A 57,671-nucleotide genomic window follows, 5' to 3' on the forward strand; every position below is an offset into this window, starting at 1 on the left:
GGGGTCACTCGCTTCGCGCTGCGGGGTCACTCGCTTCGCGCTGCGGGGTCACTCGCTTCGCGCTGCGGGGTCACTCGCTTCGCGCTGCGGGGTCACTCGCTTCGCGCTGCGGGGTCACTCGCTTCGCTCGTTCCCTCTTGGCCGTTTGTTCGCAGCCGCATGATTGGCCCCCTAGAAGGGGGCTCACGTCGCGTGAGCGGACGTTTCGCACTGCGGGGTCACTCGCTTCGCTCGCTCCCCTCTTGGCCGTTTGTTCGCAGCCGCATGATTGGCCCCCTAGAAGGGGGCTCGCGTCGCGTGAGCCTGGATTTCCGTGGTTCTGGGGAAAGTCATCGTGGGCAGATAACCGCACAGCCAGATGCCCCGACGAAGGAAACCGTTCCGGGACCCGCGGACCTTCCCAAGCTACGAAAACCTCTGCTCACGCGACGTGAGCCCCCTTCTAGGGGGCCACTCATGCGGCTGCGAACAAACGGCCAAGAGGGGAGCGAGCGAAGCGAGTGACCCCGAAGTGTGAAGCCGTCTGTGGGGGTCATGGCTAAAACAGGCCGCGGAAGCCGTTGTTTTTTTTCTTTTTCTTTTTGGCCGTCTGCGTGGCTTTGGCGGCGGCTTCGGGGTGGTTGGCGGCTAGCTGGCCTTGGACTTGGGCTAGCTTGGCGTCGAGGCCGACGCAGGCGCTGTCAGCTTCGCCTGGGCCTGGGGTGGCGGGGATCGTGAGCGAGCGGTTGTGGAGGGCGTCGAGGTAGTAGGGGTCGTCGCTGTTGGCGATCGTGTCGAGGGTCTTGCTGAACGCGACGCACGGGGTGGGAGAGCCGGCGGCTTCGGCCAGGTCGAGGGCTAGCTGACGGCGCAGGTCCATGCGGGCGACCATGCTGGGATCGTGCTGGAGCTCGTCGATGATCCGGTGCCGGGTGACGTAGCCGAGCGAGGCGGTCTCGTCGTTGATGACCTCGAGCAAGAAGGTGTGGCCGAGTCCGCCGAGCTCGCGCACGGCGACGTCGATCGCGACGCTGCGCAGCTTCTTGTCACGCAGGAGGTTGCGCAGCTCGGCCTCGAACTCGGTCTGCTTGGCGAGCGAGGCCTCTGATGCGGCGGCCTCGGCGTAGCGGTGCAGCGCGGTCACGCGGTTGGCGTCGCCGCCCGCGAGCGCGAGGGCGCGGCCGTCTCGCCACAGGAGGCCGCCGTCGTCCGGGAATTCGTCGCGGGCCTGGGCGATCACCTGCAAGGCCGCGGCGCTGTCCTTGGCGATCAGCAGGCGATCGATCTCGAGGTAGACCTTGGCGTCGGGCTTGGGCCGCTCGCCACGCTGGGGGTCGTCTGAATCGCCGTTGTTGGCGTTGGCGCTGGCGCTGGCGCTGTTGGTGGTGGCGACGGCCGGCTCGTCCGGATCAGCGTTCTCGCTGCCCGAATCGGTGGGGAGCAGCGCGATGAGGATCAAGATGGCGAGCACGCCCACGCCACCGATGACCCAGCCGCGCGGGATCTTGCGGGGGCCCGGCGCGACCATGGACGGGGGCGGGAGCGGGGGCAGAATTGCCTGCGGGGCAGGGCCGCTCGCACCCGCCGGATCATCCCAGAACATCGTCGCGCCGGAGGCGGTCGGCGCTGGCTCGGCGATCGAGCCTGGGCCCATGAGCGCGGCCTCGATCCCGGCGATCGCCGTGATCGCGTCCGGCACCCGGCGGTCGCGGTCCTTGATCAACAGATCCGCGACCAGCTCGCGCAGCGCGACCGGCACGCGCAGCGGCAGCGCGGGCGGCTCGCTGGCCAGCTGCATCCGCAGCAGCGTCACCGGATCGGTGGAGATGAACGGTGGGTGGCCGGCCAGCAGCTCGTAGAGGATCACGCCGGTCGCGTAGATGTCGGTGCGCGCGTCGACGACCTCGCCGCGACACTGCTCGGGGCTCATGTACGCGGGGGTCCCAAACACCTGACCAAACTGCGTCAGCGCCCGTCGAGATGTGGCGGCCTCCGCGACCTTGGCGAGCCCAAAGTCGACGAGCTGGATGTACTCGTTGCCGGCCGGATCGCGGATCACGAACACGTTCTCGGGCTTGAGGTCGCGGTGCACGACCTGGTGGGCGTGGGCGTGGGCGAGCGCGCTCAGCAGCTGCAAGACCAGGTGGGCCGCGCGGACCGGCTCGACGCCGAGGCCGGACTCGATCAGCTCGCGCAGCTCCATGCCCTCGAGCAGCGGCATGACCAGGTAGTGGGCGACGTTGCCCGCTCCGGGGGTGGTCCCGTGGGTGAACACGGGGACGATGTTGGGGTGATCGAGCTCGCTCGCGGTCTGGGCCTCGCGCTCGAACCGGGCGGCGAGCTCCTCGTCGTCGGCCAGCGCCGCGTGGAGGATCTTGACGGCGACCGGTGTGCCGGTCTGGGTGTCCTCGGCGCGAAACACCGCCCCCATCCCGCCGACCCCGAGCAGCGCGATCAGGCGAAACCGGCCCGCGACCATGTGACCGGGCATGTGCTCGGGCTTGCTGGGCAGCGGCGCGTGAGCGGGTGCAGCCTGGGGGAGCTCGCCCGTGGCCGCGGTCAGATCAGTGGCCGCGGCGAACTCGTTGGTGGCCCCGAGCGCGTCGATCGGCGGATCGGTCTGGCCGTCAGCCCCGCCCACGGTGGTGCTGCGCTCGCGCAGGCGCTCGCGCAGCTCGGTGAGCTGGGCCCGCGCGAGCTCGGCCGACGCGGGTCGCTGGTGGCGTGACTTCTCGAGCAGCGACTCGACCCAGGCCGCGAGCGGGGCCGGGACCGAGTCGGGCAGCGGCGGCGGCGGGGCCATGATCTGCATGCGCAGGATCCCAGCGAGATCGTCGCTGTCAAACGGTGGCTTGCCGCTGAGCAGCTCGAACGCCAGCAGCCCGGCCGAGTAGAGATCGCTGCGCTCGTCGACCTTGCCGCCCGCGGCCTGCTCGGGGCTCATGTAGCGCGGGGTCCCAAACACCATGCCTGCGCGGGTCAGGACCTCGGCGGCCCCGTCGGCGTCGAGCAGCTTGGCGATCCCAAAGTCGACGATCTTGGCGACCTGTTGCCCGCGCAGATCGACGACCATGAACACGTTCTCGGGCTTGAGATCGCGGTGCACGATCCCGCAGTGATGGGCGTGCTCGAGCCCCGCGAGGATCTGATCGAGCACCTCACACGCGTCGACCGGATCCCACGGCTTGCCCAGCGACGCGCCGAGCTCCCGGCCCTCGAGCAGATCCATGACCAGGTACTTCACGCCCGCTGACGTGGTCCCAAAGTCGCTGACCCGCACACAGTTGGGGTGGTCGAGCCGCGAGGCGCTGTGGGCCTCACGATCGAAGCGCTTGCTGATCGACGGATCGCCGCCGATGTCGGGATGCAGGACCTTGATCGCTACATCGCGCTGCAAGCTGGTGTGCCGGGCCCGATACACGGCGCCCATGCCCCCGGCCCCGAGCAGCGCGTCGAGCCGGTAGTGGTCATCGAGGACCTGGCCGATCATGGCCTCGAGCGGGGCCGGCATGGGGTCTCAGGGCTCCTCGGTGGGAGTGGGGGCGAGGTTGTCGCGCAGCGCCTTGGCCCAGTCATCAAAGTTCGCCTGGGTGCTGCGGCGCAGCTCCTCGCTGGTCGCGAGCTCGACGATCAGCTCGTCGAGCCGCTGACGCGCGCGCTGCAGTCGGCGCTTGATCGTGCCCTCGGGCGTGTCGATCACCGCCGCGATCTCGCGCACGCTCAGCCCCTCCCAGTAGTGCAGCTCGAGCGCGACCTGCATCTCGAGCGGGAGGTGGCGCATCGCGGTGAGCAGCAGCTTTTGCTCTTCCCGCGCGGCGATGTGGGCCGTCGCCGATCCGAGCCCGAGATCCGCGACCGACTGCTGGCCAACCTCGACGACCGCGTCGCGGCGCTGGCGATCGCGGATGTGGGTGTACAGCCGGTTGCGCGCGATCGTGTAGAGGTAGGTTCGAAAGCTGGCGTCGCCGCGGTAGCGGTCTTTGCCCTTCACACAGCCAAGGAAGGTCTGCTGGGTCAGATCCTCGGCGGCGTCGTCGACCTTGCTCCGGAAGAACCGATAGATCGAGTCGAAGTGGCGCGCGAACAGCTCGCGACCCGCACGCTCATCACCCGCGCGCCAGGACTCGAGCAGTTCGAAGTCTGGTTTTGGCTCCGCGCTCACGCTGACAATCTACCGCACTCGGTAGATGATGCGCCCGCGGTTGGGATCGTAGGGGGAGACGGCGACTTTCACCCGGTCGCCGAGGACGACCTTGATTCGAAATTTCCGCATTTTGCCGGCGAGGTGGGCGATGACCGAGTGATCGTCATCGATCTTCACCCGAAACATGCCGCCGGTGAGGACTTCGATGACGACGCCGTCGAACTCGATGTGGTCGTCCTTGCTCACGGGGCGGAGGGTAGGGGGGTGCCGCCGCGTTCGCAAGAGCAGCGGTCCGCCAAGATCGATCGAGCACACTCTCGGGCAATCTCGGCCAATCCTGCCGCCCCTGGGCCCCGGCCGCCCGGATGGAGTCACTCGCGCCCAGCTCGACCCAGACGCCCAAGCGCGTGAGGCCGCGTCGGTTCGAGCCTGCCCGGGATCGCCTACCCTGGACCGAGCCCCCAAAACGAGCGAATCGCGCCACCCAGACCTGGGAGACGCGACGCGGCTGCAGTCGGCGCGAAGCGGTGCGCCTGTGGGGTCTCTAGTAGTGGACGTTGGTGCCTTCGAAGGCGACGGTGGCCTGGCGCAGGCTGTCGGCGAGCAGGTCGTCGATGTCTGCCTGCTCGAGCGCCTCGCTGAAGTCGACCCCGTCAAACAGGTGGTTGTAGGCCTTGCTGACGGTCAGCTTCTTGGAGAAGTGCTGGTCCTTGCTGATCGAGAACGGCCCACCGCCCTCGATCTCACTGATGTCGACCTGCACGTCGAGCTCGACGTCGGTCCGCCAGGTGAAGTCGATGTGCTCGTCACCGCGCACGGCTGACCCGGTCAAGTACACGGTCGCGCCCATGGCAGCCGGGTTGTCGACCTCGTCTGCGGGGCCGTACTCGACCAGCAGCTCGCAGTAGGTGCCGGAGTTGGCCCGCACGCCGCCGACGCCCGCGACCTCGGAGTCCGCGGTGGTGCCCACGTTCTCGGCCAGCGCCCCCCAGTACATCTCCACGGCGAAGCGCTCACCATCACAGCCCAGCAGCGTCACCGCGCTGGTCGTCACGTAGGCCTCGTTGACGAACACGTCCCAGCCCATGTCGTTGGCGAACAGCAGCTGATCGCCGTTGCGCGACGGCACGTTGCCCGCCTCGTCCGGCGTGCTGTGGCTGGTGGTGAACACATCGACGACCCCCGTGCGCTGGCCGAGCTGATCGAACAGCTCGCAGCCGGAGGTGAGCGCGAGGGTGGAGGCGAGGAGGGCGGCGAACGGGGGGATACGGCGGGTCATGGTCGTGGCCTCGGCGGGTGGTCGGTGGGTGCCGAGAAGGGCAGAGGGGGGGCCGATCTGGGAGCCTGGGCTGGTCAAACCGTCAGGCCGGTCAAAGGATCAAATCGACATTCGTAGTTAGCAACATTACAAGAATTTGCGCAAGATAAATGTTGGCGCGAGGCTGGCCAAACCCACCCAATTTCGGCCCTCAATGACAAAATGATCATGGAGAGATCTCTCTGCTGGCGATTCTGAGCAGGATTACGCGATTTCGAGCCCCAATCTCGCGGATGGTGCGAAACCAATGTGAGATATATTTGTAATCGAAGCTCCCACCCGCGATCGTCGCGAATCCCCAGTAATTCGTGTTTCGGGCGCCCCGCGAAGCTGGTGAAACCTCGCAGGGTTGATGTGCGACAGTCTGGCCAGATGACTCGCCCTTGGCTCCATCGCTGGTCGATCCCGTTGTCCCTGGTCTGTGTGTCGGCGTCGATCGCCTGTGCACCCACATCGTCGGGCCCAGACACACCCGCAATGGCGCCGCCCGGGTCCAGTGTCCGCGACGCGGGCATGGATCCGCCCAAGCTGTGCGCCGAGGATCCGGCGGCCGAGCCAGGCAAGTCGGACTGCGCGTGGGACGTGCAGCAGCCCCCAGGTGACGAGCGCGAGGTCGCAATCGCGACCGACACGGGCACCTGGATGAACCTCGATCTCAGCCCCGACGGCCAGACGATCGTGTTCGACCTGCTCGGAGACCTCTATGTACTGCCGCGCGCGGGCGGGACCGCCAAGCCGCTGACCGAGGGCATGGCCTGGGACATGCAGCCGCGCTTCTCCCCGGACGGCAAGTGGATCGCGTTCACCAGCGACCGCGGCGGCGGGGACAACATCTGGGTGCTGGCCGCCGACGGATCCGGCGAGCCCCGGCCGGTCACCAACGAAGACTTTCGGCTGCTGAGCGCCCCCGCGTGGTCGCCGGACGGCGAGTACATCGTGGCCCGCAAGCACTTCACCTCGCGGCGCAGCATCGGCGCGGGCGAGATGTGGCTGTACCACCGCAGCGGCGGCAAGGGTGTGCAGCTGACCAACAAGCGGACCGAGCAAAAGGACGCGGGCGAGCCGGTGTTCTCCCCCGACGGTCGCTACCTCTACTTCTCCGAGGATCTGACCCCAGGCGGCGCGTTCGACTACAACAAGGATCCCAACGCCCAGATCTACGCGATTCAGCGGCTCGATCTCGAGGAGTCTCGGCTCGAGCGCTACATCGGCGGCGCGGGCGGGGCGGTGCGACCGACCCCGTCCCCCGATGGCAAGCTCATGGCCTACGTCCGGCGCGTGCAGCTCGACTCGGTGCTGTACGTGCGCGAGCTGGAAAGCGGCGCCGAGTGGCCGGTCTACGACGCGCTCGATCGCGACATGCAAGAGACCTGGGCGATCCACGGGGTCTACCCGCAGATCGACTGGACCCCGGACTCGCAGACGCTGGTGTTCTGGGCCGGCGGCAAGCTCCACGAGGTCGGGGCTCGCGGGGGCGCGGTCGCGGACATCCCGTTTCGGGTCGAGCACACCCGCACGGTCTCGACGGCCGCCCGGTTCCCCGTCGAGGTCGCGCCCGCGCAGTTCGACGTCAAGCTGCTGCGCTGGCCGCAGCTGAGCCCCGACGGCGGCAAGCTGGTCTACCAGGCGCTCGGCAAGCTCTACGTGCGCGACATGCAGAGCGGCGAGGTTCGGCGGTTGACCAAGCAAGACGACCATCACGAGTACTACCCGAGCCTCTCGCGCGACGGGCAGTGGGTGGTCTACGTCAGCTGGGACGACGCAGCGCTGGGATCCGTGCGGGTGGTCCCGATCACTGGTGGCGAGGGCAGGCTCGTCAGCCCCACGCCGGGTCACTACGTCGAGCCGGTGTTGTCGCCCGACAACACCCAGGTGATCTATCGCCGGGTCTCGGGCGGCGGTCTGATCTCGCCGCGATGGTCCGAGCAGCGGGGGGTGTACGCGCTGCCGATCTCGCTCGGCGGCGCCGCCAAGCGAACCCGCCGCGGCGCGCCTGCTGAGGTCGCCAAGGAGGTCCTGGTCAGCCGCACGGGCGCCGAGCCGCAGTTTGGGGCTCGCTCGGATCGCGTGTACCTGCTCGAGGACGGCTCCGAAGACGCCCGGCTGCTGACCAGCATGGAGCTCGATGGCAAGCAGCGGCGCGAGCACTATCAGTCGGCCCGGGCCGAGCAATTCGCGGTCTCACCCGACGGCCGGTTCGTCGCGTTCGTCGAGGGCTTTCGTGTCTACGTGATCCCGTTTCCGCAGCTCGGGCGGGACGACGCCAAGCCGGTCGAGATCGGCCCCGGCGGCGCGGGCCTGCCAGTTGGCAAGGTCAGCGAGCAGGCCGGGTGGTTCGTGCACTGGTCGGGCGACGGCAAGGCGCTGCACTGGGTGCTCGGGCCCGAGCTGCACACGCGTCCGCTGCACGACGTGTTCGCGTTTCTCGACGGCGCGCCCGAGCGCCAGGCCCAGGCCGCGCGCCAGCTCGAGGCGATCCATGCCGAGTACGAGCGCGCCAAGGCCGACGCGCTCACGGCCGAGGAGTGCAAGGATCTGGCCCGCAAGTACGACGTCCTGCACGACGAGTTCCCCGGCACCATGGCGGTCGCGCGCTTCAACGTGGGCGCCGTGTGGAAAGCCTGCGGCGACGAGCAGAAGGCCGCGGCGATCCTCGCCGAGGTTCGCGTCGACCACCCCGAATTCGCCAGCAAGACCGAGGTCATGAAGGCCGCGCCCACGCCCGAGCCCAAGATCGACGTCGTCAACGTCGGGTTCTCGGTCCCCAGCGACGTGCCAACCGGCAAGCTCGCGCTGGTCGGCGGCAAGCTCGTGACCATGAAGGGTGATCAGGTGATCGCCGACGGCACGATCGTGATCGACGGCAACCGGATCGTCGCGGTCGGTCCGCGCAACCAGGTCCAGATCCCGGCCGACGCCAAGCAGGTCGACGTCTCGGGTCACACGCTGATCCCCGGGCTCGTCGACGTCCACGCTCACGGGCCGCAGGGCACCCACGGGATCCAGCCCGAGCAAAACTGGCTGCACTACGCCGAGCTCGGGTTTGGGGTCACGACCGTCCACGATCCCAGCAACGACAGCCTCACGATCTTCTCGACCTCGGAGCTGGTCCGCGCGGGCGAGGCCGTCGGCCCGCGGATCTACTCGACCGGCACGATCCTCTATGGCGCCGAGGGCTCGTTCCGGTCGCAGGTCGAGACCCTCGACGACGCGCGCATGCACCTGCGCCGCATGAAGTCGATCGGCGCGATCTCGGTCAAGAGCTACAACCAGCCCCGCCGAGACCAGCGCCAGAAGGTGCTACAGGCCGCGCGCGAGCTCGAGATGATGGTCGTGCCCGAGGGCGGCTCGCTGTATCAGCACAACATGACGATGGTCGTGGATGGCCACACCGGGGTCGAGCACGCGATCCCGGTCGCCGCGATCTACGACGACGTTCGCCAGCTGTGGGGGGCCACGCAGGTCGGCTACACGCCTACGCTGGTGGTCGCGTACGGCGGGATCTGGGGCGAGAACTACTGGTATCAGCACACCGACGTGTGGGACCACGATCGCCTGCTCAGCTTCGTGCCCCGCGACAACATCGATCCGCGGGCGCGCCGACGCATGCACGTGGGCGAGGGCGACTGGAACCACTTTCGGGCCGCCGAGGTCGCCAAGCAGCTGTCGGACGCCGGGGTCGGCGTGAACCTGGGCGCGCACGGCCAGCGCGAGGGCTTGGGCGCGCACTGGGAGCTGTGGATGTTCGTGCAGGGGGGCATGACCCCACACGAGGCCCTGCGCGCGGGCACCCTCAACGGCGCTCGCTACATCGGGCTCGACGCGGACATCGGCTCGCTCGAGGTCGGCAAGCTGGCCGACATCGCCGTGATCGAGGGCGATCCGCTCACCGACATTCGGACCAGTGACAAGGTCGCGTACACGCTGATCAACGGGCGGATGTTCGACGCCTCGACCATGGCCGAGCTCGGCAACCACCCACGCGACGCGACGCCGCTGTGGTGGCAGCTCGACGAGGCGGCCCGACCCGAGGGCACGCTGGCGATCCCGGCCAGCGGGGCCTCGCTCAGCACTGGCGCCGCGGATGCCCAGCACGCGACCTGTCGGCACTGACCGCGATCAGCTCTTGGCGCGCTTGCGGGGCCACAGCCGCAGGCCGTCGAAGCCCTTGAAGAACACCCACAAGCCGGCGCCGAGCACCGCCAGCGAGAACAGCCCGCACAGGCCACCCCACAGCCAGTAGGGGCCGAACAGCGCGTTGGACATCTGGCTGACGTCCGAGGGCATCACGCCGTCCGCCGTGTGGGCGAACTCCATGAACAGGTAGTCCCCGCGCGAGAACACCGACAGCGCGAGCTGGGTGGCGAGGAACACCAGGCCGAGCTGGGCGGGCTCGGCCTGCTTGCGGGTGCCGAGCACCGCGAGCAGGACGGCGAGCGCCGCGACGAAGCCCCAGCCAAACGGGTTGCGGACCACGAGGACCGCGATCGCGACCAGCGCGAACACCCCAGCCATCAAGGTGTACTGGGTCGCCTTGGGGTTGCGCGCGAGCACGAAGCCGACCGAGGCGATGATCGCGGGACCGACGAGCCCGCCAGCGGCGACCAGGGCCTGGCGGATCGGACCGAAGCCCGCGCCGGCCGACCAGGTCGCGGCCCCCGACGCGTCGGGGTGCATCACGAAGCTGTCGAAGTGGCCGCCGAGCAGCGCGGCCGTGAACCCGTGGCCGAGCTCGTGGACCAGCGTCGACAGCCAGATCAGCGGCATCGCCACGACAAACCCGTAGGGCACGAAGTACAGCGCCAGGGTCACCGCGATGCTGCCGAGCAGAAACCACCGGGTGCGGCGGGCGATCTGCTCCGGATCGCTGTTGCGCGCGCGTTGCTTGATCTCGTCGTAGGAAGCCACCGCGGGACAAACTAGCACCGAGCCCCGCGATGTCACACGCGCGCCGCGCCAGCTGCCCGCCAGGCCGAGCCAGCTGCCCGCCAGGCCGAGCCAGCTGCCCGCCAGGCCGAGATCACGCCGTTGGTTCGGCGCTCGCGGCCGCGCGCGGGCGACGGTAGCGGCTGCTCGCCCAGACCCCCAGCAGGCCCGCGATACACAGCCAGCCGAACAGGCTGCCGGTCCAGCCGAACACCGTGCGCCGCTCGGCGGACATCATGGGGACATCGACGGCGAACCCCTCGGCGCCGCGGAACAGGTCAGCGTCGGAGTCGGTGACCTCGGTCTGCTCGACGACCCGGCCGACGGGATCGACGTAGGCCGAGATCCCGGCGTTGACGGATCGCAGCAGGCCCTTGCGGTGCTCGACCGCGCGGAACACCGCGAGCCCGAGGTGCTCGGACTGCTCGCGGGTCTTGCCGAACCACGAGTCGTTGGTCAGGTTGACCAGGGCGTGGACGCCCTCGTTGGCGACCTCGCGGGTGAACCCGGCCAGGATGTCTTCGTAGCAGATCAGCGCGCCAAACTCGTAGCCGGCGGCCGTAATCGCGGCTGGCCCGTCGCCGCGATTGAGGTGCGAGGCCGACGGGATCTTGTCGAGGTACCAGGCCGGGTCGACCCCGGGCGGGGCGGCCTCGCCAAACATCAGGGGGTAGTTCTTGTCGTAGCGGTCGCCCCAGCGGCCGTCCCGATCCAGCACCCACGCGGTGTTCCAGGCGTAGGGGTTCTCGCCGGTCGCGTCGCGGGTCACGAGCCCGACGATCACGGGGACGTCGAAGCCGCGCTGGATCCGGCGGCGGTCATTGGGCTCGAGATCCTGCTCGTGTTGACGGCTGAACCGGCCGTAGGGGTAGGCGGTCTCGCCCCACAAGACCACCTGGGCGCCGTCAGCCTGCAGCGCCGCGGTGACCCGCTGGAGCTCGCGCAGGAGCAGCGGCTTCATCCCGGGGGTGCTGTAGGTCTCGATCCCAAAGTTGCCCTGGACCACGCCCACGCGCAGCTGCGGCGCGGCTTGCATGGCCGCGTCGACCTGCTTGATGCGAACCCAGCCGTACGCGGGCACGCCGATCATCCACGCCGCGAGGGTACCGACGGCGACCTTGTCGAGCTTGCCAGTCTCGATGTAGCTGAGGATGCACTCCCAGATCGCGGCGTTGATCGCGATCATCACGAAGCTGACCGCCAGCGCCCCGCCGATCTCGGCGGTCTGGATCCACAGCGGCTGCCACGCCCAGCTGAGCGCCATGTGGACCGGGAAGATGCTGATCGTGGACATCAGCAGCTCGACGGCCGCCCACGTCATCGGGAAGATCAGCAGCGTCGAGCGGCCGGTCTTGTCGCACACGAGCCGGGTGATCCATGCGGACAGCGCCCACTGGAGCCCCAAAAACAGCGCGAACAAGCTGGTGATCCCGGCCGCGCCCGCGGTGCCAAACCCGGCGAACCGGGTCAGCAGCTCGCCCATCCAGTAGAAGCCGACGAACACCGCGACGTAGCCGGCGATCCAGCCGTAGAAGAACGCGAACTTGGGCGAGCGACCGTGGATCGCCCACAGCAGGGGCACCCAGCCGAAGAAGGCCAGCCACCACACGTCGATGTCCGGCGCGGAGATCCACATCGCCGAGCCCGTTGCGACGGCGGCCAGCAGCCGCAGCGGATCCCAGAACCGATGGACCGCCGTGCTCGGCGTCGACCCCGTGGGCTGGGGACGCTTGGCCCCGGCAGCGGGATCGGGGCTGTTGTCGATCCAGCCCGCGGCCTGGTTGTGACGCCTGGACGCGGACTGGACCAGCTCGAGTCGGTCCTGCTCGGTCGTGTCGTCGTCGATCGTGTGGACGATCTCGTTCATGCTCGAGCTCGAGCTCGGGCTCGACCCAGAACTGGCAGGGTCCCGAAACCGCTCACGCGAACCGGAGCTGGCCGATGCCGAGCCGGACTTGGTGATCCGCGGCTTGCTGTCGCTGTCGTCGGCGCTCACGCTGGGGCTCCTAGGTCTCGCCCGCGTCGGGCGCTTGGCCCGCCGCTTCGTTGGGCAGCGCCCGATGACGGATGAACAGCTCGGCCAGCTGCGGCTCGTCGGCCGGGGTCGGGCACTGGGTCATGAGGTCTTGACCCTTTTGGGTCTTGGGGAACGCGATCACGTCGCGGAGGCTGTCGGCCTCGGACATCAACATCGACAGGCGATCGACGCCGAGCGCGATCCCGCCGTGGGGCGGCGGCCCGTACTTGAACGCGTCGAGCAGGAACCCGAACTTGGCCTGCTTCTCCGCCTCGCTCATGCCGAGCGCCTCGAACACCTTGGCCTGGACGTCGGCCTGGTGGATCCGGATCGAGCCGCCGCCGATCTCGTTGCCGTTGAGCACCAGGTCGTAGGCGCGGGCGAGGACCTTGCCGGGATCACTGCTCAGCAGCTCGACGTGCTCGTCGCGCGGGGAGGTGAAGGGGTGGTGGGACGAGACCCAGTTGCCGTCGCGGTTGCGCTCGAACAGCGGGAAGTCGGTGACCCACAAGAAGTTCCAGGGCGTGGGCCCCGAGCCCGCGAGCAGCCCGAGCTCGTCGCGCAGATGCAGGCGGATCGCGTTGAGCACCGTGTGCGTGGTCTCGAAGTCGTCGGCCACGAACAGCAGCAGCGAGCCGGGCTCGGCGCCCATCTCCGCGCTGATCTTGGTCTGCAGCTCGGCCGAGATGAACTTGGCGCTGCCGCCTTGCCAGATCCCGCCGTCCTCGACGCGGGCCCACGCGAGCCCCTTGGCGCCGCCGGACTCGCGCTTCTTGGCGAAGGCCGTGAGCTTGTCGATCTTCCCGCGCCCGTAGCCGGGGCCGTGCTCGGGCGGCAGGCACAGGCCCTTGACGTACGGCGCGCCCTCGAACACCGCGAACCCACAGCCGCGGGTGAGCGCGGTCAGATCCGAGAGCTCGAGCCCAAACCGCGTGTCCGGCTTGTCGGAGCCGTAGCGAGCCATGGCCTGGGCCCAGGTCAGGCGCCGAAACGGGGTCGGGATCTCGACGCCCAGCAGATCCTTCCACAGCCGGATCATCAGGGACTCGATCGCCTCGAACACCAGCTCGGGCGTGGCGAAGCTGAGCTCGACGTCGATCTGGGTGAACTCGGGCTGACGATCGTTGCGCAGATCTTCGTCGCGGAAGCAGCGGGTGATCTGAAAGTACTTGTCGAAGCCCGAGACCATGAACAGCTGCTTGAAGATCTGCGGGCTCTCGGCGAGCGCGTAGAAGCAGCCAGGGTTGAGCCGGCTGGGCACCAAGAAGTTGCGGGCCCCGCCCGGGGTGTACTTGACCATGTACGGGGTCTCGAGCTCGAGGAACCCGAGCTCGGACATGTGCGCGCGGGTGATGGTCCCGAGCCGCGACCGCAAGATGAAGTTGCGCTGCAGCGAGGGCCGGCGCAGATCCAGGTAGCGGTACTGCAGGCGCAGGTTCTCGTGGGTGTCGAGCCGCTCGTCCTTCGAGATGTCGAACGGCGGGGTCTCGGCCTTGGAGAACAATTCGAAGACGTCGACCTCGAGCTCGATCTCACCGGTCGCCATGTTGGGGTTGGCGTTGGGGGTGCCGTCGTTGTCGACGCGCCGCAAGATCTTGCCACAGACGCCGATGCAGTGCTCGCTGCGCAGCGCCTGCGCAGCTTCGTAGGCGTCCGCGTCGACGTCGGGCCCGAACACGACCTGGGTCATGCCCTCGCGGTCGCGCAGATCCACGAAGATCCGCCCGCCGTGATCGCGGCGAGAGTTGACCCAGCCGAACAGCACAGCGCGCTCGCCTTCGTCGCTCAGCCGCAAGTCTCCGCAGGTGTGGGTCCGACCGATCTCGAGCAGGGTTGGCATGTCGCCGCAATGTAGACAAAACTCGCCGGGCTCGCACGGCCGTCCATCGCGGGCGGCGCAGGGGGCTGTCACCGGCGCGAGCCGGGTTTTTGGCTCGCTCGCCGACGCCACCACCGGCTGGGTCGGCGCGCGGCCGGGGCCCGCGGGGGGCTGCGGCGGCGCTGGGGGAGCGGGCCCGATCTGGGCCCGATCGGGTCCAGATCGCGTGCTAAATAGTGAGCGGGCGCTCGCTGCCGAGCTCGAGCTGGCTACATCCGACCGAGATCGCCCCGTCAGCCGCACCAGATCATGCCGCTCCGCTTTCTCCATTGCTCCGACATCCACCTGCTGAGCCTCCGCGGGGTGGGGCCACATCGGTTCCTCAACAAGCGCCTGACCGGCGGTGTCAACCTCATGCTCAAGCGGGGCAAGCACCACGATGGCAGGTTGTTCGATCGGCTGGTCGAGCACGCCCGCGAGCTCGCGGTCGATCGAGTCGTGATCACCGGTGACCTCAGCAACCTCGCGCTCGAGCAGGAGTTCGAGCACATCGCCGACAAGCTCGCGGGCATCGGGCTGCCGGTCACCGTGATCCCCGGCAACCATGACGCGTACACGCGTGGCTCGGTGCGGAGCCGCCGCTTCGAGGCCATGCTGGGCCAGTTCATGGAGGGCGAGCGCGCCGACAACGACGGGCAGTACTACCCGTTCGTCCAGCGCTTCGAGGAGGTCGCGCTGGTCGGCGTCTCGACTGCCCAGGCCAGCTTGCCCCTGTACGCGGTGGGCACCGTCGGCGACGCGCAGCTCGGGCGCCTCGATGCCGCGCTCGAGCGGCTGCAGGGCGAGGGCCTCACGCGGATCGTGCTGATTCACCACCCGGTGATGCACGGCGAGGCCCTGCGTCGGCATGACCTGATCGATCTCGAGGCCTTCGGGCAGGTCGTCGCCCGTCGCGGCGCCGAGTTGATCTTGCATGGCCACGAGCACCGGGAGATCCAGGGCACGATCCCGGGCGTCGACGCGCCGGTACCGGTCCACGGGATCAGCTCCGCGACCAACACCTCGCGCCACCCAGGCCGCGAAGCCGCGTTTTGCGTGTATCGCGTGGAAGGCCGGCAGATCGACCGCGACGTGTATCGCTGGGACGGCGACGACTTTCGCCCAGCCAGCGCAACTGCGGCCGCGCGCGCGCTCGGGTGACGATCCGGTCGGCCCCGCTCACCCGGCACCCAGTCGGTAGGGGAACCAGCACCGCACAGGCGAGCAGCGATCTGCGGCGCCAGGCTCGGGGCTGATCGGACCCCGTCAGTGACCCGTCGGAGGCCTGCGCATCGAGGGCGCGACCGGACGCGAAGCGGCCGCTCAAAGCCAAGTGCATGAACGGCAGCCGAGCCCCCTTCTAGGGGGCCACACATGCGCCCGCGCACAGCTAGCCCCGAGGAGCGCAGCGACCGGACGCGAAGCGGCCGCTTTCGGCGAAGTCCCAGATGTCTGTGGGGGTAAAAACCAGTGCGAAGTCCCAGATGTCTGTGGGGGTAAAAACCAGTACAGTGGCCGCGATGGCCGAATGCCCGCACAAGCGGATCCGGCCCCTCGGTGAAGGGGCGGTCGGCGACGTGCATTTGTGTGTCGACGTGATCGACCGCCGCCTCGTCGTGGTGAAGTGGTTGCGCGCCGAGGTCCACGAGAACAGCGAAGCGGCGGTCCGCTTCACTCGTGAGGCCGACCTGATGTTGAGCATGAACCTCTACGGCGTGATCCGGGTCGAGACGTGGAACGTCGACGACTACGGGCGCACGTGGATGGCGATGGAGTTCGTCGACGGGTTGGTGCCCTCGGCGGTGATCCGGCCCGGCGACGGATGGGCAGTGCACCGCATGCTCGAGGGCGTGGGCCGCAGCCTCGACGAGCTCCACGGCGACGGCGTGCTGCACCGCGATCTCAAGCCCGACAACGTGTTGCTGCGCAACCGACCCGACGGCTGGGAGCCCGTGATCATCGATCTCGGCATCGCCAAGTGGCTGTCCGAAGAGGCCGCGACCACGACTGGCTCGGTGTTCGGGACCCCGCACTACATGAGCCCGGAGCAATTCCGCGACACCAAGCACGTCGGCCCGGCCACGGATCGCTACGCGCTCGCGGTGCTGTGCTACGAGCTGCTGTGTGGTCGGCCGCCCTTCGACGGGCGCAACCTACCGGATCTGCTTCAGCAGCACATGAACGCCCCGGTGCCCCCGCTGCGGGTCCCGATCCCGGCGCAGGCCCACGAGAACGGCAGCACCCTGCACGCCAGCGACCAGCGGGTGGTCGCGGCGCCCAACATCGATCGCTTCATGGAGAAGGCGATGGCCAAGGATCCGCGCCATCGCTACTCCAGCTCGCGCGAGCAGTCCGACGCGTTCGCCCAGGCGGCCATGGCCGATCAGCTGTGGGCGCCCCCCGCCCGGCCCCAGCCGCTGTTCACGCCGCTGCCGATGCCAGTGATCCAGTTCAGCAGCCCGCAGGACCCCACGATCAAGAGCTTCGACGTGCGTCAGGGCCCGGTCGTGCTCGGCCGCCACGAGGCGTGTCAGTTCCAGGTCACCTCGCGGCGGCTCAGCCGGCTGCACGCGTGCGTCTTCAGTCATCGTGGGCAGCTGTGGCTCGCGGATCTGCACAGCCAAAACGGCACGGTCTTTCAGGGGCGCAGCATGACCCCAGGGATCCCGTCGCCGCTTCCAACTGACGGCACCAAGGCGTCGATTCGCCTCTACGATCGAGAGATCATCATTCAGGCGATCCCGGGGCCCGCGAGCTGAGCTCCCGGCGTGACCATGGCGCGCGCGTGGCTGGCTCCGACGCTGCTGTTCGGTCCCGCGCTGGCCTGGTCGATCGCGGCGGCGGCCGGGCTCGCGTGGACGGCCACCGACACCGCGGCGTGGGCTGACCTCGAGCGCCACGGCGATCCGGTCGCGGGCTCGGCCTCGTGCCGCGGCTGTCATCCGCAGCAGTGGCAGAGCTGGCACGACAGCTGGCATCGGACGATGACCCAGCGGCCCGAGACTGGCCGCGTCGTCGCGGCCGAGCGGGCGCTGGTCGGGCCGGTCGGCCCGGTCGGGCCGGTCGGGCCGGCCGCAGGGTCGGGCCGTCAGCGACAAGCGGGGGTCCTCGCGCCGTTCGCGGGCGAGCAGCTCGACTACGGTGGATTCCGCGCGACCATGGATCGCGGCGACGACGGCACGCCGCGGGTTGTCGTCCAGCGCCTCGACGACGCGGGGGATCAGGTCGTCGGTTCGCCCGTGCTCGACGTCGCGGTCGCGCTGACGGTCGGTAGCCATCGCTATCAGCAGTACGTCGCACAGCTCGGCCGAGCGGGCGGCGACGACTCCGAGCTGTGGCGGCTGCCGGTCGCGTGGCACCGGGCCGAGCAGCGCTGGATCCACATGAACGGGGCGTTCGTCGAGCCCGAGGGCGAGGTCGGCTCACTGCCCGACTACGAGCGCCACCTGAGCCGCTGGAACGACAACTGCGTATTCTGCCACAACACCGAGCCGGTGCCCGGGCGCAGCGACGACTGGCCAGGCTTTCGGACCCGCGTCGGCGAGCTCGGGATCGCGTGCGAGGCCTGTCACGGGCCGGCCAGCGTCCACCTCGAGCGCCACCTCGGCAACCCGCTGCGCCGCCTGCTCGCGTCCGCCGATCCCGGCACGGATGGATCGATCGCCAACCCGTCGACGCTCACGCCCGCGCGCGAGAGCGAGGTCTGCGGTCGATGTCACGGCCAGCGGATCGCCAAGGACATCGCCGCTGTGATGCGCGACGGCGACGGCTTCATCGCCGGGGACGAGCTCGCCAGCGTGTCGCGCCCGATCTTCGCCGACTCGACGATCGCCGGGGCCGAGGGGCTGGAGCACGGGCGCCCGTTCGCCGCGAGGTTCTGGCCCGACGGGACCCCGCGCCTGTCCGCGTACGAGTACCAGGGCCTGCTGTTGTCGCCGTGCTGGGATCCCGCGGGAGACGACGGCCTCGGCTGCGGGCACTGCCACGACATGCACGGGGCCACCCCCGATGGTCAGCCCCGCGCCGGACGGACCGGGGAGGGCGCCTGCGTCAGCTGTCACTCGCCGGACACGCTCGGCGGCGCGCAGCGTTCGGGCGGGCACGGCGGTCATGGCCAGCACGTGGGCGCCGTCGACTGTCTCGACTGCCACATGCCGCGGATCACCTACGGCTTGCTCGAGGGCATGGTCACCCACCGGATCTCGAGCCCTGATCCGGCCGCGTTGCTCGGGCGCGCCGACCAACCTGACGCGTGCACGCAGTGCCACGTCGATCGCTCGCGCGCGTGGGCGGCCGAGTCGATGGCGGCGCTGAACCTGCGATCCAGCCCGGTCGATCCGAGCGCCGCGCAGGCCGAAGAGCGGGTCGCGTCCCGCGTGGTCCTGGACTTGATCGGCGGCGATCCGATCCAGCGCAACCTGGCCGCGCACGCGCTCGCGCGACCGGGCGCGACCGGATCGCTCGAGGCCCGCATGGCGTGGATCGCCGAGGGGCTCGAGGACGAGTACCCCTCGGTTCGGTGGTTTGCGTGGCGAGGGCTGCGGTCGCTGGTCGAGCAGCTGGACGTCGAGCAGGTCGAACAGCAGGACCGCCGCGCCGCGCTGCTCGACGAGCTGCAGCAGTTCGACTACCTCGGGCCGATCGACGCCCGCGTCGAGATCATCACCCGCGTGCGCGCGCTGCTGGGTCCCGGGCCGCTGGCCGATCACCCCGAGCTGCACGAGCAGCTGGCGGCCGATCGCTGGGCCCTGGCGATCTGGATCGGCGAGTGACGGGGGCGAGGTTCGGCGCTACAACCGGGTCGCGTGAGCGCTGATCGACACCTCCGCGCCTCGATCGCCCTCGTCGCGCTGTTCCTGGCCAGCGGCCTGTGGCTCGAGGCCATGTACGGTCTGCGCGCCGAAGGCTGGATCGACGATCCGCTGCGCCGTGAATTCCTGCGGCTCGGCCACGCCCACGGCGGCCTACTCGGACTCGTCAACATCGCGCTCGCGTGGGCGCTCGAGCGCCTGGCCACGCCGGCGAGCTGGGCCCGCAAGATCCGTTGGGCTGCATTGCTCGGCGCCGCGCTCGTCGGCGCCGGCTTCATGCTCGGGGGCCTGCTGCACGGCCCCACGGATCCGGGACCCCCCGTGCTCGCGGTCCCGGCTGGCGCGATGCTGCTGCTGAGCTCGCTCGTCGCGACCGCGCTGCTCAAATCCGACGACGAATAGTCCGCGGACAGTCCGAACCTAGAGGAGGGGGGACAGGATTCGGGCGAAGCCCTCGGCGAGGCGCCAGCGCAGGGGCACGCGTTCGCGATCACTCGCGTGGACCCTGCACCCGTCGGCCAGATCCGCCACGAACACCTGGGCGAGCGCGCGGGTCACCGCGTCGTCGTAGAACATCGCCGTGACCTCGTAGTTCAGGTACAGGCTGCGCACGTCCATGTTGGCCGAGCCGATCATCGCGACGCTGTCGTCGACCACCATGTACTTCGCGTGGATCATGCCCGGGCGGTACTCGTGGATCTCGCACCCGGCCGCGAGCAGCTCGTCGTAGTAGCTGCGCGCGGCCCAGGCGACCAGGCGAATGTCATTGTCGATCGGGTTGGGCACCAGGATCTTGACGTCGACCCCCCGCATCGCGGCGGTCTGCAGGATCAGGCTCAGCGGTTCATCGGGGATGAAGTAGGGCGTGACGATCCAGACCCGCTCGAGCGCGGTGCCGATCGCGGCCACGAAGGTCGCGGCGATCACCGAGGCGTTGTTCTCACCGCGTCGACGGGTCTGATCCGGTCCGCTGGGGATGATCTGGACCAGCGGTCCGGTCGAGGTGATCGGCGTGCTCGGGCGCTCGAGCATCGACATCCCAGCGTCGCGCCGCGGGAGGTCGGCGTAGAGCTCGACGAGCTGGTCGGTCGCGGTCAGCCAGTCCTCGACGAACACGGCCTCGAGCCCGAGCACGGCGTCGCCGGTCAGCCGCACGAACAGGTCGTTCCACACCCGCCCGCTGCGGCTCGCGCCCCGATATTCGTCACCGACGTTGAGCCCGCCCGTGAACCCCAGCTCGCCGTCGATGCACAACAGCTTGCGATGGTTGCGAAAGTCCAGGCGCCCGCTGGGTCGCGCGATGAAGCGCAGGCGCAGCGGACCGAATCGGGCCACCTCACCCCCGGCCGCCCGCAGCGGCTCGAAGTGGCGCAGCGGCGTGCCGATGCTGCCGATGTCGTCGTACAGCAGACGAACCTTGACCCCGGCGGCGGCGCGCTCGGTCAGCAGCTCGATCAGGCGTCGGCCGGTCGCGTCGTCACGCCAGATGTAAAACTGCAGGTGAATCCGATGCTGGGCCGCCGCGATCGCGTGCTCGATCGCCTCGAAGGCCGGGCGCGGCCGCAGGATCTCGACCGCGTCGGCGTGGCGGATCGGCGCCGCCGAGTGCGCCAGCGCCAGATGCAGCAACCCCCTGACCTGCGGCGTGACAGCGACCGGAGAGGCCTCGAGGTTGGCGATCTCGGCGGTCGCCTCGGTTGGGCGCAGGCGCAGTCGACGACGGCTGCGTCGGCTGCGCCGTGCCTTGCGCCGCCCGATCAACAGGTACGCGACCAGGCCAACCACCGGCACGAGCACCAAGATCAGGATCCACGCGAGCGTCGCCGCCGGCCGTCGACGCTCGAGCACGATCGTGATCCCGGCGAACACTCCGTACGCGAGCAGGCTGATCTCGACCGCCAAGATCAGCTGTTGGGACGACTCGATCACATCGAACCGGGCGCGCGGCGAGGGGAGAGGGAGAGCACGGACGATCTGGGCGCCAGGAGCAGGACGCGCGCCGCACTTTAGCGCAACCTCAGCGTGCGCCGTAGCACCGGTGTGCGAACGGTTTCCGAGCTGCTGAGGATTGGCAGCGAAGCCCCGCCATCGAGATTGAGGCTGGCTGTGCCAGCCCGCCGGGGAGGGGCAGCGAAGCCCCGCCATCAAGATTGAGTCCGAATTGCCCTGCGCTGGAAATGCGGGCGCTGACGACTACACTGCGCGGCGTGTCAGACATGATCGAGACCCGCAATCCCGCGACCGGAGCCTCGCTGCCGAGCCTCCAGGCCTCCACGCTCGCGCAAGTTCAGCGCGAGGTCGCTACCGCGGCGGCCGCTGCGTCGAGCTGGTGGGCGCTGGGGTTCGAGGCCCGGGCCGACGTGGCGCGCCAGTTCGCCGCGCGGGTCCGGGACGATCGAGCGGTCGCCGACGAGCTCGCGCGATCGATCTCGACCGAGATGGGCAAGCCGATCAGGCACGCGCGCGCCGAGATCGCCAACCTCCACACCCGGACCGAGGCGTTCATCGAGCGGGCCCGCGAGGCCTGTCAGGACGAGGTCGGCCGCGAAGGGGCGATTCAGGTCACGACCCAGTGGCGACCGCTCGGGACCGTCGCTGTCATCGCGCCCTGGAACTTCCCGATCAGCACCCCCAACAACCTCGTGATGTCGGCGCTGCTGACCGGCAATTCGGTGGTGCTCAAGCCCTCGGAGTTCACCCCGCGAAGCGGCGCCCTGTACCACCAGCTGCTCGCCGCCACGCTGCCCGCGGGCGTGTTTGGCCTCGTGCAAGGTGGTGGCAGCGTCGGGCGGGCGCTGGTCGAGGCCGACGTCGACATGGTCGCGTTCACCGGCTCGATCGCGACCGGCCAGGCGATCATGCGCGAGGCCGCCAGCGCGATGAAGCGGCTGGTGCTCGAGCTGGGCGGCAAGGACCCCATGATCGTGCTGCCGGGCGCCGACCTCGAGGCGGCGGCTCGCTTCGCCGTGCACAATTCACTCAACAACAGCGGCCAGATCTGCGTGGCGACCGAGCGGGTGTTCGTCCACCAAGACGTGCAAGACGCGTTCGTCGAGCAGGTTCGTCGGCTGGTGTCCGGCTACCGGATCGGCGATCCGCTCGCGGACGACACCGACGTCGGGCCGATGGCGAGCGAAGCCCAGCGCGAGATCGTGCTCGCGCAGCTCGCCGACGCGCGCGAGCGCGGGGCCGACTTCGTGATCGAGGGCGCCGCCCAGAGTCCCGGCTACTGGCTCAGCCCGAGCGTGGTGCGATCCGTGTCAGACGACATGCGGATCGCTCGCGAAGAGACCTTCGGGCCCGTCGTCGCGATCTCGAGCTACGCCAACGTCGACGAGGCCGTCGCGCGAGCCAACGCCACGCGCTACGGGCTCGGCGCCTCGGTCTGGGGCCCACCGGACGCCTCGACCGACGCCGTCGCCGAGCGGCTCGAGGCCGGGATGATCGGCATCAATCGGGGCCTGAGCGCGGCCGCTGGTGCGCCGTGGGTCGGCTGGAAGATGTCGGGGTTCGGGTACACGCGCAGCACCGCCGGCATGCGCAATTTCATGCAGCCACGCACCCACGCGCGAACCGTACCCTCCGGGCAGTGAATGGCTCGCTCGCTAGCGCGCGCGCCTCGAATCTGACTTCGAAGCTGCGCGGCATGTTTGCTATCGTTCGCCCATGCGGTCCTTGCTCAGCCTGCTCGACGGTGCGGTTCGACGCTCGGCGTCTGCGGTCACCCTCGAGTCGGGCCAACCGGTGGTCTACACGACCGCGCGCGGGGCCGAAGCCGAGAGCACGGTGCTGCCACGCACCGATCTGTTCGAGATGATCGTCGCGGCGGTCGACGACGCCCAGCAGGTCGAGCTCGCGGTCGGCAATCCGGTCGAGTTTGCGATCGAGGCCGGCGCCAGCTGGACCGTCTACGCCGAGCCGGGCATGGAGGGGATCACCGTTCGCGCACGGCGGCAGGGGGCGGGCAGGGGTGCCCTCGAGATCGAGCTCGACGATGATGCTGAGCCGCGCTCGCCCGCGCCTGGTTCGGAGCGTGGCGAGCCCGTCGACACCCTCGACGTCCCGGTCGGGAACCGGCACAGGGACCTGACGGTCGAGGCGCTCGACGCCCCAGCCCTCGACGATCCGGATCATCCCGACGACTCGATCAGCGTCGACTACAGCATCGACGGCCCGTCGCCAGCAGAAGCTGCGTTCGAGAGCGGCACCTGGGCGCTCGCGGAAGACGACGACTTCGGCGTCGGCCCCATTGGCAGTGAGGACGGGTATGGAGCCGACAGCCTGGGGACTCTCGGGGAAGGCGTGGACGCCCGACCCGCGCGCTCCAGCCCGCTGCCCGAGGCCGAAGAGTTCGGGGCGCGTGGCTTCGCGGTCGTGCCACGAGAGCCCGAGCCGGCCGACGGCCACATCGGCGTCCCCGCCGACGACGAGGACGACGTCGAGCCGTTGCCGTCCAGCGCCCCCGAGATCGATCAACATGGAACCCGGTCGCCGACCGTGCGGGCGATGAGCGCCTCTCCGGCCAAGAACATGGGCAGCCCCGACCTTGCGGCCGAGACCGCGGGGCGGCCAGGCGGGGGCATGAGCGCGGTGGGGGGCGCGGCCGGCATGGTGACGCGCCTCGATCATGGCAACGCGATGAGTACGGCGGCAGCGGCGCGGGCTTCCACGCGACGCGAGATGACGGCGGTCCGATCACCCGACGCGGACACCCTGCGTGAGCTCCCCACCTTCGGGCATGGCGAGCCCGAGCTGAACGACATCGTCGCCCACATCAGCGAAGGCGCGCTCGTGTACGTTCGCGAGCCGGGCTTCATCGACACGCTCGCGCAGGCGTTCTTGTCGCCGTCGATCACGATCGACGATCAAGCCGATCCCCGCGAGGTCTGGTCGCGCGTCCGTGGGCTGCCGCCCGGCGCGATCGTGATCGTTCGCTGTGAGGACCCGAGCCGGCTGTTGGGCTGGATCCTCCGCCGCCTCGAGGAGGGCTACCGGGTGTTCGTGGAGACCCGCGCCAGGACCCCGGAGGGGGCCAGGCGGGTGCTCTTGGGTGTCGCCGCCAGCGAGCGGGCCGAGCGTTGGCTCGACAGTCAGCTCACGCTCACGCTCGAGCCTGGCGAAGCCGGCCCGCAGCTCCTCGCGCTGTGAGCTGTGAGCTGTGGGGCGCGTGGACGTGGAGTGGGTCGTCGATCAGTCTCCACTGGCCTCGACCCGGCTCGACTGCGCTCCGCCAACCCGCGCGACCGACCCCGGCACCGGCGGCGCGGTCGGCCTGGGCCGCCCGCCACACGTGTTTTGAATCCAACCACCCGCGCGACTCGCTCGCCTGGTATGAAATAGCGCGCGCGCGTCCTCAGTATGCCGCGCCCGGAGGCCAAAGATGCTCATCTACGCGTATGTGTTCGCCCTCGTACTTGGATCCGTATTATTGGGAGCGTCTCTCCTCATGGGGGGGGACCACGACGCTGACACTGACTTTGATGGGGACGCCGACCTCGACGTCCAAGCCGACGCTGACCTCGACACCCACGCCGACGCCGGGCATGACGCCCACGGCGACATTGGCGGGTTCTTTGGTGTGTTCGGCTCGATGCGGTTTTGGACCTTCTTCGCCGCGTTCTTTGGGCTCACCGGCCTGGTCCTCGACGGCCTGGACCTCGCGACCGAGTACGCCGCGCTCGGCCTGGCGATCGGCGTTGGGTTCACGACCGGGTGGGCCGCCGTCACCGTCATCCGGCGGCTCTCGGCCAACGACACCGGCGTCGTCGCTGGCGTGGGTGACTACGTCGGCAAGTCCGGCGAGGTGCTGATCTCCGCCGGGCCCGGGCGGCTCGGCAAGATCCGCATCGAGCTGATGGGCACCACCGTCGACGTGCTCGCCGAGTCCGACGACGAGCTGATCAGCCGCGGCGAGCAGGCGCTGATCCTCGAGATGCGCGGCAACAAGGCCATCGTCGTCAAATACGAGTCGGCCAGCCGCAACCAATCAGCGCCAGCCGTTCGCGCCTAGCTTGACTACAGGCCGCGCCGTCGTCCCCGGGCGACCGCGGCCTGTCCACTTTCAACTTCACAGATTCCTCTCACCGACCCGAGACTCGCAGGAGAACTCCTTCATGTACCACGCACCGCTATCCCAGCTCTGGGCCCAGTTCGGCGCCCTGGCCCCACCTCTCGCCGAGATCACCCTCCCCGCGGTGGTCGCCACGGCCGGGGCGATCGCCGGCTTCTTCTTGGCCGCGATCTTGCTCATCAAGAACTTTCTACACATCTGCCAGCCCAACGAGGTGTTGATCTTCACGGGTCGCAAGCGCATGGCTGACGGCGTCGACCTCGGCCCCATGGTCATCATGCCGCACGGCCGTGAAGATCAGCCCGAGGTCTTGGCAGGAGGTGGGCGCGGGCGAGCGTGGCGGATCCCGATCATCGAGCGAGTCGACCGCATGGACATGCGCAACCTGTCGATCGACATCGTGGTCGAGAACGCCTACTCGGCCGGCAACATCCCGCTGCAGATCCACGCGATCGCCAACGTCAAAATCCAGTCGGACCCCACCAAGATCCGCAACGCGATCGAGCGGTTTTTGGGTCGAGACCTGCGCGAGATCTACATCGTCGCCCAGCAGACCCTCGAAGGGGCCGTGCGCGAGGTCGTCGCTGACATGACGCCCGAGCAAGTCAACGAAGATCGACTGACCTTCGCCGAGAAGCTGATCGAGAGCGCCGTCAGGGACTTCGACAAGCTCGGCCTCGAGCTCGACACGCTCAAGATCCAGAACGTCGCCGACTCGACCAACTACCTCGACTCGCTCGGCCGCCCGCAGATCGCCAGGGTCCTGCGCGACGCCGAGAACGCCGAGAACCAGGCCCTGCAGGAGGTCACGCAGGCGCAAGCGACAGCCAAGCGTCGCTCGGAGGTCGCCAAGGCCCAGGCCGAAACCGCGATCCTTCAGCAGCGCAACATGCTGGCCAAGGTTCGCGCCGAGCTCGATGGTGAGGCCATGTCGGTCGAGCGCGAGGCCGTCGCGGCAGCCAACACCGCCCGGGCCCAGGCCGAGCAGGAGCTGCAGCGGATCCGCGCCAAGCTCGAGCAGCGGCGCTTGCAGGCCGACGTCGTGATCCCGGCCGAAGCCCGACGCACCGCAGACGCGATCCGAGCCAAGGGCGCCGCGGCGCCCACGGTCGAGAATGGTCGGGCGCTCGTCGAGGTCCTCGAGGCCACGACCGCGGCCTGGATGGCGATGGGCGACAACGCCAAGGAGATCTACGTGATCCAGCACCTCGAGGAGATCATCTCGACGGTGGTCGACCACATGGACAGCATCGAGGTCGGCGAGGTCAACGTGCTCGACCGTGGCGATGGCTCGGGGCTCGCGGCCTACGCGGCCTCGTATCCCCAGACCGTGGCGGCCGTGCTCCGAGCGCTGCGCGAGACGGTCGGGATCGACGTCCCCTCGGTGCTCGCGGGTGACGGCACGCCCGGCGGCAACGGTGGCAACGGAGGAGGCGGCGGCGGCTCGGGGCTCGGCCTCGGGCGCCTCGGCCTCGGCTCCACCAAGCCCGCAGGCGGCGGCCTCAAGCCGCCCAGCATCTCCACTTCGCCTGGTAACCCGCTCGCGCCCAAGGAGCTGTCGTGATGTCCATGCCCCTCGCACTCATCGAACCCGAGGCTCTGGTCGCGCTCCTTGCGATCAGCACCGTCTTCTTCTTCGTCATCGCGCTGATCGCCAAGCGCGTCTACTACGTGTGCCAGCCCAGCGAGGTGCTGGTGTTCTCCGGCCGCCGCCGCGTCGCGGGCAACGGCCGGGTGGCTGGGTATCGGATCATTCGCGGCGGCGGTGCGCTTCGGATCCCGCTGCTCGAGATCGTCGACCGCATGGATCTGACCAACATGATCATCGAGGTCAGGGTCCAAAACGCCTACTCCAAGGGTGGCATCCCGCTCTCGGTTCAGGGCGTCGCCAACATCAAGGTCCCCGGCGAGGAGCCGCTGCTCAACAACTGCCTCGAGCGGTTCTTGGGTCAGTCCCGCGAGGAGATCATGAAGATCGCCCGCGAGACCCTCGAGGGCAACTTGCGTGGCGTGCTCGCGGGCCTGACCCCCGAGCAGGTCAACAAGGACAAAGAGGAGTTCGCGGCCAAGCTCGCCGAGGAAGCCGAGCAGGATCTCAGCCACCTCGGGCTCGTGGTCGACACCCTCAAGATCCAAAACGTGTCCGACGACGTCGGGTACCTCGACGCGATCGGCCGCCAGATCAGCGCGCAGATCCGTCGGTCGGCGCAGATCGCCGAGGCCGAGGCGCGGGCCGAGGCCGCCGAGCAAAAGTGGCGCAACACCATGAATGGTGAGCTGTCCAAGCTCGAGGCCGAGATCGAGATCGCTCGCAAAGAGAACGAGCGGCGGGTCGCCGACGCTCGCACCCGGCGTGACGCGATGATCGCCGAGCAGCTCGCCGAGGTCCAAGCCTCGGTCGCGCAGGCCAACGCCGAGGTCGACACCCAGCAAGCCCGGATCGAGCAGGTCCGCGCGCAGCTCGACGCCGACGTGATCCAGCCCGCCGAAGCGGCGCGCCTGGCCGCCGAGGAAGACGCGAAGGGTGACGCCGCCAAGATCGTCGAGCAGGGCCAGGCGACCGCCAAGGTCTTGACCGAGATCGCCGATCGCTACAACAACATGGGCCGAGCGGGCCGCGACATCCTGCTCATGCAGAAGCTCGTCCCATTGATGACCAAGATGTCGTCGAGCATGGGTCACCTCAAGGTCGACCGGCTCACGGTGCTCGGCAAGGGTGGCGACGGCGGCAGCGGCGACGACGTGGCCGGCAAGCTGATCAACTACAGCGAGCAGATCAAGGCGGCGACGGGCATCGACGTGCCGGCCCTGGTCAAGGCCAAGCTCGGCTAGGGTAGGGGACAGGTTCCCCACACGCAGCGCGGGTGCCCAGCTGGGCGCCCGCGCTCGCGTTTAAGCCGTGGCCAGGCGGACCTCGACCTGAACGCCCGAGAGCGCGGCGACGCCCGAGAGCTCGTCGACCTCGGCTGGGTCCGTGAGATCGTTGATGCTCACCCCCGCGTGTTGATTGGCGACCTGCAAGCGGGTGCCTTCGCGCTTGTGTCCGTACCCGTGGGGCAGGCTCACGACCCCAGGCATCATGTCGTCGCTGAGCTCGAGCGGGACCTCGACCGCACCCACCCGTGACCGCACGCGGACCTGGTCACCGGGTCGCAGCGCCAGCCGCCCGGCGTCGTCGGGGTGCATCAGCAGCGTGCACGCGGGCGTGCCCGCCATCAGCTTGGGCACGTTGTGCATCCACGAGTTGTTGCTGCGGAGCAGCCGGCGTCCGATCAACGTGAAGCGTGGCTCGGCCTCGCTCGGAAGCCGGTTCGCGGCGGCCCCCCGCGGAAAGCTGCGCTCGAGACGACCCAGATCCTCGACGAGCAGCGCGGGCGCGAGCTCGATCCGGCCGCGCTTGCCGGGCAGGCGATCGGGCAGACAGGGCTCGAGCGGACCCAGGTCGACGCCGTGCGGCCGCGCTGCCAGGGCCTCGAGGCTCAGCCCACCCGCGCGCTCACCCAGGAGCGGACGCAGGGCCGCCGGGAGCAGTCGGCCGTGCGGCCCAGCTCGAAGCGCGAGGTCGATCAGGCCGTCGGGGCCGAGCCGCTCGAGCAGCTGATGCTGTCCACGCGCGAGCACGCTGGTGCGACCACGGAGCCGATCGAGGCGCGTCCACAGCCCGTGCAGGATCTGCCAGTCGTGGCGGGCGTCGGGCGGCGGCTCGAACAGCGGCGGCGACCACTTGGCGGTGTTGCGCACGGCCAGCAGGTGGAACACCAGGTCGTAGTGGCTGCGCTCGAGCGGTGAAGTTGGCGGCAGGATCAGGTCCGCGTGCCGCGTGGTCTCGTTCATGTACATGTCGACGCTGACCACGAACTCGAGCCGCTCGAGCGCCTCGCCGAGCGCGGTCCCGGCGGGGGTCGACAGCACCGGGTTGCCCGCCAGCGTCAACAGCCCGCGGATCGGCGCCAGCGGCTCGCCTGCACCCTGGCGACCCTCGTGACCCGCGATCACGTCCTCGGCGAAGCTCGCGACCGGCAGCTCACCACCAAACTCGGGCAGCCCGCGGACCCGGCTGCGCCAGCGCCCGAACGCGCCAGGCCCGACGCCGAGGCCCTTGGGCATGGCGATCGGATCGACGGCCGGGCGCGTGAACATGGATCCCCCGACCCGATCGAGCGCGCCCGTGAACACGTTGAGCAGGTTGATCACCCAGTGCGTCAGCGCGCCGAAGCGCTGGGTCGACGCGCCCACGCGTCCATAGGTGACGCCGCGGTGGGTGACCAGCTCGCGGGCGAGGGCGCGGATCCGATCGGCGTCGACCCCCGTCAGCGCGGCCACCCGCGCGGGCGTGAACCCCTCGACCGCGCGGCGGACCCGATCCGCGCCGTCGACGAACGCAGCGAGCCGGCCAGGCTGCTCTCGGCCCTCGCTCGTGATCACCTGCAGCAGCGCGAGCAACAGCAGCGCGTCAGTGCCAGGGCGCACGAACAGGTGGTCGTCAGCGAGCTTGGCGGTCTGCGTGCGGCGAGGATCGACCACCACCAGCTTGCCGCCCCGCAGCTGGATCCCCCGCAGCCGGCGACGCACGTCTGGCGCGCTCATGATGCTGCCGTTCGAGACCAGCGGGTTGGCGCCGACGATCAGCATGTACTGGGCCCGATCGAGGTCGGGGATCGGCAGCAGCAGCTGGTGTCCAAACATCAGGTGGGCGACCAACATCTGCGGGAGCTGATCGACCGACGTCGCCGAGTAGCGGTGCCGGGTCTTCAGCGCGCGCAAGAACGGCGGCCCATAGAGGACCACCGCGTGGTTGTGGACGGCCGGGTTGCCCAGATAGACCGCCAGCGCGTCGCGGCCGTGCTCGCGCTGGACCCGGTGGATGCCCTCGGCCGCCGCGTCGAGGGCGTCGCTCCACTCGAGCTCGCGCCAGCCGCTGCGGGTGCGCTGCAGCGGGCGCCGAAGTCGATCTGGATCGGCGTGGAGCTGGGCGAGCGCGGGCCCCTTGGGGCACAGGTGCCCGCGGCTGAACACGTCGTCCTGATCCCCGCGGATCGAGATGATCTGCTGACCCTCGGTCTCGATCGCCAGTCCGCACATGGCCTCGCACAAGTTGCAGGTGCGAAAGTGGGTCGCCCGCTCGGTCATGTTCGGGAGTATACGTATGCGCTGTGCGAGCTTCGATGGCCACGCGACCTCGCGCAGGGCCCGTTGGCGCGGGCGCGATGCTGGTGGTGGGTCTGCTCGGGTGTGAGCCCCCGAACGACGGCCCGCGCGAGCGAGCGGACCCGGCCCTGGCTGCGGAGCCACTGACCGACTCGGTCGCGGCTGCGAACTCGCCCAGCGACTCGGTCGTGTCTGCAAAATCGCCTCGCGACTCGGTCGCGGCTGCGAAATCGTCCCGCGACTCGGTCGCGGCGCCGGCCGTGTCGGCGCCGAACCGACCGCAACCCGCACCAGCACAGCAAGCCTCGCCCGCGTGCGAGCTCGTCGAGCCGCCCGCCGGGCTCGTCGATCTTCGCGTCGAGATCCGCTCGGCGATCGTCGTGGCCGGATACCACCGCGCCGACAATTTCACGGGTGCGCCGCTGCCCGGCTACGAGGCGGCGGGTGCGTGGCTCGAAGCCGAGGCCGCCGAGGCCCTGGCGCTGGCGGCGTCTCGGCTCGAGGCCGACGGTCTGCGGCTGATCATCTACGACGCGTATCGCCCCCGGCGCGCGAGCCAGGCGATGGTCGACTGGTGCCGCGCCAACGCCCGCGAAGATCTACTCACGGACGGCTGGGTCGCCGCGCGCTCGGTCCACGGACGCGGGCGCGCGATCGATCTCGGCCTCGCGCTGACCGACGGAACCGTGTTGGACATGGGCTCGCGCTGGGATCAGTTCGATCCGACCAGCTTCTTGCGTGGGGTCGAGGGCCCGCTGCTCGAGCGTCGGCTCGAGCTGCGGGCGGCGCTGGTCCGGGCCGGGTTCACGCCCTACTCGCGCGAGTGGTGGCACTTTAGCTTTGAAGCCGACACACCCGCGCCGGTCCGTGATCGGCCTTACGCGTGCCGTGAGCCGGGCTGAGCTACGGCTCGTCGCTGGTCCCGGCCGAGCGCGCCGATTTTGCGTCGGGTGACGCAGGCGGTGGATCGCTCGTGGCTTCGCCCTCGGCGAGGATCTGCTGGTAGAGCTCCTCGCGGAACACGTCGAGGCCCTCGGGTGCCGAGATCCCCAACCGCACCTGTCGACCACGAATCTCGCGAACGACAATCTCGATGTTGTCGCCGATGCGAATTTTCTGGCCGGCCTTCCTCGTTAGCGTCAGCATGCTGCCCTCCCTGGCGGCGTGTTCGAGTGCTCACCCACGGTCTGGTGGGTGGCTCCGACTCGGTCGGTAGAGCTACGATCGCACGCCCACGGGGGGGTGCAATCACACCCGAGCAGTTTTTCGGGCCAAACCCCGCTTTTTATCGATGTGGACACGGCGCGGGTGACTCCGCCCTTGATCAAGAGATCAGTGCGGGAGCGCCGAGTTGGCGCATCCACCGGGTAATCCGGGTCACTCGGGCGGCGTGAAGTCGTCGCAGGTCGTGTCGATGATGTCGACCGCGGCCTGGAAGAAATCATCGTAGTCGGGGGCGCAGATCGAGCCAAAGAACCCGCGGTCGCCCCATGAGTCGAGGAAGGCCCGCAGTCGTGCCGACGTCTCGGCGCCGCCGTTGCACTGCGCGTTGGGCAGATCGTCATCGCCGAACAGGCCGAGCACCACGATCGCGCTCTCGTCTCCGTTCTTCGCGTCGATCAGCGCCTGGCGCCAGGTATCGACGTTCCCGCTGGAGCCGTCGCCGGGGTCGTCGTTCTCGTCCGTGATGAAGGTGACGACCAAGATCGCGTCATCGCGCAAGAAGTCGTAGTTGCAGGTCCCCGCAGCGCCGACGCCGGAGACCGCGGCGGCCATCGCCTCCATCGGGCGCTCGGGGTCGTCGGTCGAGTCGGTGCCGACCCGCGCGGCGCACTGAAACGCGCCCGGCAAGTTGGGCTCGGCGTCGGTCATGAAGCGCTTGCCGTTGACGAAGTTGCAGTTGGCGTTGCTCGCGTTGGCGCCCTTGGGCCAGGTCACGCCCGCGCCGAGCACGTCCTCGCATTGAGCCGGCTGCGTGACGCCGCATTCGTAGCCCACGCACAGACCGGGCAGCGGGAATGCACACAGAAACGGGCAGCCTGCGTAGACCCACGCGTCCGTGTCGATCACCATGATGTGGTAGTCCTGTGCGGCGTCGAGCGTGCTGCTGATCGAGTTGATGAAGCTCGGGAACGAGGCCGCGAGGTTGTCCTGCTCCTCGAGCATCGAGCCCGAGTTGTCGATGACGAACAAGAAGTCGACCTTCTGGCAGCCGTCGCCGTCGCCAGCGTCGCCCGCCGTGGCCATGCCTTCGTCGTTGCCGATCACGTCGAGCTTGGGGCCGGAGTCGCCGTCACCGCCCGGGTCGCCATCGCCGTCGCCGTTGCTGGGATCTCCATCCCCATCACCGGAGCCCGTGTCGCTGACGCTGTCGTTGCCGTTCGTCAGCGTGCCCGCGCTGAGGGTCACGTAGTTGTAGGTCTCGCCGCTGTCGTTGTTGCCACAGGCGACGCAGATCAACAGCAAAGGCAGGGTAACAAACAGCTTTCGGGTCATTGAGGGCTCCACGCGGGCAAGGCAAGCAACTGACGCACACTATCACGCCTGTCCTCGGGGTGGGGATCACTCGAAGCGCACATTCGCTCTGCGCATGCGCCGGAATCCATACGGTTCGATTGGACGACCAAGAGCGGTCGGAGCGGACCGTTCAGGCGTCCAGGGGCGTATTCGTCCGTAGACGAACGCCCCAAGGTCCCAAAAGTGAGCGGAATCTGGGAGCCCGCTTACAACCCTTACAACGGACGCAAGCTGCCAGACGCCCAGAGAGTCCCCCCACGCGTGACATCTCCCGCATTGTGGGCCTTTGCCGCGGAAATTAGGAACTGGCATGGCGTGTGCTGAACGGAGACGTCAGCGCGGCGAAGCCCGCAGGAGAACAACCCATGACGTCGAACCCCTCATTGACATTGTTGATTGCTGCGCACGATCCCACCCAGGGCGCCGCATTGGCCGAGATGGTCCAAAACCTCCGGCCCGGGGTTCAGGTCGTGCAGTTCGGCGAGGGCGAGGGCGCGGGCGAGGTTGGGGGCGAGGTGACATTGGCAATGGTGGTGGAGCAGGGCGGGGACGAGCAACTCGGTGAGCTGTCGTCACGGGTTCGGGCCCGCCACCCGGGGATCTCGTTGGTGGTGATCGCAGCTCGCTTCGACGACCGCGCGATCGACATCGCCGCGCAGGTCGGGGCGGCCGCGATCGTCCCGAGTCCGTGCGAGCCAGGGGCGCTGTTGCGGGTGCTCAAGACCCAGGAGCGAAAGATCGACTTCTCCGGTCGCTGCGGCGCCGTCGAGACCGGTGAGCTGCTGCGACTGCACGCGTCGGCGCTCAGCAGCGGGATCCTGCACCTGCGCGTGGGTGAGCGCTCGGGCGCCATCCACCTCGAAGATGGACAGCCAGTCCATGCTCACTGCGAAGGGATGCGCGGTCCAGATGCGGTCCGCGAGCTGCTGAGCTGGACCGGCGGAAAGGCCACGTGGATCGCGGGGCGCAGCGCCAGCGCGCGCACGATCGTCGGTCGCATCGAGGGCCTGCTCGAGCGCGAGCTCGGAGACGCCCAGCGCAGCCGCGACCTGCTCGACGAGGCCCCGCTCGATGTGCTCGACAAGATCCAGCGGCTCGCGCAGACCCCGGACATCCTCGCCGCGTACTTGCTGCGCAACACGGAGATCATCGCGGGCACCAACGACTCGACCCTCGACGAGGTCGTCGTCGGTCGCGCCCTGGCCCGGCTCGCGCAGGTGTTCCACGACATCGAAGACCAACAGGGCGACGGCGCGGGCTCGGAGATCCAGGCGACCGTCGGTGAGCACCGCCTGGTCGTCGATCGGCTCGGTCCGAGCCGGCTCGGGTTTCAGGTCGGCGTCGTCGTTCGCCAGGCGACGCCGGTCTGCAAGAGCCTGCGACGATTGCTGCGGCAGATCGATCGCAGCTTCCGCAAGTCGCTCGCGGCCTCGGCCCGCAAGCAGGCGGCCGCGGGGTCGGGCTCGAGCGGCAGCGGATCGTCTGGGGCCGGGCCCGCGTCATCCGGGCCGCTGGACGCCGACACGCGCGAGACGACGGGACTGCGGGTCGCCTGACCAGGCGCGCGGCGGCTTCGCCCGCGTCAGCGCGCGGGCGGCAGTCGCAGCCGTGACGCCCGAGTGAGTCGCTCAGAGCTTGTACGCGCGGGTCTCCGGGGTCTGCAGCACGATCGGCCGCGGCTTGCCTGCGTCGAGCCGGGTCGCTCCCTCAAAGCCGGCTTCACGGCGCGGGACCATGGTCGTGATCATCGTCGTGCCATCGTCGAGGATCTGCACGTTGGTCGGGGAGTCGACGACCTCGCCGCCCGCGTAGTCGAAGCTGATGACCTCGCCGCTGCTGAAGAACTCGGCCTCGCGGGCGCCGTGGGTCGTGGACCACTCCTCGCTGCCGTCCTTGAACAGCAGCCCGATCAGCACCTCGCCGTCGTCTGACGGACCTTCGTCGGGCGCGGCGCCCTCGTAGTCCCAGCTCGTCAGGGTGCGGATCCGGTTGTAGGCCTTCGACCAGCCCCAGTCCGAGACCCAGGTCGGCGAGCAGTAGGTCATGAACTCCCAGGATGCGGTCGGGCTATGCAGCTTGAACAGCCGGATCCCAAACCCCCACACGCCGATCACACCGTCCGTGTACGGATACGAAGGGTCGGTCCCGGCGGCGTCCCCGTTGGCGCAAAAGATGTGCGCGCGGCCATGGTTGTGGCCGAGCTCGTGGACCATCGTCTCGTAGTGGTAGGTGCCGGTCTTGTGCCACAGGCCGGAGGACACGCGCTCGTAGGCCGCCGACTTGGTGTCGGTCGCGAGCCCCGGCGCGATCCCACCCGCGCCATCGATGCCGCCCGTGCAGGCGTCGACGAGCGCGTAGTAGTAGACGTTCGGAGCGGCCAGGTCGACGTCCCGGAGCTCCCGCAGCGGCTGCCACAGCTGCGCCAAGCTGGTGAGCGTTTGGTTCCACTCGATCGGCGAGTCGCGCCGGAAGTCCATGATCACCCGCTCGACCGGATACTGCTCGTGCAGGTAGTCGAGGAACTTCGTCTCTTCCTCTTCGGTGATCTCCCCGGTGTTGGTGTTGCAGCCCGGGACCTCGTACTTGACGGGGACCAGCACGACCTTCAGCTCGGCCGGCTCGCTCTGGACCCCGATCTGCTGGAGGCCGTCGAGCGGCGACTGGGTCACCGTCGTCGACTCGCGCTGGTCCTCGAAGCCGGGCCCGGCCTCCCACAGCGACAGCTGATACTTGATCCCGGGCGGGAACTCGTCGGCCAGCAGCGGGAACGTGAACGCGCGCTTGAGGTCGCCCGCGTACGAGGGCGAGTCGATGAAAATGTCGAGCTGCTTGGTCGTGCTGGTGCCGTCGGGGAACTCGAGCTCGAGCCGACCAGTGATGTTGCGATCGACCCAGTCCTCGGGGATGTCCCAGAACCCACGCAGCAAGGTGTCGCGGTTGGCGACCACGAATGTATTGCGGTCTTCAGGCCCAACCCACACACCAGCCACCGCGATCGGGACGTCGACGGCCTGGTTGACGACCACGTGCGACAAGATGATGTCGCCCCGCGCAGGGATCGGCTCCCACGGCTCGCCCTCGTCGGTGCCGCTGTCGCTGTCGCTGTCGCCGGCGCTCAGGGCGGTGGTGGTGTCGGTGCCAGGATCTGTCTCACAGCCACCGAGCAACATGCTCATCCCCAACAAGGTCAGCCCACATGAGGGGGCGCGTCGCATGGTGCTCCAGTTCAACGCTCGCATCTTCACCTTATACACCGCTGGAGGTCCGGGTCGGCACGCATGTGGTGCCAGTTGTCGCGCTGTTGCCCTCGAGGTCATGGAGCGAAGCGGCGCCCCAGATCACACACTAGCGAGCCCACTCCGGCGCGAAATCGTAGCTGGCGACACCCACGCAGTTCTAGTAGATTCGGCATCCAGTCCCGGATCAGGTCACGATCTTTGTCACCAGGGCACGTGGTCTCCCCAGCTGGTCCGACGCCAGGCGAGAATTGGAGCGCGAATTTTGCGCACGCCCACGCTTCCGCTCATCCTCTCGTGTTCGCTGCTCGGATCGGTCGCCTGTGGCGTCGGCGCTGGCGAGCTCGGCGCTGCACAGGAGTCCGCGGGCAGCGCTGAGCGTGACACATCCGGGGAGGCAGAGGAGGGCGATCCGATCCCGGCCGGCGGGATCTCGATCGTCGAGGTCGAGCTCAATCAGGGCACGCGGGTTCCGATCGGCGTCGGTGGAGACTGGATCGATCTGGACCAGCGGTCGAACACGGCGATCGCCGCACGCGACGCGGTGATCCGCGTGCACTACAGCGTCGACGCGGACTGGGTGCCGCGCGAGGTCGAGGCTCGGCTGTCGCTCATGCGCTCGGACGGCTCGAGCGAGTCACTCGCGGATGTCCGCATGGTCGAGGGCAGCTCGCAACGGGGCGATCTCGACGGGCCGTTCTTGTTTCGACTCGAGAGCGACGACGGACAGACCCAGGCCGGCGCGCAGTTCCAGGTCGAGCTGTGGGACCGGCACCCGAGCGCTGGCGAGAGCTTCGAGCTGCGCACCTGGACGAGTCCGGCCGCCGGACATCGCCCGATCGGCTTCGAGGCGGTGCCGCTGCAGCTCGACCTGGTCATGGTCCCGATCGAGTACCAGGGCGAGGTCGTGGCGCTCGACGAGGAGCTGCTGCTCGGGATCGTCGGCAACCTCTACGAACAAAACCCGGTGACCCAGATCTCGTGGGAGGTGCACGAGCCCGTGCCCCATGCTGGCCAGCTCAACAGCCTCAGCTCGCTGCTGCCGGTCATGGCCCAGCTGCGCAGCGACGAGGGCGCTGATCCCAACGCCTACTATCACGCGCTGATCGACGTGGGCAGCCAGTCTCTGGGCGGCGTGTTCGGGATCTCGTACGGAGCCAACGACACCAAGGACGACGCCGGCAGCCGGGTCAGCGCGACCGTGGTGTGGAGCATCGATCCCACCATCGCAATCGAGACCTTCACTCATGAGATCGGCCACGCGCAGGGCCTGGGCCACGTGGCGTGTCCATCGGCGGTCGCCGACGATCCTGATCCGAGCTTTCCCAACTCGAGCGGACAGATCGGTGATTGGGGGTTCGGGGTCGAGCGCATGCAGGTGTACGACCCGGCCGAGGTCTACGACTACATGAGCTACTGCGGCCCGAGCTGGGTCTCGGACTGGACCTGGCGGCGGACCTACGCGCGCATTGAGACCCTGACCGCCTGGGACTTTGAAGGGGCCGGGCCGGGCCAGCTGCTGGTTGGTGCCGTCCAGGCTGGCCGCGACGCGGAGCCAAGCTGGGTGTGGTGGACGATGCCCGGCGGTGTCGATGCTCGCCGTCGGTCGAGCACCGAGCGGTTCGAGTTCGAGACCTCCGAGGGCGCCCGCGTCGTCTCGTACGCCGACGTCGCGGAGCTCAGCGATCGGCAGACTCGCTGGGTCAAGGTGCAGCTCCCCGTCGATGTCGGTGAGCTGACCTCCATTCGATATGTGGGACGCGATCAGGCGGTGTCGATCGACCCAGCGGTGTTGATCCGCGCAGACTGAGCCCGCCCGCCGGATCACTCCATACACAGCTCGCGCTCGCGGGCGGCGGACACGGGATCTTCGGCGAGCGCCGCGAGGTCGCAGTGGATCGCGGGGATGAACGGGTTTTGTCGCACGGCCCGCGCGAGCGCGACGCGGGCCCCCGCGTCGTCGCCGGTCAACCGCCGCGCGCGGCCCTCGGCAGCGGCGAGGTTGGGGTTGTCGGGATCATCCGCGCCCGCGATCAACAGCAGCGGCAGGGCATCCGCGGCGCGATCGAGATCCAGGTAGAGCTCGCCCAGGCGCCGCGCGAGCTTGGGATCGTTGCGCGCGGATCGATCGGCGGCGCGGGCCTGCTCGTACTCGATCACGGCCGCCGCCGTGTGCCCGCGCAAGCTCAGCAGCACGCCGAGCCGCGCGTGCTTGCGAGCCTTGCCGCCGCCGAGGTGCGAGAACACGTCACCGTGCAGGCTTGGATCTTCGCCGGGGTCCTCGTCGCCGTCGCGGAACGCCATGCCGGGTAGGGGACCGCTCGGGGTCGCGCCCGCGGTGCGCGTGCGCATGGTGGTCTTCCAGACCGCGAAGAAGGCCTCGAAGTCGTCGCCCCAGGCGTCGGCGAACGCCTGCTTGGCGTCGACACCTCCGGCGATGTCGTCGAGCATCGAGGCGAGGACCGTCGGCCCGCGCTTCTCCTCGAGCAGCCCCAGCATCGTCTCGGCCTCGGCGTAGGCGAGCGCGGCGAGCTCCTGGCTGGGCAGCATCGCGACGGAGGGATGCATCTGCTCGAGGGTCACGAGCTGGTCCGCCTCGATCGCGTCGAACAGCAGCTTGCGGACGCCGGGCTCGAGCTGCTGGGCCTGATCCAAGGCTGCAGGTGATCGCCAGCGCGTCTCCATGAGCTTGGCGAGGCCCTCTTGCATCCACACGGGCGCCGCGTTGTTGCTGCGCATGGTCACCAGGTAGTGCACGTATTCATGCACGGCCGTGTCGAGCCAGCCGTAGCCGAACAGCATCACGCGTGGGCTGATCATCATGATCCGCCGGTACTTGCAGATCCCCACGGTGCCGGTCGTATAGATATTCTCCAGGGTCAGCGGGGTGACCAGCGCGAGCTTGCCGGGGGCGTCGTAGATCTCGAAGCGGATCGGGTGATCCGGGTGAACGCCGATGTCCTCGCCGAGCTCGTCGAACGCCGCGGCCATCGCCTCGAACAGGTAGGGCGCGAGCAGCTCGTCGCGCGGATCGGCGAACACCGCCTCGAACCGGCCGTCGTCGCTGCGGAGCGTGGTTGCGTCACCCAGCGCGAGCTGGGCCCCGCGCGCGACGTCGAGGTAGTAGCTCGCGCGGGCGGTCACAGGGTCTTGCGCGCTCGCCGAGGCGCCCGCGACCACGCCCGAGAGCACGCTCTGGGCCTCGGGGTAGCGCGCGGCGTAGATCTCGATGATCCCGGTTGCGAGCTGGCGCTCGCGCGGGTCGGTCAGCGCGTCTCGGCGCCGACCGGCGGCCGCGAGGTCCCAGGTGTCGACGCTGACCATGAACCCGGCGAACCCGTCGCTGAGCTCACGCGGCGCCCTCGAGTCCGGCGTCACCGCGGGCTCGGATGACGGCGCCGACTGAGGAGGCGAGGCCAACGCCGGCGGCTGCGAGCACAGGCCAACGCCGATCAACGCGGTCAGGCCAGCCCGACGCAGCCGCGCGCCGCGGCGGCGACCTTCGAGCCTGGGTGGCAGGGATTTGGCAGCGGGGCTCATCGCAGCAGCTCCTCATAGTAGCGCTTGGTGTCCTCGTCGAACCCGTCGCGGTCGCCCTCGCGCATGGCCTCGACGACTTGATCGCGCAGCGAGCGGTCTCGCTCGGCCTCGGTCGAGGCGTCGCCCCCGTCGCGCGGCGGGGGCGGAGGTGAGCTCTGCCGCAAGCTGTCAATTGCCTGCTGAAGCCCGCCCCAAGCGGCCTGCTCACCGTCGAGGGCGCCGTCGAGGGCCGCGTCGTCGAGTGACTCACCGGCCCGGCGCATGGCTTGATCGGCGCGCCGCATCGCCTCGCGGCCTGGCGCGGGGAGGACGTTCGCGGCCGGATCGTCGAGCAGTCGCTTGGCCCGCTCGCGCAGGGCTCGCTGCCGCTCGGCCAGCTCAACCGAGCGCTCGGACAGCCGCCGACCCGGACCCTGGGCATCGCCGGGACCGACGACGTCGTCGGCGTCCGGCAGCGGCTCGAGCAGCTCGCTGCGCAGTCGCCCGGCTCGATCGCCGAGCTTGCGCAGGGCTCGGGCTTCGGCCTCGCCTGGCTGGGTTCCCGCCTGCGCGCGCTCGAGCGCCTCACTCGCCGCGGCGGCGCCCTCGAACAGCTCGAGCTGGGTCGCGTCGCCGGCTTGGGCGGCGGCTTCGAGTGACTCGAGGGCCTCGCGGGCGTCCTCCAGCGCGCGGCGCCCCTCGCGAGACAGGTGCGTGTCGTCGATCTCTTCGAGCGTCTCCCGCAGCTGCTTGGCCTGCTCGCCCGCGCGCTCGCCCGTGCCTGGCTCGGCGCGCTGATCACCGACGGCGTCCCGCCACTGCTCGCGCAGGCGTCGGGTCTCGCCGCGCATGCCGGTCTGCTCGTCCTGCAGGCGGCTCAGCTCGCGCAGCATCTTCATGCGCTGGCGGTCCTCCTCGGACAGCGCGGGCGCCTCGCTCTCGGCCCCCTGTTGCTGGACCTGCTCTCGCAGCGTACGGATCTCGTCGAGCTGCGCGCGAGCCTGCTCGAGCGCCCCCTCCACGTCCCCGCGGGCGAGCTGCTCGAGCAGCTCTTGGCTGCGCATCCGCTCTTCCATGGCCTTGAACGCGTCGAGGTTCATCCACTCTTCGCCGAGCTCCTTGCGCAGCTGCGCGCGGGCCTGCTGAACCCGGCCCATGTCCTCGCGGATCCGCTGCTCGAGCTGCTCGATCTCGGGGCGCACCGACTCGTCACCCGACGCGAGCTGCTCGAGCTTCTCGACCAGCTTTTGCTGAGACGCCTGCAAGCGCGCGACCAGGGTCTCGATGTGGGCGATGATCTGGCCGTCGACGAGATCATCGAGGCGGATGATCTCGTCCTCGAGCTGCTCGCGCTCGCGCTGATTGTGGGGCCCGAGCTTGCGCAGCAGCGGCGCTCGCTCGTCCTCGCGCTCACGCTCGACCTGGCCGACCGGCGAGGCGGGGAGCTGGTCGAGCAGCGTGGCCTCCTCGCGGTGCAGCGCCAGCAGTCGCTCGTGGATCGCCGCGAGCGTCTCGACCTCGCGCTCGGGGATCATGGTGTCGACGGCCAGCGCATCGACGGCCCCGGCGATCATCGTCAACAGCGTCGCGGCGCCCTCGTGCAGCTCGTGGGCGGTTCGCAGCTTGCGGGCGAGGCTGACCTCCTGATCGAGATCGGAGAACGCCGAGGTCGTGAGCCGGGCCGCGAGCATGTCGACCGCCGCGTCACGGATTGCCTGCAGATCCCGGATGTTGGCCGCGTGCTCGGCCTCCTCGTCGTGCAAGAGCAGCTGCTGCCGGGCCGAGGCCGCGACCTTGCCCGGGCCGTCGACCAGCGGTGTGAGCCCGAGCCCGGGATCGTTGTCGCGGACCTCAATCCAGTAGCTGACGGCGCTGCGCTGCTCGGTCGGGATCGCCGACAGATCCCAGGTGGTTCGATGGCGCCACGTCCGAGATGTCCGAGAGGTTCGAGAGCCGCCGCCAGGAGCCCTGCCGGCCGGCAGGCGGTGGCGCTCGAGCTCGCCCTCGGCCGTGAGCAGCTCATAGACGAGCTCCGCGCCGACGAGGCCAAAGTCATCGCGGGCCGAGAACCGCAGCTCGACCCGATCGGTCTCGGTGACCTCGCGCTGGCCCGCTGGCAGCGGCAGCAGCTCGACCTCCGGCAGCGCGTCGGGCTCGAGCTCGATCCGCATCGGCGGCGAGCGACGGGCAGCGACGGCCAGCGCCGCGGGGTCGTCCTCGTCGGTGTCGTCGAGCAGCGCGACGACCCAGCTCCCCGCGCCGCGAACCGTGAACTGCCCGGTCCAGCGCCGCTGCTCGGGTGGACCCACGCGCGCGAGCTCGATGACTCGAGTCGCCAACTCGGAGGCCAAGTCGGACGACGACTCAGCGGCCGGCCCCGGAGCCAGCTCCAGGCGATCGTGGGTGAGCACCAGTCGCACTGCGTCCGCATGCCCGGCGGCCTCGAGCTCGAGCGTGATCTGGGTGCCGGCGGGGGCTCGGATCGTGCCGCTTGGGTTTTGCACGCGACGATCAGGCCGCCAGGTGTGCTCGGGATAGTCGAGCACCAACACCAGGGAGCTCCACACCGGCTGGGGTGGGGGTGGCGGCCGGGCGTCGGTGCCCGCGAGCAGCACCGCGACTCCACGGACGCCGACGGGATGCAGGACGAGCCCGACCAGCACCGCGCTCGCGACCACGGCCCCGAGCGCTCGAGGTGCCCGCCGTGGGGGTGGGAGCGCCAGCTTGGCGTCGAGATCCAGGGTCGCCACGCCGACCCGCCGGACATAGGCAGCGGCGAGCTCGGGCGAGAAGCTGGGATCTGCGTCGCTGTGGTCGAGGACCTGCCACAGCTGGGTCGCGCCGAGCAGCTCGTGGCGAAGCACGCTGTCGCGCTCGCGCTCTTGCGCGGTCGCCACTCGGCGCAGGGGCCCGGGCGCCCCGGCGATCGATCGCGCGAGCGTGACGAGATCTGCGGGCGGACCCACGACCGTCCGAAACCGTCGGATCCGCCCGCCAACCAGCGCGCCCAGCCCGAGCGCCCCGCCCACCACACCTGCTGGCGCGCCGATGTCACCGCGGAGCGTCAGCGCACAAAAGCCGATCACCGCCGCCGCCCAGGCCAGACCCAGCAACCCCGCGTCGACCACCAGGGAGATCGCCGCTCGCCGACGCGCCACACGACGGACGTCGAGCAGGTAGTCGCGGAGCAGCTGCGCCTCGGCGAGGATCATCGAGAGGTCCTATATAGACGAGCCTCGGGGTATAAGGAATCATGCCGCTGCCTCCGCTCCCTCGCACGCGATCCGAACGGATCTTGTGGAGCGTGCTCGAGGAGCACTTCGAAGACGCGCAGTACTTGTTCTTGGGCTGGGAAGACGGGCTGGACCGGGCCGACACGTCACTGCGTGAGCTCGCGATCGGGCCGGAGCGGCGCTTCGCGGCCCACGTGCGTGGCTTGGTCCACGGCGGGATCCCGGTCGTCGAGCGGCTCTTGTTTCCTGCGATCCGTGCAGCGGGCGCCGAGCAGGCGTTTGACGAGCGGGCCCAGCGAGCCACCGCGGCGCTGTCGATCCTGGCGCAGGGCGTGCCCGGCACCGAGCGCTTGATCGCGGCGGCGACCGAAGAATTGGCGCCCGAGTCGGCGGCTCACCTGCATCGGGCTCTGCAGCTGTGGGACGCACCCGGGTCCGATCGCGCGTTGTGGGAGGCGAGCCTGCGCACCGACGCGAATTCATGGCCAGCGTGGCTGCGAACGTTCGCTATTCGGGGCCAACCGGCCGACGAGAACATGGTCAACTTCTGCCTGCGCGGTGATCGAGCCGCGGTGTTGGCCGCGCTCGCGGTCGTGCCCGACATGGCGGCCAGCGTCGGTGATCGGGTCCACGACGTGCTCGAGTACTTCCTGGGCAGCAGCGACACCGAGGTGAGGGTCGCCGCGTTGCGGGCGGGGCTGCAGGTCGGCAGTCACCGGGCCTGGGGTCTGTGCCGGGAGTGGTTCGAGTCGCCCGCCGTCCCACCTGCGATCATCGAGCTGATCGGCGTGATCGGCAGCGCCGCAGATCATCAGGCGCTGATCAAGAGCGTCGTCGACGGTCACATCAGCGAGGCCCGGGTGTGGGCGCTGGGGTTCTCCGGCCGCCCGTACGCCGCGCACCTGTGCATGCAGCTGCTGCGTCACCGCGATGAACGGATCGTGCGTCTCGCGTTCGAGGCATTTTGTGCGATCACCGGGCTGCCGAGCGACAGCCCCCAGGTCGTCGTGCCCGAGCTGCGGCCGGGTGATCGGGACCTCGCGGATCCAGACGGCGAATTCGCGGCCAAAGAAGCCGCCCTCGACGCGGCGGTCGAGGCTGACGCCGCCGCCGGCCTCGACCCTGGCGTGCGTCGGCTCCCGCTGCCCAAGCCCGAGGCGGTCGAAGCGTGGTGGTCCGCCGCGAACAGCCGCTTCGATCCGCGTCGACGATTCTGGTCGGGGCGTGTCGCCAGCCTCGAGGTCGCGCGCAGCGTGTACGTCAACGGCCCTAGTCGGCGCCGACACCTGCTTGGCTACGAGATGACGCTGCGAACCCGCTCGCGCGTGCAGCCGAGCACCCGCGCGTTCGCGGCCCGCCAGCTGCGTCAGCTCAACGCGCTCGCCGAGTCGACCATCGATCCACAGCGGGGCTACCTCGACATCTGAGCCACATTGAGCCACATGGGTCCGATCGAAAACCTCTCGCCCTACGGGTTCGCCTGTCTGCCCAACGTCGATCGTCACGGCCAGGAGATCGTCGTCGTGGCTGTCGCCGCCCACTTCGAGCTGCCCCGACCCGGGCGCGTGCATCGGGGCCCGCTCGTTCGCTGCGAGCAGCAGCCGCCCCCCCACTTCGACGACGTGTACTGGGGCGATCCGGCGACCACGAGCCTGCGCTACGAGGGCCAGAGCGCCTACTCGCGGCCGGGCACAGACGTGTACCTCAGCGGCAGCGCGCACGCGCCCAACGGTCGACCGGTCCGGCAGCTCAACGTGGATCTCGGCGTTGGACCCTGCCGCGTGCGCGCGCGGGTCACCGGAGATCGTGTGTGGGTCAGCGCCGGGGGCACGCTGCGTGCGTCGCCCCCCGCACCCTTCGTGCGCATGCCCTTGGTGTGGGAGCGGGCCTACGGCGGCGGTGACATCGACGCCGGACCGCGGGGCTACGAAGCTCGCAATCCGCTCGGCGTTGGGCTGTACGCGAGCGTCGAAGCGGCCACCAACGCGGCCTTGCCCAACATCGAGGACCCGCGCACACCGGTCGGGGAGCCCGGGTCTCGACCGCGGCCGATCGGCTTCGGACCGGTCGCGCGGCACTGGCTTCCCCGCGCGAGCTTCGCCGGGACCTATGACGATCACTGGAAGCGATCACGCGCGCCGCTGTGGCCTGACGACCTCGACGAGCGCTTTTTCTTGGCGGCTGCGCCCGGCTTGAGCGCGATCCCACACCTGCAAGGTGGCGAGTCGGTCGTGATGTCTGGCGTCCACCCCGAAGGTGGCTTTGGGTTCGTCCTGCCCACGCTCCGGCTCAGCTGCAAGTCGGCGTTTCGCGGCGGCGTCGAGCGGGTCGGCCTGCGATTTGACGCGCTGATCCTCGAGCCAGACGAGGGCCGCGTCAGCCTGATCTTGCGGGCCAACGTACAGCTCGGCCGCGGCGCCGAGCATCGCCACTCGCTGGTGCGGGCCCTCGAAGCGTGGGAGCCGATGCCCCCGATCGCGCAGGCGCAGGCCCCCGCGCGAAACGTGAAACCGAGGGAGGCCCGGTCATGAGTCGAGCACCTGTCGCGGTGATCGGCGTGGGCGTGTGCACCTCGCTCGGGCTCGACGCCGAGAGCTCGCTCGCGGCGGTCGAGGCCGGGCTGTCGCGCATGGTCGAGACCCAGGCGTTTGGCACGGGCGACGCCTCGGCCGTGTGCGCGCCGCTCGAGCTGCTTGGGCTCGACACCGCTCGCGGACGCCGTCTGCACTGGCTGGCCGGGACCGCCTACCTCGATCTCGTCCGGCGGTTCCCCGACTGGAAGCGGGTCGATGTCCCGCTGCTGATGGTCGGACCCGAGCCCAGCGCCGATCACGACGCGCCGCGTGACTTCATGATTACCCACCTGCGCGAGCTCAGCGACGCCGCGGTTCCGCGCCCGATCGGCGACTTTTGGATCGCTGGCGGTCGCGGCGGGTGGTTTGACGCGTGCGCGCGGGCGATCGCGCTGCTGCACGGGGGCGAGCGCATGGTGATGCTCGGCGCGGTCGACAGCGACTGCGATCCCGCCTCGCTGCTGCGCCTGTCCAAGCGCGGCGCGCTGCTGGGCGACGACAACCCCCAGGGTCGGATCCCCGGTGAAGCCGCGGTGTTCGTGTTGCTGGCCCGGTCGGAGATCCCCCGCCAGATCAAGGCCCGCCCGTCGGCGTGGATCGGCGCGGTGCAGCGCGGGCGCGAGTCGAACCATCTGCTGCAGCCCAAGTCTTCGCTCGCCCACGGGCTCACGCGCGTGTTCGAGCAGCTGCGCGAGACCCATCCAAATTGGCGGGCCGACGCGGTGTACTCGGGTCAACCCACCACCAACTACTGGGGGCGCGAGTTCAAGCTGGCCTCGCTGCGCCACGCCGAGCTGATGCCCGAACCCATGCGCTACGCCAGCCTCCACGACGAGCTGGGGGACTGCGGCGCCGTGAGTGCGCCCCTGCAGCTCGCGTTCGCCAGCCTCCGATTCTCGCGCGGGGACGAGCGTCAACGTGTTCTGATCTACGCTGAGTCGGACGACGGCTCACTCGGCGCCTGCTTGGTCGAGGCAGGCGAGAAAGCCAAACCCTGAACTCATGAGCGTCTACGCCAACAGCCTCTCGATCGTCCACCAGGGCGACGGCAAGACCCACACCTGCCCGATCCCCGACGTGTGCAAGACCCCGTCGCCCGCGGGCCCGGTGCCGATCCCCTACGTCAACGTGGCGATGAGCTCGAACCTGTCGGGCGGCAGCACCACCGTCAAGATCCAGAGCTGCTCGGTCGCGCTGGAGTCGTCGAGCATCGCGATGAGCTCGGGCGACGAGGCCGGCACCGCGGGCGGTGTGATCTCGTCCAAGAACATGGGCAAGCTGTCGTGGAGCACCTCGAGCCCCAACGTGAAGTTCGAGGGCAAGGGCGTGGTCCGGTTCACCGACGTCGCCGGCCACAACGGCAACCAGGACAACACCTTCACGCTGGTCGTCGGGGACGTCAACGTCGCGTACCCGTTCGAGAGCCCCGACGATCTGTGTCCCAACTGCGGCGAGAAGGCCAGCGCGCACGAGTCGGACAACTTCCCGCTGCCCGAGAGCGAAGACAGTCAAAAGTCCGCCGAAGACTTCTCCAACGTGATCCTCGCCGGCGAGACGACCGGTGGCAAGCAGGGCATGGTCGGGGCCCTGGTCTGCGAGTGCCCACCCGACGCGACCAAGCACACCTACGTCGCGGTCGCGGGCCAGCCCTCGGGGCCGAGTTCGTTCAAGGGCTGGGCGGGGCTCGCGAGCGCGGCCGGCATGACCCCCGCGGTCAACGTCGCGCCCAAAGATCCCATGACCGTTCGGACCGCGCGAGGGACCGAGGTCGCGCTGCGCAAGCCGATCGACGGCAAGCACCCGCCGGGCCAGTGCGCCGCCCAAAAAATGATCATGACCGCGCTCGACAACGGCTGTAAGCCGACGTCGATGACCGAGACCTGGGCTCGCCGCGACAAGGGCCACGTCACCGGTCACTCGATCCCGTCGTGCCCGTCGTGCAAGGACAACATCGCCGCGATGCTGTGCCCAAACCCGCGCGAGGGTGAGGCGACCTGATGGCGGACCCGGCCGCTGTCGCCAGGGCCAAGATCGACGAGCTCGTCCAGCTGGCCAGCGCCTGGCAGCCCGACTTCGGCGACAAGGTGGTGGGCGCCGAGCTCGAGCTCGTCAACGCGATCGAGGCCGGGCTCGGGGTCGAGCTCGAGCCGGTCCATCGGGCCTTCCTCGAGCGCATGGGGGTCGACAGCGCTGGGCTCGACGCGTACGGCGACGACGTCATCGACCTGCGCGCGCAGTCGCTGCTCGACTTCATCGAGGCCGGATACAACTTCGATCCGCGCGCGTTCGTGATCGCCGGCGTTCCCAGCGAGGAGCTGGTGCCGCTCTTGATGTTTGATCGCCGCGGACACAGCGAGCCCGCGCCGCTGGTCCGGCTCGGGTTCGGCGACGGCGAGCGACCGGCGATCACCCTCGAGCACAGCTCGTTCGCGGCCATGCTGTTCGGCTTCGCGTTCCTCACCAAGTGCCTGCCGCGCCACGCCTGGGAGCTGCACCTCGAGTCGCCGGGGACCAAGCCACCGCGGTTTCCCGACGCCAGGTCCGGCCGCCAGCCGGGCCGATGGTTGCCGCGCTTTGGCTGGATGCTCGGGCAGCTGGGCTTCGCCACGATCGCCAACACCGGGCCGTGGTGCGTGTGCGGCGAGCGGGCTGGTGCGGCCGTGATGATGTACGAGTGCCCCGGCTTCACGCCCGACGTGCGGGTCGCCGCGGATCAGCGGATCGACCTCGCGCAGCTCGTCGAGGTTCTGTGCGACAACCTCGAGCTGCGCACGCGCCCGACCTCGCTGCGAAAGCCGAGCTAGATCGGCTCGACGGCGGCGTTCAGGGCGGCCTCGACGGCGGGCAGATCGGGGCAGGGCAACGCGATGAAGTCGGCGAGCTGGGGTCGCCTCGGCTTGGGTTGGACCGCGTGGATCAGACCGAGTCGAACCCGCTGCCAGCGCTGCCGCGCGGCCTCGACCTCGCCGAGCTCGGTCTGGATCTGGGCCGCGAGCGCGACGTTGGCGAGGCCGGTCGCGCCCGCCCGCAAGACCTCGAGCGCGCGCCGAGCTTGGCCGTCGCGCCACAGCGCGAGCGCGTGGTACCCCGCGACCAGCTGACTCAGCGTCGCCGGGTGTCCGCCAGCGGCGAACAGCTCGATCGCGCGTCGATCCGCGCCAGCGCGGGCAGCCGCGATCCCGGCGTGAGCGCGCAGCCACGGCCCGTCTCGCTCGGCCAGCGCCTCGATCCGGTCCAGGCGGCCCGTCAACAGATCGAGCTCGGTGATCGCCCGATCGAGCTCGTGCACGCTGGGGTCGGGACCGACGCGCGCCCAGGCTCGCTCGATCAACGTCGCGGCTTGGGCCCGGTCCTGAACCAGCACAGCGCGTCCGAGCGCGACCGCGGCCTCCACGTCATCCTCATCGTCGGCGACCCGACGCTCGAGCGCCGCGAGCTCGGCCACCCGCGCCCGCTCGGGGGCGAGGCCCCGCTCGAGCTCGCGCCGATACCAGCTTGTGAACTCGAGCCCGGTCGGATGTAGCTGCGGTGACCCGCTCGGGGTCACGTCCCACACGCGCCCCCGATCCGGACCGCTGACCACCAGCACCGAGCTCTCGTCGCAGCCCGCCTCGGCCAGCGGCAGGCATCCGCGCAGCCACAGGGGATCCGCGTAGTCGTCGGCGTCCTCGTCCCAGGCGAGCTCGACCGGCGCGCTGCCCGAGTGAGGGAAGGGCGAGTCGAGCGGTCCGAGGAACGCGCTCGTGGTCGGCAGCGCCGTCGCCTCGGCCAGGCGTGCGAGGGCCCCCCCGGGTCTCACGGGTACCGGGGCATGATCGCCGATCGCCTCGAGAACCCCGCGGTACCCGGGTGGCAGCGTGATCTCGTTGGCAGTCTCGAACCGGCTGATCGCCGCTGGCGTGATCGGCTCGGCCCACCCGCGCCACCACGGTGCGATCTCCTCGAGTTCACGCGCGAGCGCGATCAGGTCGGTGAGCGGCTCGGTTGTTTCCATGTCGCCAAGCATGCCCGGCTCTGGTTGTGCGCGGGCACACTGAACACGCAGCAAGTGCCGCCACAGACCTTCGGAGCCGAGGATCGCGGCTCTCCGGCTCGCCCGACCGCGGGGGTCGCCCTCGGCAGGTGGTCACGACGCCAGTCTTTGCCCCTCCAGCGCCAGATTCCCGGCTTGCACGGGGCCACAAATGCCTGCATTGGGTATAACCGTCGAGACAGGATGAGCCGAGCGCGCGAAATTCGCGCAGTCTTCGCAGTCGGCATGTCCTGTGCCCCGGAGTCTCCCCCCAGGAACCAGATCATCCGCGGCCTCGCGCCGCGATCCATCCTCCCCGCCGCTGAATAGCGGCATTGAGCACCCGTCCAAAGGCAGCGACACACGTGGTCCCCCCAGACGCCGAGGACTTGGCCCTCGTAACCGCCGTCAAAGGCGGAGACAAGCGGGCCTTCAAAGTTCTGATGCAGCGCTACCAGCGCAAAGTCTATGCCGTCGCCTACGGGTTTCTGCGTAACCAAGAGGACGCCCTCGATGTCGTCCAAGAGAGCTTCATCAAGGTTCACCGGTACATCGGCAAGTTCGAAGGCAACTCTAGTTTCTACACCTGGCTGTACCGAATCGTGGCGAACCTCTGCATCGATCATCTGCGCAAGGCGAAGCGGCACCGCGACGTCGAGTTCGATGACGGGCTGCGCCACGACGGCAAGGACGAGCCGCCTTCCGACTTGCTCCCGCACCTGGCCCAGTTTGGTGATCCGTCGGACATGCTGCGTCGCAAAGAGATCCTCGCGGCCGTCGAAGCCAGCCTCGAGCATCTCAGCGACAAGCACCGCGCGGTGATCGTCATGCGCGAGCTGCAGGGCATGTCGTACGAGGAGATGGCGCAGAGCATGAAGTGCTCCAAGGGCACGATCATGAGCCGCCTGTTCCACGCGCGTCGCAACATGCAAAAGCTCCTCACGGATCGACTCGGCGCCTGCGTGCCGGCCCAGGACGCGACGGAGATCGAAGCGCGAGCGCTCGAGCGCAACGCCAGCAACCCCAATCACGGGCTTCACACCGCCGGTGTCGCGGGCGGAGGGATCTGATGAGCAACCAGTCCATCGTTTCGGAATTCGACGAGCAACTGTCAGCCTACTTTGATGGGGAGCTCGGTGAAGGTGGTTCAGACCTCGGCGAGACGACTGGGCTTGGCGAACATGGGTCTGGCGAGACGTTGGGGGCGACCCTTCGGGCGCTCGTCAGCGGCGACGCTCAGAGTGATCCCGTGCCTGACCAAGAGTTGGCCGCGAGGTTGGCGGATCTCGCGTTCATGCGAACCATGATCGTGGGTGCGCTCGAGCACCAGGCCGAGCGCGTCCCCGAGGCCCGGTTCGAGCAGGTCTGGGACAATTTCGAGCAGGCGCTCGAGCGTGAGTCCCGACTGCAGGAGGCCGCCGAGGCGCCGCCTTCGCTGTGGCAGCGACTCGCAGAGTGGGTCCGGCCGGTTCGGCTCCCGCTCGCGGTCGTCGGTGCAGCTGGCGCGCTCGTGTTCGTGTTTGCCCGGTCGGCCGGCGCACCAAACGATGGGGGCGCCGAGGCACAGGTGGTCGCGGAGAATTCGCAGGCGTCGAATACTCAGGCCGAGCCGGCGTCTGACGCCGAGCCCACACCGCAGGCGCGGACTCAGCCCGCGCTTGATCCGGCTCCCGAGCCCGCGCCCCGTGTGGCCGTTGCCCCTGAACCCTCCAACGTCGAGATCGCCCCCGAGATGTACCCCCAACCCGAGCCAGGTGAAGCCGAGATCCGCCGCATCGAATTTGGCGGGCGCACGGGCACCATCTCGCAGGTCGAGGGCACGCGGGGCACGACCACGGTGATCTGGGTGACCGAAGAAGACGCCCCTGTCGACAGTGAGCGCTCACTATGACGCACCGCAGCACTTACTCGAAGTTCTTGGCTTCCTCATTCACCGCCCTCGTCGTCGGCCTGCCCGCGCTCGCAGGCGCGCTCGTGTTGGCGAGCCCGAGCGTGGCTCAGGCGACCGTCCAGGACCCGGCTTGCAGGATCCACGCGGTCGAGGCCCTAGAGAAGGGCGACGGCGAGATCCCGGCTGATCTCGAGTTCCTGTCAGATCGACTGCGCGCCCCCGAATTTGCGCGCTACGGCGGGTTCCGACTGCTCGACACGATCGACTTTCAGCTGCAGCTCAACAAGGTCGTCGATCACAAGTTCAAGTCGGGTCACAACGTCGAGCTGACCTTGCTCGGTGAGAAGGACAGCAAGCTCGAGCTCAACACCAAGCTCAAGCGCGGGAGCTCCAGCCTGGTCGACATGGACTTCGTGGTCGGCAGCAATCAGATCATGTTGATCCCCGTCCGCCGCGGCGATCAAACCATCATCTTCGCATACCAGTGCAAGCACTGACGGCGAGCACGCACCAGCATGGGGGAGCGGAGGACCAGGGGTCCTCCGCTTTCGCAATTGGGTGCGAACGCCGGGGTCGACGCGTGGGACGAGATCAGCGTGGCGATGCGTCGAGGCCAGAGTGCCTGCGCTATGGTCCCAGAGCATGATTGAGGCCCCGCCTCCGAGCCGTTCGTCGAGCGGCGCCGTCCAACGTGCCCGCCGCCGCCGCCCGCGGTGGGGGCGGATCGCCGCGTGGGTCGGCGGCGGGGTCGGGTTGTTGCTGGTGGTGCTCAGCGTGGTGGTGTTCACGGCCCCGCGCTGGGGGGCGGGCAGGATCAAGTCCGAGCTCGAGCAGCGCGTGGGCGCTCGCTTGGGCGCCGAGGTCGAGATCGCCGAGCTCACCGCCAGCTGGAGCGGCGCCGAGCTCCGCGACGTCACCCTGCGTCTCGCGGACCTCGACGCCCGCGTCGACGCTGTTCACGTGAGCGTGGATCGCCAGGCGCTGTGGTCGGGTCGGGTCGAAGTCACGGAGATCGAAGCGGTCGGTGGGTATCTCGATGGCACCCGCGCCGCGCTCACGCAGTTACTGAACGAGCTCGGTGAGCTCGAGCGCGATCTCGCGGGCGCGGACCAGCATGGCTGGGTGCGTCGGCGAACCCGGCTGACGCCCGACGCGATCGCGCTGCGGGGGCTGAGCTTCACGGTCCACGACGGCGAGCGACGGGCGACGGGCAGCCTGGCCGCGACGGCCGAGCCCGCGCATCGGCGCGTCGAGCTGCGCGTCACCAGCCTGATCGCGGAGATCGGGCTCGGTCGTCCACTGCGCGCCGCCTCGCTGCGAACCTCCGTCGAGCAGCGTGACGGTGAGCTCTCGTTTCCGATCACCTTGACCCTGGCGGGCGTCGCCGCCGAGGTCGACGAGAACATCGCCGTCGCCGGGGTTCACGGCACGATCACGGCGCACGATCGGCAGGTCAGCGAGGTTGGCATCGACCTCGCGGGTGGGTTCGCCCAGCTCGGGTCCGAGGAGGCCGCGGCCGAGATCGAGGGCGGAGATCTGTGGTCGGTCTCGGGCCGGTTCGCGCGGGATCTCTCGGCCGGAAAGATCGCCGTCGACATGGACGCATTCGAGCTCGGTCGGGTGCCCGAGGTGCTGGCCAGCCTGCCGGTCGTCGACTCGGAGCGCGCGGTGCTGGGCGGCCACCTCGAGGTCGATTTTGGTGAGGGTGTGGCCCAGCTCGAGGGCGCGCTGAGCCTCGCGGGACTCAACGTCAGCCACGGCCTGCTCGCGCGCGAGGTCGTGCGCGATGTGGGCTTCAGCGTCGAGATCGACGCGCGGGTCGACCCGGCCGCGCGGAGCTTGGTCGTCAAGCGGCTGGCCGTGCAACGGGCGGGTGTCGAGCTGCTGATGCGCGGCGAGCTGGTCCACGCGGCCGTCCGCGAGCAGCGTCGCTACCAGGTCGATCTCGAGATCCCCGCGGTCGGTTGCCAGCAGGTGCTCGACGCGATCCCGCGCGAGCTGGTGCCGGGCTTGGCTGGGTTCGAGCTCGACGGGCAGTTCGCCGCGCACGTGGTCGTCGACGCCGACTTCGCGGATCTCGCCGCGCTGAAGCTCGACGCCAACATCAATTTCGAGGCCTGTCGGGTCCGCGCTGCCCCGCGCCTGGCCAGCGCGGAGCACCTCAACGGTGGTTTCGTGCATCGCGTGACCATGCGTGACGGGCGTACCCGGCGGGTGGGGCTGTATGCCGGGTCGAGCAACTACACGCCGCTCGACGCGATCTCCCGCTACATGAGCGAGGCCGTGCTCACGACCGAGGACGGCAGCTTCCGCCGCCACGACGGCTTCAACCGATCGCAGCTCGAGGTCGCCCTGCGCCGCAACCTCGAGTCGGGCAAGGTCCGCCTGGGCGCGTCGACGATCACCATGCAGATGGTCAAGAACGTGCTGCTCAGCCACGAGCGCACGCTCTCGCGCAAGCTGCAGGAGCTGTTCTTGACCTGGTGGGTCGAGCAGGCCCTGAGCAAGCAGCGGATCATGGAGCTGTATCTGAACGTCATCGAGTTTGGACCGGGCATCTACGGGGTCACCGACGCCAGCCGTCACTACTTTGGCAAGCCCCCCGGCGAGCTGACCTCGCTCGAGGCCGCGTACTTGACCTCGATGCTGCCCAGCCCGGTTCGGCGTCACGTGTACTACTGCGAGGGCCAGCTGAGCGAGCGGTTCGACCAGAAGGTCCGCTGGATCCACGATCTGATGCTCGAGCGCGAGCGGATCACCGCGCAGGAGCACGAGGTCTACGCGGCCACGGCGATCAGCTTCGACCCGTTCGAGCGTGGGGATCCCGCGGTGTGTGTCGAAGAGATCGAGGCGCTGATGGCCGCGACCCAGACCCAGCGCGCGCTGTCAGGCCTGCTCGGAGACGGTGGCGACGGTGGTGAGGGCGCCGGGCCGCTCGTGGGTTGGGGGGCGTCCGGGCCCAGCCGGACCTGGGGCGTCCGCCCGCCGCTGCCCGTGTTCGATCCAAGCGGCGACTGGATCGGCGCGGACGGAATCGACGCGGACGGGGAGCTCGCCCCTGGCCACCGGCTCGAGCCGTCTCGAGACGATCTGTTCGAGCGTGATCCCGCCAACTCGGACGCGCCGGGGGTCCCGGCGATGGACGAGTGAGGCGCGATTGTTTAGCAACAGCCGCGTGACGCCGAGCGCAGCGCAGGGGGGAGACCCGTGAATCGCGGTGAGTGCGATCGCCTCGCCGCCCACTACGGCGCGTCCACGATCGTGGCGGGGCTGCGCGAGTTCGTGAGCGAGACCCGGCGGGCCCGGATCGAGACCGTGCTCGCGGGTCGACTGCGCAGCGTCGCGGTCGCGATCGAGAACCCCTACGATCCTCACAACGCCGCGGCGGTGGTGCGCAGCGCCGAGGCCGTCGGTGCGTGGACCGTGCACGTGATCGCGGCGAGCCAGCGGATCTTGCAAGCGAGCGGGACCACCAAGGGCACCCACCACTGGATCGAGACTCGCCACCACGACACGCTGGGTCACTTCTTGACCGCGCACGAGTCGGGAATGGTGCTGGCGGGGGCGTGCGTCGACGCGACGCACATGCTCGAGGAGCTGCCGACCGACCGACCGATCTGCCTGCTGTTCGGCAACGAGCACGCCGGGCTCAGCCCCGAGGCCCAGGCGGCGTGCTCGCTGCGGTTTCGGATCCCGATCCACGGCTTCGCCGAGAGCTACAACCTGTCGGTCGCCGCGGCGCTGAGCCTCTACTCCTACACGACCCGGCGGCGGGCGACGCTGGGCCGCGCGGGCGACCTCGACGACGCCAGCCTCGAGCTCGAGCGCGCTCGCTGCTACATGCGCAGCGTCCAGGCCCGGCACGTTCGGGTGTTGTTTCCAAGCGTGGAGTAGACTGCGCGCGTGGCCGATCGAGCTCCACAGCAAGGGGACACGGGGGTGACCGTCGAGGGCCCGCGCCAGCGCTACGCGCCGCCACGCTGGCTCAAGATCACCGTGCTGATCGTGACGATCACCGGTCTGCTCGGCGTGCTCGGCAGCGTCGCCAGCGTGGTCGGGATCTTCTGGTACTACGGCCGCGACGTCGCCGAGATCGACGAGGCCGCGCTGCGCGACTACCGACCGCCCCAGGTCACCCGCGTGCTCGATCGCAAGGGCACGCTGATCGGCGAGATCTTCAGTCAGCGCCGCACCTTCGTGGCCTACAAAGACATCCCCGCGCACGTCGAGAACGCGTTCTTGGCGGCCGAGGACGCGGACTTCTACCGCCACGAGGGCATGGACTACATCGGCATGGTCCGGGCGCTGGTCGCCAACGTGCGCGCGCGCTCGCTCCGGCAGGGAGCCTCGACGATCACCCAGCAGGTCGTCAAAAATTTCTTGCTGTCGCAGGAGCGGACCTTCGATCGCAAGGTCCAGGAGCTGATCTTGGCCCGCCGGATCGAAGAGCTGCTCGACAAGAGCGAGATCCTCGAGCTGTACCTCAACGACATCTACCTGGGTCACGGCCGCTACGGGATCGAAGAGGCCAGCCTGTTCTACTTTGGCAAGGGCATCGCGCAGATCGATCTGGGTCAGGCCGCGCTGCTCGCAACCTTGCCCAAGGCGCCCAGCGTCGGCACGCCCTACAAGAACTACGACAAGGCCAAGGCTCGGCAGGTGTACGTGCTCGAGCAGATGCAAAAGCACGGGTTCGCCAAGCCCGAAGAGGTCGCCCGCTTCATCGACGCGCCGCTCGCCATCGTCGATCGCTCGCCCGACGCCGACGCCGACACCGAGACCGATCCGACCCGCGCGTCCAAGGTCTCGCCGGGTGCCGAGGAATTCGTCGACGTCGCCCGGGCCGAGCTGATCGAGCGCTACGGCGAGGATGCGCTGGGCGAGCTGGGCGCGACGGTCACGATGACCGTGGATCTCGAGCTGCAGCGCGAGGCTCGTGCGGCGGTGCTCGACGGCCTGGTGGAGATGGACAAGCGCCGCGGGTGGGGCCACGGGATCAAGCCCGCGAAGGCCAAGAACGCCGCGCGCGCGGTCAAGACCGGTGCAGCCGACGGCCAGCAGGTGGTCGGGCGCACCTATCCAGTCATCATTCAGCCCCGCGGCGAAGAGCTGCCAGCCGCCGCCACGAGCCAGGGCTTCCCGGCGGTGATCGGCGAGGACTTCCACGTGTGGGTCGAGGTCCCCGAGGGCAGCCGGTTCGACGATCCCAAGCTGACCCACCTCGAGCAGTTCCCGGCCGGGGGCATCACCATGGGTCGGGTGCTCGCGCTCGAGCTGCCGAACGCCAAGGAGCGCGGCTTGCCTGAAGGGTGGGGGCTCGCGGAGATCGGCTCGGGGCCCGAGGCGGCGACGATCGTCACCGACGTCGACACGGGTGAGGTCCTGGCCATGGTCGGCGGCTATCGCTACGGCCGCGGGGACTTCAACCGCGCGCTCGATGCCCACCGTCAGCCGGGCTCCTCGTTCAAGCCATTCGTGTACGGGGCCGCGCTGCACAGCCAGCAATTCACGGCCGCCAGCCTGATCGAGGACTCCCCCGAGATCTACGAGAAGTGGCGGCCGACCAACTACGAGCGCGACGTGTACCGCGGCGAGATCCGCATGCGCGTCGCGCTGACCCACTCGGTCAACACCATCGCGATCAAGCTACTCGACGCGGTTGGGATCGATCAGGCGATCGCGTTCGCCCGCGCGTGCGGGATCGAGTCGGCGCTCGAGCCCAACCTCTCGCTCGCGCTGGGGACCGCCGAGGTTACGCCCTTCGAGCTGATGCGCGGCTACCTGACGCTGGCGCGCGGAGGCTCGCGGATCGAGCCAAGCTTGATCCGCTCGATCGAGCTCCCAGGCCAGCCGATCTGGACGCCCGATCGCGAGGTCGAGCAGGTCCTCGACGGCGGCTTGGTGTTCATCCTCGCCAGCATGATGCGCTCGGTCGTCGAGGACGGCACCGGCCAGCGCGCCAAGGCGCTCGGGGTCCCGGTCGCGGGCAAGACCGGCACCGCGGCCGAGAGTCGCGACGCATGGTTCGCCGGGTTCACCCAGGACCTGGTGGCGATCGCGTGGGTCGGGTTCGACACGCCCAAGCCGATGAAGCGCGAGAGCGGGGGCAAGGCGGCGCTGCCGATCTGGCTGGGGGCCATGATGGCCGCGGGCGCGCGTGAGGGTCCGGTCGCCGATCCAGGCATCGCGCCGACCAACTCGCCGTTCTCGCCGCCGCCGAGCGTGAGCGTGCGGACGATCGACAAGACCACCGGGCTGCTCGCGCCGCCGTTCGTGGTCGACGCCGACGGGATCGAGCGACCGCCCGCCGCCGACACGATCATGGAGGAGTACTTCCTCCCGGGGACCGAGCCGACCGAGGTCGCGTCGGCGCTCGCGGAGGCCAAGGCCGACATCTTGCTCGATCTCTACGGCGACGA

At 69.4% G+C, this 57,671-nt stretch carries 40 protein-coding genes (1 of these 40 running past the window's edge); 25 read left to right on the forward strand and 15 right to left on the reverse strand.

The window, feature by feature from the left end; translation table 11 throughout:
• Positions 1 to 538: 538 nt before the first annotated feature.
• From ENSA7_RS14225 to ENSA7_RS14240, 4 genes are all read right to left on the reverse strand, one after another.
• Positions 539 to 3,490: a serine/threonine-protein kinase gene (locus ENSA7_RS14225; protein ID WP_106089829.1), complete on the reverse strand. Its 2,952-nt coding sequence runs from the start codon at positions 3,488 to 3,490 to the stop codon at positions 539 to 541.
• 6 nt (positions 3,491 to 3,496) lie between these two features.
• Positions 3,497 to 4,141: an RNA polymerase sigma factor gene (locus tag ENSA7_RS14230; protein WP_244923799.1), complete on the reverse strand. Its 645-nt coding sequence runs from the start codon at positions 4,139 to 4,141 to the stop codon at positions 3,497 to 3,499.
• Between the two features lie 9 nt (positions 4,142 to 4,150).
• Complete coding sequence (infA, locus tag ENSA7_RS14235) at positions 4,151 to 4,369, reverse strand: translation initiation factor IF-1 (RefSeq protein ID WP_052549740.1); 219 nt, start codon at positions 4,367 to 4,369, stop codon at positions 4,151 to 4,153.
• A 298-nt stretch (positions 4,370 to 4,667) separates the two neighbouring features.
• Positions 4,668 to 5,402, reverse strand: a complete 735-nt coding sequence (locus ENSA7_RS14240) for a hypothetical protein (RefSeq protein WP_106089831.1) — start codon at positions 5,400 to 5,402, stop codon at positions 4,668 to 4,670.
• A gap of 516 nt (positions 5,403 to 5,918) precedes the next feature.
• Here ENSA7_RS14240 and ENSA7_RS45345 point away from each other — a divergent pair.
• Positions 5,919 to 9,554 carry an amidohydrolase family protein gene (locus ENSA7_RS45345; RefSeq protein WP_244923800.1) on the forward strand — a complete coding sequence of 1,212 codons (3,636 nt, stop codon included), beginning with the start codon at positions 5,919 to 5,921 and terminating at the stop codon, positions 9,552 to 9,554.
• Between the two features lie 6 nt (positions 9,555 to 9,560).
• Here the strand turns inward: ENSA7_RS45345 and ENSA7_RS14255 are convergent, their stop codons facing one another.
• From ENSA7_RS14255 to aspS, 3 genes are all read right to left on the reverse strand, one after another.
• Entirely contained in the window at positions 9,561 to 10,349 is a 789-nt protein-coding gene (locus ENSA7_RS14255) for a M50 family metallopeptidase (protein ID WP_181233725.1), read from the reverse strand.
• Between the two features lie 112 nt (positions 10,350 to 10,461).
• Positions 10,462 to 12,363: an apolipoprotein N-acyltransferase gene (gene lnt, locus ENSA7_RS14260; RefSeq protein WP_146157678.1), complete on the reverse strand. Its 1,902-nt coding sequence runs from the start codon at positions 12,361 to 12,363 to the stop codon at positions 10,462 to 10,464.
• 10 nt (positions 12,364 to 12,373) lie between these two features.
• Positions 12,374 to 14,224 carry an aspartate--tRNA ligase gene (gene aspS / locus ENSA7_RS14265; protein WP_106089834.1) on the reverse strand — a complete coding sequence of 617 codons (1,851 nt, stop codon included), beginning with the start codon at positions 14,222 to 14,224 and terminating at the stop codon, positions 12,374 to 12,376.
• Between the two features lie 288 nt (positions 14,225 to 14,512).
• On the opposite strand from aspS, the gene ENSA7_RS14270 reads away from it, so the two are divergent.
• The 4 genes from ENSA7_RS14270 to ENSA7_RS14285 all read left to right on the forward strand — a co-directional run bounded on the left by ENSA7_RS14270 (position 14,513) and on the right by ENSA7_RS14285 (position 19,455).
• Positions 14,513 to 15,403 (forward strand): metallophosphoesterase family protein, encoded by an 891-nt coding sequence (locus ENSA7_RS14270; protein WP_106089835.1) that lies wholly within the window; start codon positions 14,513 to 14,515, stop codon positions 15,401 to 15,403.
• 359 nt (positions 15,404 to 15,762) lie between these two features.
• Positions 15,763 to 17,001: an FHA domain-containing serine/threonine-protein kinase gene (locus ENSA7_RS14275; RefSeq protein WP_181233726.1), complete on the forward strand. Its 1,239-nt coding sequence runs from the start codon at positions 15,763 to 15,765 to the stop codon at positions 16,999 to 17,001.
• Positions 17,002 to 17,010: 9 nt separating this feature from the next.
• Positions 17,011 to 19,014, forward strand: coding sequence for a cytochrome c3 family protein (locus tag ENSA7_RS14280; protein WP_146157679.1), 2,004 nt, complete (start codon positions 17,011 to 17,013; stop codon positions 19,012 to 19,014).
• 33 nt (positions 19,015 to 19,047) lie between these two features.
• Positions 19,048 to 19,455 carry a hypothetical protein gene (locus tag ENSA7_RS14285; protein ID WP_106089838.1) on the forward strand — a complete coding sequence of 136 codons (408 nt, stop codon included), beginning with the start codon at positions 19,048 to 19,050 and terminating at the stop codon, positions 19,453 to 19,455.
• An 18-nt stretch (positions 19,456 to 19,473) separates the two neighbouring features.
• Here ENSA7_RS14285 and cls read toward each other — a convergent pair whose 3' ends face one another.
• Positions 19,474 to 20,982: a cardiolipin synthase gene (gene cls / locus ENSA7_RS14290; protein ID WP_181233727.1), complete on the reverse strand. Its 1,509-nt coding sequence runs from the start codon at positions 20,980 to 20,982 to the stop codon at positions 19,474 to 19,476.
• Between the two features lie 287 nt (positions 20,983 to 21,269).
• On the opposite strand from cls, the gene ENSA7_RS14295 reads away from it, so the two are divergent.
• The 6 genes from ENSA7_RS14295 to ENSA7_RS14315 all read left to right on the forward strand — a co-directional run bounded on the left by ENSA7_RS14295 (position 21,270) and on the right by ENSA7_RS14315 (position 27,955).
• Positions 21,270 to 22,646, forward strand: a complete 1,377-nt coding sequence (locus ENSA7_RS14295; protein ID WP_244923804.1) for an aldehyde dehydrogenase family protein — start codon at positions 21,270 to 21,272, stop codon at positions 22,644 to 22,646.
• Positions 22,647 to 22,719: 73 nt separating this feature from the next.
• Positions 22,720 to 24,201 (forward strand): hypothetical protein, encoded by a 1,482-nt coding sequence (locus ENSA7_RS14300; RefSeq protein WP_106089841.1) that lies wholly within the window; start codon positions 22,720 to 22,722, stop codon positions 24,199 to 24,201.
• Between the two features lie 19 nt (positions 24,202 to 24,220).
• Positions 24,221 to 24,352, forward strand: coding sequence for a hypothetical protein (locus ENSA7_RS45765; RefSeq protein ID WP_280524004.1), 132 nt, complete (start codon positions 24,221 to 24,223; stop codon positions 24,350 to 24,352).
• A gap of 147 nt (positions 24,353 to 24,499) precedes the next feature.
• A complete protein-coding gene (locus ENSA7_RS14305; RefSeq protein WP_106089842.1) occupies positions 24,500 to 25,063 on the forward strand; it encodes an NfeD family protein in 564 nt (187 codons plus the stop codon).
• Between the two features lie 103 nt (positions 25,064 to 25,166).
• Positions 25,167 to 26,687 (forward strand): flotillin family protein, encoded by a 1,521-nt coding sequence (locus tag ENSA7_RS14310; RefSeq protein ID WP_106089843.1) that lies wholly within the window; start codon positions 25,167 to 25,169, stop codon positions 26,685 to 26,687.
• Positions 26,687 to 27,955 carry a flotillin family protein gene (locus ENSA7_RS14315; RefSeq protein WP_244923801.1) on the forward strand — a complete coding sequence of 423 codons (1,269 nt, stop codon included), beginning with the start codon at positions 26,687 to 26,689 and terminating at the stop codon, positions 27,953 to 27,955. The genes ENSA7_RS14310 and ENSA7_RS14315 overlap by 1 nt, the downstream gene beginning before the upstream one ends.
• A 60-nt stretch (positions 27,956 to 28,015) precedes the next feature.
• Here ENSA7_RS14315 and ENSA7_RS14320 read toward each other — a convergent pair whose 3' ends face one another.
• Positions 28,016 to 30,253 carry a molybdopterin-dependent oxidoreductase gene (locus ENSA7_RS14320; RefSeq protein ID WP_106089844.1) on the reverse strand — a complete coding sequence of 746 codons (2,238 nt, stop codon included), beginning with the start codon at positions 30,251 to 30,253 and terminating at the stop codon, positions 28,016 to 28,018.
• Positions 30,254 to 30,288: 35 nt separating this feature from the next.
• On the opposite strand from ENSA7_RS14320, the gene ENSA7_RS14325 reads away from it, so the two are divergent.
• Positions 30,289 to 31,173 carry a M15 family metallopeptidase gene (locus ENSA7_RS14325; protein WP_106089845.1) on the forward strand — a complete coding sequence of 295 codons (885 nt, stop codon included), beginning with the start codon at positions 30,289 to 30,291 and terminating at the stop codon, positions 31,171 to 31,173.
• A gap of 1 nt (position 31,174) precedes the next feature.
• On the opposite strand, the gene csrA is transcribed toward ENSA7_RS14325, so the two are convergent.
• Positions 31,175 to 31,417: a carbon storage regulator CsrA gene (csrA, locus tag ENSA7_RS14330; RefSeq protein WP_106089846.1), complete on the reverse strand. Its 243-nt coding sequence runs from the start codon at positions 31,415 to 31,417 to the stop codon at positions 31,175 to 31,177.
• A 231-nt stretch (positions 31,418 to 31,648) separates the two neighbouring features.
• Entirely contained in the window at positions 31,649 to 32,767 is a 1,119-nt protein-coding gene (locus ENSA7_RS14335) for a hypothetical protein (RefSeq protein WP_146157680.1), read from the reverse strand.
• Positions 32,768 to 33,153: 386 nt separating this feature from the next.
• Here ENSA7_RS14335 and ENSA7_RS43620 point away from each other — a divergent pair, with 386 nt between their 5' ends.
• Positions 33,154 to 34,344 carry a DUF4388 domain-containing protein gene (locus ENSA7_RS43620; RefSeq protein WP_181233729.1) on the forward strand — a complete coding sequence of 397 codons (1,191 nt, stop codon included), beginning with the start codon at positions 33,154 to 33,156 and terminating at the stop codon, positions 34,342 to 34,344.
• Between the two features lie 72 nt (positions 34,345 to 34,416).
• On the opposite strand, the gene ENSA7_RS14350 is transcribed toward ENSA7_RS43620, so the two are convergent.
• Positions 34,417 to 36,003 (reverse strand): hypothetical protein, encoded by a 1,587-nt coding sequence (locus ENSA7_RS14350; protein ID WP_181233730.1) that lies wholly within the window; start codon positions 36,001 to 36,003, stop codon positions 34,417 to 34,419.
• A gap of 286 nt (positions 36,004 to 36,289) precedes the next feature.
• On the opposite strand from ENSA7_RS14350, the gene ENSA7_RS14355 reads away from it, so the two are divergent.
• A complete protein-coding gene (locus ENSA7_RS14355; RefSeq protein WP_106089850.1) occupies positions 36,290 to 37,834 on the forward strand; it encodes a zinc-dependent metalloprotease family protein in 1,545 nt (514 codons plus the stop codon).
• Positions 37,835 to 37,848: 14 nt separating this feature from the next.
• Here the strand turns inward: ENSA7_RS14355 and ENSA7_RS43625 are convergent, their stop codons facing one another.
• Both ENSA7_RS43625 and ENSA7_RS14370 read right to left on the reverse strand, forming a co-directional pair.
• Positions 37,849 to 39,564 carry a peptidase MA family metallohydrolase gene (locus ENSA7_RS43625; protein WP_181233731.1) on the reverse strand — a complete coding sequence of 572 codons (1,716 nt, stop codon included), beginning with the start codon at positions 39,562 to 39,564 and terminating at the stop codon, positions 37,849 to 37,851.
• The gene (locus tag ENSA7_RS14370) at positions 39,561 to 42,755 is read right to left on the reverse strand and encodes a DUF4175 family protein (protein ID WP_106089852.1); all 3,195 of its coding nucleotides are present in this window, start codon (positions 42,753 to 42,755) and stop codon (positions 39,561 to 39,563) included. The genes ENSA7_RS43625 and ENSA7_RS14370 overlap by 4 nt, the downstream gene beginning before the upstream one ends.
• Positions 42,756 to 42,796: 41 nt before the next feature.
• Here ENSA7_RS14370 and ENSA7_RS14375 point away from each other — a divergent pair, with 41 nt between their 5' ends.
• The 5 genes from ENSA7_RS14375 to ENSA7_RS14395 are packed head-to-tail and all read left to right on the forward strand — an operon-like array spanning position 42,797 to position 48,153.
• Positions 42,797 to 44,203, forward strand: coding sequence for a hypothetical protein (locus ENSA7_RS14375; RefSeq protein ID WP_146157682.1), 1,407 nt, complete (start codon positions 42,797 to 42,799; stop codon positions 44,201 to 44,203).
• Positions 44,204 to 44,218: 15 nt separating this feature from the next.
• A complete protein-coding gene (locus tag ENSA7_RS14380) occupies positions 44,219 to 45,307 on the forward strand; it encodes a DUF2169 family type VI secretion system accessory protein (protein ID WP_106089854.1) in 1,089 nt (362 codons plus the stop codon).
• Positions 45,304 to 46,347: a hypothetical protein gene (locus ENSA7_RS14385; protein WP_146157683.1), complete on the forward strand. Its 1,044-nt coding sequence runs from the start codon at positions 45,304 to 45,306 to the stop codon at positions 46,345 to 46,347. Before ENSA7_RS14380 ends, ENSA7_RS14385 begins: the two co-directional genes overlap by 4 nt.
• 4 nt (positions 46,348 to 46,351) lie before the next feature.
• A complete protein-coding gene (locus ENSA7_RS14390; RefSeq protein ID WP_106089856.1) occupies positions 46,352 to 47,347 on the forward strand; it encodes a DUF4150 domain-containing protein in 996 nt (331 codons plus the stop codon).
• A complete protein-coding gene (locus ENSA7_RS14395) occupies positions 47,347 to 48,153 on the forward strand; it encodes a hypothetical protein (protein ID WP_106089857.1) in 807 nt (268 codons plus the stop codon). Before ENSA7_RS14390 ends, ENSA7_RS14395 begins: the two co-directional genes overlap by 1 nt.
• On the opposite strand, the gene ENSA7_RS14400 is transcribed toward ENSA7_RS14395, so the two are convergent.
• Entirely contained in the window at positions 48,150 to 49,343 is a 1,194-nt protein-coding gene (locus ENSA7_RS14400; protein ID WP_146157684.1) for a hypothetical protein, read from the reverse strand. The genes ENSA7_RS14395 and ENSA7_RS14400 overlap by 4 nt on opposite strands.
• Before the next feature lie 407 nt (positions 49,344 to 49,750).
• Here ENSA7_RS14400 and ENSA7_RS14405 point away from each other — a divergent pair, with 407 nt between their 5' ends.
• From ENSA7_RS14405 to ENSA7_RS14430, 6 genes are all read left to right on the forward strand, one after another.
• A complete protein-coding gene (locus ENSA7_RS14405) occupies positions 49,751 to 50,431 on the forward strand; it encodes an RNA polymerase sigma factor (protein ID WP_244923802.1) in 681 nt (226 codons plus the stop codon).
• Positions 50,431 to 51,252 (forward strand): hypothetical protein, encoded by an 822-nt coding sequence (locus ENSA7_RS14410; RefSeq protein ID WP_106089859.1) that lies wholly within the window; start codon positions 50,431 to 50,433, stop codon positions 51,250 to 51,252. The genes ENSA7_RS14405 and ENSA7_RS14410 overlap by 1 nt, the downstream gene beginning before the upstream one ends.
• Before the next feature lie 26 nt (positions 51,253 to 51,278).
• Positions 51,279 to 51,749, forward strand: a complete 471-nt coding sequence (locus ENSA7_RS14415; protein ID WP_146157685.1) for a hypothetical protein — start codon at positions 51,279 to 51,281, stop codon at positions 51,747 to 51,749.
• 145 nt (positions 51,750 to 51,894) lie between these two features.
• On the forward strand, positions 51,895 to 54,402 hold the full coding sequence (locus tag ENSA7_RS14420) for a biosynthetic peptidoglycan transglycosylase (protein ID WP_106089861.1): 2,508 nt from the start codon (positions 51,895 to 51,897) through the stop codon (positions 54,400 to 54,402).
• A 57-nt stretch (positions 54,403 to 54,459) separates the two neighbouring features.
• The gene (locus tag ENSA7_RS14425) at positions 54,460 to 55,146 is read left to right on the forward strand and encodes a TrmH family RNA methyltransferase (protein ID WP_106089862.1); all 687 of its coding nucleotides are present in this window, start codon (positions 54,460 to 54,462) and stop codon (positions 55,144 to 55,146) included.
• Between the two features lie 9 nt (positions 55,147 to 55,155).
• A protein-coding gene (locus tag ENSA7_RS14430) for a penicillin-binding protein 1A (RefSeq protein ID WP_106089863.1) crosses the window boundary here: on the forward strand, positions 55,156 to 57,671 show its 5' portion. The gene runs 178 nt beyond the window's last position; 2,516 of the gene's 2,694 nt are visible here — the first part of the coding sequence; its start codon is at positions 55,156 to 55,158; its stop codon lies off the right edge, out of view.

It is taken from the genome of Enhygromyxa salina, from assembly GCF_002994635.1.
In the GTDB taxonomy this organism is placed as follows: Bacteria; Myxococcota_A; Polyangia; order Nannocystales; family Nannocystaceae; genus Plesiocystis; species Plesiocystis salina_B.

Excerpts from the sequence above, each read along its gene's own strand:
- ENSA7_RS14225 (WP_106089829.1), bottom strand. The coding sequence starts at position 3,490 with ATGCCGGCCCCGCTCGAGGCCATGATCGGCCAGGTCCTCGATGACCAC.
- ENSA7_RS14240 (WP_106089831.1), bottom strand. The coding sequence starts at position 5,402 with ATGACCCGCCGTATCCCCCCGTTCGCCGCCCTCCTCGCCTCCACCCTC.
- ENSA7_RS45345 (WP_244923800.1), top strand. The coding sequence starts at position 5,919 with ATGGCGCCGCCCGGGTCCAGTGTCCGCGACGCGGGCATGGATCCGCCC.
- aspS (WP_106089834.1), bottom strand. The coding sequence starts at position 14,224 with ATGCCAACCCTGCTCGAGATCGGTCGGACCCACACCTGCGGAGACTTG.
- ENSA7_RS14270 (WP_106089835.1), top strand. The coding sequence starts at position 14,513 with ATGCCGCTCCGCTTTCTCCATTGCTCCGACATCCACCTGCTGAGCCTC.
- ENSA7_RS14275 (WP_181233726.1), top strand. The coding sequence starts at position 15,763 with ATGGCCGAATGCCCGCACAAGCGGATCCGGCCCCTCGGTGAAGGGGCG.
- ENSA7_RS14295 (WP_244923804.1), top strand. The coding sequence starts at position 21,270 with ATGATCGAGACCCGCAATCCCGCGACCGGAGCCTCGCTGCCGAGCCTC.
- ENSA7_RS14300 (WP_106089841.1), top strand. The coding sequence starts at position 22,720 with ATGCGGTCCTTGCTCAGCCTGCTCGACGGTGCGGTTCGACGCTCGGCG.
- ENSA7_RS14305 (WP_106089842.1), top strand. The coding sequence starts at position 24,500 with ATGGGGGGGGACCACGACGCTGACACTGACTTTGATGGGGACGCCGAC.
- ENSA7_RS14310 (WP_106089843.1), top strand. The coding sequence starts at position 25,167 with ATGTACCACGCACCGCTATCCCAGCTCTGGGCCCAGTTCGGCGCCCTG.
- ENSA7_RS14315 (WP_244923801.1), top strand. The coding sequence starts at position 26,687 with ATGTCCATGCCCCTCGCACTCATCGAACCCGAGGCTCTGGTCGCGCTC.
- ENSA7_RS14320 (WP_106089844.1), bottom strand. The coding sequence starts at position 30,253 with ATGACCGAGCGGGCGACCCACTTTCGCACCTGCAACTTGTGCGAGGCC.
- ENSA7_RS14325 (WP_106089845.1), top strand. The coding sequence starts at position 30,289 with ATGGCCACGCGACCTCGCGCAGGGCCCGTTGGCGCGGGCGCGATGCTG.
- csrA (WP_106089846.1), bottom strand. The coding sequence starts at position 31,417 with ATGCTGACGCTAACGAGGAAGGCCGGCCAGAAAATTCGCATCGGCGAC.
- ENSA7_RS14335 (WP_146157680.1), bottom strand. The coding sequence starts at position 32,767 with ATGACCCGAAAGCTGTTTGTTACCCTGCCTTTGCTGTTGATCTGCGTC.
- ENSA7_RS43620 (WP_181233729.1), top strand. The coding sequence starts at position 33,154 with ATGACGTCGAACCCCTCATTGACATTGTTGATTGCTGCGCACGATCCC.
- ENSA7_RS14350 (WP_181233730.1), bottom strand. The coding sequence starts at position 36,003 with ATGCGACGCGCCCCCTCATGTGGGCTGACCTTGTTGGGGATGAGCATG.
- ENSA7_RS43625 (WP_181233731.1), bottom strand. The coding sequence starts at position 39,564 with ATGAGCCCCGCTGCCAAATCCCTGCCACCCAGGCTCGAAGGTCGCCGC.
- ENSA7_RS14370 (WP_106089852.1), bottom strand. The coding sequence starts at position 42,755 with ATGATCCTCGCCGAGGCGCAGCTGCTCCGCGACTACCTGCTCGACGTC.
- ENSA7_RS14375 (WP_146157682.1), top strand. The coding sequence starts at position 42,797 with ATGCCGCTGCCTCCGCTCCCTCGCACGCGATCCGAACGGATCTTGTGG.
- ENSA7_RS14380 (WP_106089854.1), top strand. The coding sequence starts at position 44,219 with ATGGGTCCGATCGAAAACCTCTCGCCCTACGGGTTCGCCTGTCTGCCC.
- ENSA7_RS14385 (WP_146157683.1), top strand. The coding sequence starts at position 45,304 with ATGAGTCGAGCACCTGTCGCGGTGATCGGCGTGGGCGTGTGCACCTCG.
- ENSA7_RS14390 (WP_106089856.1), top strand. The coding sequence starts at position 46,352 with ATGAGCGTCTACGCCAACAGCCTCTCGATCGTCCACCAGGGCGACGGC.
- ENSA7_RS14395 (WP_106089857.1), top strand. The coding sequence starts at position 47,347 with ATGGCGGACCCGGCCGCTGTCGCCAGGGCCAAGATCGACGAGCTCGTC.
- ENSA7_RS14400 (WP_146157684.1), bottom strand. The coding sequence starts at position 49,343 with ATGGAAACAACCGAGCCGCTCACCGACCTGATCGCGCTCGCGCGTGAA.
- ENSA7_RS14410 (WP_106089859.1), top strand. The coding sequence starts at position 50,431 with ATGAGCAACCAGTCCATCGTTTCGGAATTCGACGAGCAACTGTCAGCC.
- ENSA7_RS14420 (WP_106089861.1), top strand. The coding sequence starts at position 51,895 with ATGATTGAGGCCCCGCCTCCGAGCCGTTCGTCGAGCGGCGCCGTCCAA.